The organism is Vibrio sp. 10N.247.310.23 (assembly GCF_041467155.1).
Lineage (GTDB): Bacteria > Pseudomonadota > Gammaproteobacteria > Enterobacterales > Vibrionaceae > Vibrio > Vibrio crassostreae_C.
Window position 1 is genome coordinate 115,343 of the sequence record NZ_JBFSTZ010000012.1, and the last position, 45,727, is coordinate 161,069.

Here is a 45,727-nt window from a genome sequence, read left to right on the forward strand (position 1 = left end):
TCTCACCTTTGATCCTAGGGTGCCCATTTCGGCAAACAATCACAAACTCACTGTCGTAGAGCTTTTCGCTCATCATGCTTGAATGCTCAGGCAACACAATGTCGATCATCAAATCAAACTTCTGAGTTAATAGATCCTCATGGACTTGATCATCACTATCTGGTTGGTCATACACCTCAAGAGATAAGCCTTGGTTAGATAACTGAGAAAATCGATCGAGCAACATCCACTTTAAATGTTCGGGAACCGAAGCCACAAACCTGCGCTCTGTACTCGCTTCATCAAACCCAGCCATACCTTGAAACACGCCGTTGAGCTCGTGTATTGGCGCTTTGATTTGCTCATACAAGCTTTGCGAGTAAGCAGTAGGCACAACCCCTCGCCCACTGCGCACAAACAACTCTTGGCCAATTTCATTTTTCAGTCGGCCGAGCGCAGTGCTGATCGTCGATTGATTGGTATTCAAATGATCGGCAGCCTTACTCAAACTGCCCTGCTCCATCACCGCTGAAAACACAGCCAATAAGTTAAAATTCGGAATGTCATTACTCATGATTCAGTGCTCATTTGGCGATAGATTTAATTATCTTATCGTAAAAGCGATAGAATGAAACAACGGATGCTCATTGAGAAAACAAAACTGAGAAGGAAGCATCATATGGTAAAGAGCAAAAATGTCAGAACAACTCACTCTTTCGAATAGCTGCCACATTCGCCAGATTGGAATCTAAATCTCTTCGCTGTGCCAGTAACGCTTAATCCACCCAAACTCACCCTAGACTGGTCGGAGTATTCAATATTTCCGTCCTGCCTTATTGATACTTTTATAGCCACTTCTATGATCCAGGCTAATTAAATAGACATATTTTATAAGCCGAGTTTGAGCCTGTTCAAATAAACCCACCTCACGTTTAAGCAACCACTCAATTCATCGTAATTACGATAATTCAATATCGCAATAATGCGTAGATAGCACCAGTTACACTTCCTATTATTTCGCCAACAAATCAATTCTTAACCTAAACAGAAAACCTAAAAATGTGTAGATGATGGTGTTGCACACATCACGGAAGACGGCCTTAAAACCCAATGCAGCAAACGAACCTATCAATGGTAGACGTTACTTAAGAATGATTTCGCCAGGTGTTTTTAACACTCTATTCGCGAGAATGCGTTGTCTACGTGGTCAAAGCGATTTTTAATTGTCATCTAGTACTTTTGACTCAGTAGGTCTATACGGTTACGTGAGTTCAACACCTCTTTCAGATGTCTTCTAAAAGTCTTGTACCAAGGCTGCACTTTCTCTCTCCTTATTTAGGTTGAGATATGAACTTTATAAAAATCGTTTTCCAGAAAATCTGGGCCATTGTGATGGTCTTGGTCAAATTCTGTCTGTTTATGGCAGTGATGTTTGCGGGAGCATGGGCTCTTGCACCATTAGGCACAATCCATTCTAAAGACATCGACATGTCTCAATTCAACAATCATCCCAATGAAATGATGATGAACTTCTTCCAGATGGAGTCCTTCTCTGGTTACTTGTTCTCAGTGACCATTGCTGTGGTTTTAGCCGGTGTTTACGGCATGTGGCAGTTGCATGAACTGGGTGTGCATAAAGCAAAAGAGCACAAAAGCGCTCACGTTCAAATCGTGTTTGCACTGTCACTTTGCGGACTCTTCATCAGCAAAACATTCTGGGTTATTGCATTAGTTATCGCGTTGGCGAACTGGAAGCATATTGGTCAATCACTGAGTGATGTTATTCGCCGTGGTGTTCAGCCTAAACAAGACGCGACCAATACAGAGACAGCCGCAGTCCACGTATCACCTGAACAACCGGTAACAGAGCCGTCTTCAGTAGAGCAATCTTCAAAAGAACAGGCTTCAGAAGAAAAGACTCCAACAACACCATCCGCTACAGAAAAAGAGGTCGCATAATGAAAGAGATGATGATTCCATACATCCTAATTGTATGGTCACTGTTTGCGACAGGCGCACTTAAGAAGAACTTCAAGAACTACACATGGGCTGCCATTGGCGGCGTAACGATTCTTGCGGTATTAGCGGTTATCTCTCGCTTGTGGGCACCCGTTGATCTAACCAACTCAACCACAGTGAAAGCACCACACGCGGTAATGTCACCGATCTTTGGCCAGCAGATCGACCAAGTGCTTGTTGAACACAACCAAATGGTTAAAGAAGGCGACGTAATTTACACACTCGTCGACATTGACTCAGCCGCAGACAAAGCAAAGATCGAATCTTCAATTGTTCAGAAAGAAGAAGAGATCAAGCAAATGAATCGCGACTTAGAGCGTGCTGAAACGTCACCTGAAATTTTCAATATGCGTGACGTAGAAAAGTACGACTCTGATCTTCGAGTGCTGCATGCTGAACTGGTGTCGTTAAAAGCCGATTTACAAAAAGTAAATTGGGCGCAAGAGAAAAAGACCATTAGAGCTGAGTTTGATGGTCAGGTATCGATAGTGAATATTGCTGAAGGTTCTGTCATGGGTAACATGCACCTCTACAACACCAGCAAAAAGTTTCTTGAGATGCGTATTTCAGACCAAACTTATGGCTATGTTCAAGTAGGAGACTTCGCTGAGTTCTTCGTTGATGCATACCCAGGCCACGTGTTCCGAGCAAAAGTACACAGCTTTAATGCCGGTACCGGTGAGTCGAGTATTTCTCCACTTCAGGGGCCACAAAGCGTCGGTCAACACGTGGTAAGAAACGGCAATGGTTTAGGTCGTACTATCGTACTTGAGATCATTGAACCAGAAGGTTACAACATCCCTATTGGTTCAACTGGCGCGGCTTGGATCTCGGCAGAGAAACCACATCCGTTCTGGGGCTTCATTGATGTAATCGGCGCAGCAACAGTTCGCCTACAATCTTACAAGTCATACCTAGGTGCTTGGTAAACGATTAAGCTCTTGGTAAACGATTAGCTCTTGATAAGCAATTAAGTATTCAATGATTTGGCTGTTATTCACTCGTATCACAGCCACTCATGAACTAGCGACTAATTGTAAAACAAATGCCCTGAATTTCAGGGCATTTTTGTATCTGTTGCAAGCTCATTTACTAATTGATTTAGATCAAAATTAATCGCCAATACAATCGTTTATCAAACAAATCATCGAAAAAACGATAGATTGAAATATTATTAGCGCGTAGATAGCGACCTCCCCCACCTCTATCATTTGGCTCAAGAAATCCAATTCCTGTATCCAAATATAAGGTCACTACCATGACTAATACATTCAAAAAAATGGCGCTTCCTGTTGCTATTGCGAGCACTCTACTTGCTTCTGGTTTTGCATCTGCAACGCCAACTGTAGAAGCGACATCGAAAGTCGGCCAAGAACTTCAAACAGCAAATGCTGCGCAATACCAAAACATTGACCTTGATGCTCGCTACAAGAGTGAGGTTCTATTCGAACACAAGTCAAACATGTTCTGGGGCAAAGGCGAGCGCATCCAAGTTGTATCGAAAACGGGCGACTCTCTGGCTTACACAGAAGAATCTGATCACGTTCATCCAATCCTCACCAAGCACGGTCGTAAAATGGACCAAGCAATCATCAAAGTGGATGACAATATTTATCTTGGTTACGGCTTCGGTCTAGACACTCCTGTCATGATCGAAGGTACGGACGGCATCATCATTGTTGATCCAGGCGAGTCGGTAGAAATGGCTCAATCGGTTAAAGAACAGTTCCGTCAAATCACCGACAAGCCAGTTAAAGCCATCATCTATTCTCACAACCACATCGACCACATCTCTGGTGTGCGTGCATGGGTGACTGATGAAGAAGTAGCATCAGGCGAAGTAAAAATCATCGCTGAAGAAGGCCTAACCGCAGCAGTGGCTAACTGGTCTTCAAACCTAGGTACTCTATTTGGTCACCGTACTTCTTACACAGGTGCTAAGCACGTAGAAGAAGGTGAGCACGGCACAGTAAACGACGGCCTTGGTCCACGTTTCATGCAAGGTGCTATCTCGTTCATTGAACCAAACCTGCTTGTACCAAGCCAAAGCCACATCGAAATCGAAATTGCTGGCGTTAAGATGCACATCGAGAACGTGCCATCTGAAACTAAAGATGAGTTAGTGGTTTACTTCCCAGAGCAAAAAATCCTGCACGCGGCTGAAGTACTTCAAGGCGAAAACTTCCCGAACCTACACACAATTCGCGGTACGAAATTCCGTGATCCAAGCATGTGGTTCAAGGGCATCGACGTAATGCGTAAGTTCGACACTGAGATCATGATTAACTCTCACGGTCGTCCTGTTGAAGGTAAAGAAGCAGTAGCTGACGTACTAACGGCTTACCGTGATGCGATTCAATACACTCATGATCAAACTATCCGTTACATGAACAAAGGTATGACGCCAGACGAGCTAGTTGAAGTAGTTAAACTTCCTAAGCACCTTGCAGAACACCCTTGGTTAGGTGAACACTACGGTACTGTTGCACACGCCGTGCGTCAGATTTACGTAGGTTACAACGGTTTCTTCGAAGCGGATCCATGGCAGCTAGAGCCAATGGCTTACGAGCAACGCGCTAAAGCATTCGTAGAGATCATGGGCGGTCGTGACAACATCCTTACGACTGCACAAGCAGCAATTAAGGCTGAGAACTACACATTTGCAGCAGAAATTCTTTCTTACCCAATCACGGTAAACAAGCAAGATATGGAAGCTCGTGAGATGAAAGCACAAGCTTACAAAGCATGGGCTGCAGACCAAGTGAACATCAACTGGCGTAACTGGGCGCTCAACGCGGCGGCTGAACTAGAGAACAAACGTGACTTCTCTAACATGATCAGCTTCGCTTCTGTTGACGTTCTTACTGCACTACCAAGCAAGCAGATCTTCGACATGATGACTTCAACGCTTATCGCAGAAAACTCGTTAGACGTGAACATGATGCTAACGTACAACTTCTCTGATACGAACGAAGCATTCACTATCGAAATTCGCAACGGTATTGCTCAGTTACACGAAGAAGCAGTGAAAGGCGCAGACGTTCAAATCGACACCACTCGTGCAGTATTGAACCAAATCTTGATTGCAGGTCCAAACGCTCAACAAGTGATTGGTACCAACCTACAGTCTGGTGCATTCACGTTCTCGAATGGCGACATCAAAGGCTTCGGTCAATTCATGAGCTACTTCGATAAGGCAATGACTCCAGAAGAGATCATGCTCATCGTTCGCTAATAGCGAGCTCGAACGGTCGCTCTTTGGCGATAGATCTTCGACGATGGCTCTTTGACGATAGCTACTTAGCAAACAATCTCGCTAAATAGCTATCAATCGATTCGCTGACCGTTACATGGACGACAAACAAATACAGGGACCCTTTGTGGTCCCTTTTTTATCGTCAGGTTTGGCTGCTGCCGTCAGATTCTTAATCCTTTTACAGGTTTCGATAACCATTATGTTAAAACGATTTGCTTTGATTCTTTCACTCACCTCTTCACTCACGTTTGCCTGTGGCCTTCACCAAGATACCGGGTTTAGTTTGGTGACAGAGCCCGGTTCACTAGAGGTGTTTGGCAACGTAATCACAGCCAGACAAGACAATGAATTCAACAACCTCAATAAGCCAGATCACTTTCGACTCTTTGCCATCAAAGCTGCGCTTTCAAAACCCCACCCAAGCAAAATTGAGTTCAATTTATTCGAAGAAATTAAAGGTCATTACAGCCAAGTGAAGTTTGAGAAAGGTGTCGATGTGTCAGGCAGAGATACTTTGCCTACCGAGGAAGATCTCTTACTGATTACGGAACTCGATGTGTTCGATGCGCTAGCAACTGGCACCATCTCTTGGGATCACGCGACACTAAACGGCTTAGTGATCATCAATGGCCCACAAGATAAACGAGAGCAGCTTGAAGATTGGCTTAGTGATATTTTTGAAGGGTAATAGCTTAAAGCGGGACAGATAAAAAGTCGTCAAACCCTCGGACTTCAGAACATTGAGGGTTCAACGACAAACTTAAATCAAAAAAGCGTAGGCAACGGAATCAACTCCAGCCCCAGTACACCACTGATGCTCATTACCACCAGCAGAGAGACCTTGAAGACGGTCTTTGACCACTGGATGTAGTTGAGGCAATCAACTTTGCGAAATGTCACTTTGGTCCACATAAAGCAAACCGCCGCCGACACCGCGAGGTATTCATAACCTGCTTCCCCGAGTAGGAACAGCGCCAATGATACTGCACCAAACGCCACTACATAGGCTTTCATGTGTTGATGCGCTTTGTCGACGCCCTCTTTCACCGGTAACACAGGAATGCCTGCATCTCGATAATCTTGAAGGCGGAACATCGCGATCGCGTACGAGTGTGGCATTTGCCATAAGCAGAACATCACAAACAACAATACCGCTTCAAGGCTGATGTAATTCGTCACCGCCAAATAACCCACCAATGGCGGAACGGCTCCCGAAATACTGCCGACTAAAGTGCCATAAACCGATGTACGCTTGTACCACATGGTGTAGAAAAAGACGTAAAACACATAGCCAAGCAACACCATGACCGCAGAGATCGGATTAGCGAACTGGAACAGAAGCGCTGTGCCTGAGAGTAGTAAAACCAAGGCATAAACGAACGCGACGTCTGTATTGATGTTGCCCTGAACCAATTCTCGATTTCGTGTGCGCTTCATCTTTTGGTCGATGTCTCGATCAAAGATGTTGTTCACAACACAACCTGATGCAATCACAAGTCCCACACCCGCTAATGTTGTCAGTAACAACATCGCGCTGGCTGGTTCTGTTTTTGCGGCGAGGAAGAACCCCGCCGCAACAGAAATCAGGTTGCCGAAAATGATGCCCGGTTTGGTGATAGACAAATATCTTTTCAGCATACCTTAGCCTACAACTTCATGTTGACGTTCATGTTGTAGATAATCCATACCGAGCCAGCGATAAGAATCAATACAACAATGGCGGTAAACATCAGTGACACCAAGTTCCAACGCCCATCGGAAGATTTCGCTTCCATATGTAAGAAGTACTTAAAGTGCACAAAAATTTGCACCAACGCGCAGCCGAACAAGATCACGTACGTTTCTGTGCTTGGTAATACATGCGCCCACACGATGTAGAACGGAATAATGGTGAGAATCAGTGACGCAATAAAGCCTTTCACATAATCCGTTGCACCACTGTCTAGATGCTGTTCCATTACATCACCCCCATTAAGTACACGATGGTAAATACACAAATCCAAACGATATCAAGGAAATGCCAGAACAGGCTTAAGCACTGGAAACGCATCGACATGTTGTCGTTCAAGCCTTTGGTTGAAAGCTGGTGATACGCCACCGCCATCCAAATCAGACCGAACGTTACGTGCAAACCGTGTGTGCCAACCAAGGTAAAGAACGCAGAAAGGAATGCGCTTTCTTGAGGGCCATAGCCTTCTGCAATCAAGTGATGAAATTCATACACTTCCATACAGATGAAGGCTAAGCCCAATACGAAAGTCACTTTGATCCAGCGCTTCAGTCCGGTCACGTCTTTGCGCTTCATCGCAATCATGCCAAAACCGAAGGTGATACTACTGAACAGCAGCATCATGGTTTCGACAAACACGAACGGCAGTTCAAAGATGTCTTTACCTGTCGGCCCAGCGATTGAGCCACTCTCAAGCACGGCATAAGTCGCGAAAAGCGTGGCAAACAGGACACAGTCACTCATCAAGTAAACCCAGAAACCAAACAACTTGTTGCCCGCGGCTTCGTGGTGATGATCATGCGAGTGTGCAAGATCATAAGTGTGTGACGGAGTATTAGCTTGCATACGTCGTCTCCAAATCATCTTTATTTTCGTTGTTATCACTGTCACCGTCAGCGCTGTTACCACGACTAGAATTGTCGCTTTTCACTGACTGTTTCTTCGCTTCTTCAAGCTGTGCACGTCGAGCCGCTTCAATCGCTTTGATCTCTTCAACTTCCACGTAGTAGTCCACATCGTCGTTGTAGCTGTGTTGAATACACGTCACCACGATGCCCACTAGGCTTGCAGCTGCTAACCACCAGATGTACCAGATCATTGCGAAGCCAAATGCCAACGCCCATGCAGACACATAAATACCTGTTGGTGTGTTCTTTGGCATATGAATACGTTCGTATTCTTCTTCCTGAGTTGGGTCAAACTCGCCACTTTGCTTTTGGTACCAGAACGCATCTAGTTCATCGCCCTTAGGCAGTTTTGCAAAGTTGTAGAACGGCGGTGGTGAAGACGTTGCCCATTCGAATGTACGTCCACCCCATGGGTCACCGGTTAGATCTCGGTTTTGGTCGCGGTCACGAACACTCACGTAAATCTGAACGAACTGACAAACAACACCCATCGCAATCACGCCCGTACCTGCAGCCGCAACCGCCAGTAGTGGGAAGAATTCAGGGTTGATGTCTTGGCTCAAACGACGCGTCATGCCCATAAAGCCCAGAGCGTAAAGCGGCAAGAACGCCATCAAGAAACCGATGATCCAGCAGTATAATGCGCGTTTACCCCAAAGCTCGTTCAGAGTGAAACCGGTCGCTTTCGGGAACCAGTAACCAATCGCAGCAAAACAACCGAACACAACACCACCAATGATTACGTTGTGGAAGTGAGCAATCAGGAATACTGAGTTATGCAGTATGAAGTCTGCACCCGGTACCGCCATCAACACGCCTGTCATACCACCAACAGTAAAGGTGATAAGGAAACCAACTGTCCACAGCATAGGTGTTGTGAAACGGATGCGACCTTTGTACATGGTGAACAGCCAGTTGAAGATCTTAACCCCGGTTGGGATAGAGATAATCATGGTTGCGATGCCGAAGAAGGCATTCACATTTGCGCCTGAACCCATAGTAAAGAAGTGATGCAGCCAAACCACAAACGCAAGGATGGTGATAGCCACCGTCGCCCATACCAGCGAGGTATAACCAAACAGTTTTTTACGTGAGAAGGTTGCAGTCACTTCAGAGAACACACCGAAGATAGGCAAAATTAGGATGTACACCTCAGGGTGTCCCCATGCCCAAATCAGGTTCACATACATCATCACGTTGCCACCAAGGTCATTGGTGAAAAAGTGCGTGCCGATGTATCTATCCAAAGTCAGTAACGCGATGGTTACCGTAAGGATTGGGAAAGAGATGATGATCAGGATGTTGGCACACAAAGACGCCCACGTGAATACTGGCATCTTCATCATTGGCATAGAAGGAGTACGCATGCGCAAAATAGTCGCGAAGAAGTTCACACCCGTTAACGTGGTACCCACACCGGATATTTGCAGCGCCCATATCCAATAATCGACCCCGACTCCCGGACTTGCCTCAATGCCAGACAAAGGCGGATACGCCAACCAACCCGTACGGCCAAACTCACCCAAGCCAAGCGACATGTTGGTTAGGATAATACCCACCACAAATAGCCAGAAGCTCAAGTTATTCAGATAAGGGAATGCAACATCACGAGCACCGATTTGCAACGGCACGATGATGTTCATCAAACCGATAACCAAAGGCATCGCTACGAAGAAAATCATGATCACGCCGTGAGCCGTGAAGATCTGGTCGTAGTGATGTGGCGGCAAATAGCCCGTTTCACCGGCTGCAGAAAGCAATTGCTGGCTACGCATCATGACCGCATCAGCAAAGCCACGAACTAACATCACCATCGCAACAGCAATGTACATGAAGCCCAATTTTTTGTGGTCTACCGACGTAAACCATTCATTCCAAAGGTATTGCCACTTACCGGCTTTGGTTACCGCGTACACCACTAAACTGCCCACTAAAGCGATCATGGTTAACGTGACCAAAATAATGGGCTCGTGGTAGGGAATTGAGTCTAGAGTTAATCTTCCAAACATGACGATTATCCTTGGGTTTCCGGCAAACAGTTCATTGAACCAGGGTGCTGGGTCACGACATCAGTGAATAAAAATGGTGGGATACTAGAAAACAGCGTCACAGGTTCAGCCACACTTGGCGCAGCCAATGAACGGAACTGCTCCCAATCTTCAATGCGATCAGGGCTTGCTTTCACTTTTTCCACCCAGTTTAGAAATGCCACTTGATCAGGCATGGCTGATGCAGTGAATTTCATCTGTGAGAAACCTTTGCCACTGTAGTTCGATGCAAAACCTTTGAAGTCACCTTCATGGTTAGCAATCAAGTTCAGCTTGGTCACCATTCCCGGCATCGCGTAGATCTGCGAACCAAGACGCGGGATAAAGAACGCGTTCATGATGTTGTCTGAAGTCAGCTTAAACGTCACCGGTACATCTTTCGGGAACGCAACATAGTTAACCGTCGCAATGTTTTGCTCCGGATAGATGAACAGCCATTTCCAGTCCAGAGAGACCACTTCGATCACCATAGGCTTAACGTCACTCACCAAAGGCTTTGATGGCTCTAATTCGTGTGTTGTTCGCCAAGTGATGGTGGCTAGAATCGCGATGATGATGATTGGAATCGTCCATACCACCACTTCAATCTTGGTTGAGTGTGCCCAGTCAGGTGCATACTCTTCCGTGGTATTGCTCTCGCGGTATCGGTAAGCAAAGTAGATGGTCATCAGAATCACTGGGATGACGACAATCAACATCAGCAACAGAGCCGTGATAATCAGCTCTTTTTCCTGAACGCCAACGCTACCTTTTGGGTCGAGCAATGCGGAGTTACACCCTTCGAGCATCAGAACGGTTCCCAGCAAACCAATCTTCGACAAATTTGTCCTCGATAAAATGCGTTTATATCTTGAAGCTTCCATTAACTTTCTCGATGGTTATCCAGCCTCAGAACGAACGTCTGAGTACTGGTTGTCATGATCATTAGAATATTTATGTGTTGAGCATGTGAAACGCCGCATCTCAAAAAGCAATGCAATAAGGTTCGTTACTGCCGGGTTAAAACCACACAGAAAACATGACTTAATTGTTACACTTTGAAATACATTGTTACATTCGTCGCATTATGAAGAGTTGAAATTGAAAGCTCACCAAACAAACTTGGAAACTAACCTTCCATTTATGAAGACGAAAACTAAGAAGCAGTAAGCGATTAAGACACACATCAATAGCGTGCTACATAGATGGAGCCAGTACTGACAAGGGATTTAGAAAAAGTAGATAAACACTCGCTCACCACCAAAGCTCGGGGCAAGTTCAAGGTACATTAGAAAGAGCGAATAAATAGAAGTGTGACGCCCGTCAAAATTGTGAATTCACATACCATTTACAAGGTATCCACTGGTTAGATTATTCAAAACACCCACTCATTCACCAACAAGATAATCAAGCATTCATCTATGCACTAATGTGACGAATTGAAAGAATATAATGACTAACAGAAAGGATAATTTGACTAATTGAGGGCGTAATAGCGGTGAAAAGCACAACAAAAAGGTAGGAATTGGGATGAATTTATCGAGAATAACCACACCATAATCGAGCCAGATACGGCTCGATTATGGGCAATTAAAGAGTAGCCAAATTGAAGAGACGTTAAATTGAAAAACAGTTATGCCGCTTGAGTAGTCATGGATTTTCTCTGATTTCGAGTCATCAAATGATAAACCACAGGTACAAAGTAGAACGAGATAAGCGTGGTTAATACCGTTCCGCCAACAATCGCGACCGCGAACGGAGGCCAGAAACCACCGCCAGCGATGATCAATGGCATAAAGCCGCCAACAGTCGTTATCGTGGTTGAGCTGATATGGCGAGTACACGACATCACAGCTTCAACGACTGCATCTACATTCCCGGAGGAAGCCTCTTTATCGAGTTTCAATTCGGTCAAAATCACAATGGCCGCGTTAATCGCTAAGCCCGCAATCCCAAGCATCGCGATAATCACCGTAAAGCCGAACGGATAACCGAAGATCCATACCGACAACAGCCCTAGTCCACCAGCCAACCCTGCTACCATGAAGATGATGCTGCTCATTCGGAACGAGTTGAATGACATCACCACCACCAGCACCATCAATACCACCACGACTGCGACATTCGAGATGAGGCTGTTGACTGAATTGTCACGCTCAGCGGATTCACCACCAAAACCAATCGTATAACCCGATGGCATCTGATAGCTTGCTAAGCGTTTCTGGAATTCATTAAGGACGGTTTGAGGTAAAACACCCGCTTCAATGTAACCTTCAATGGTGTTCACTCGTTGCCCGTTACGACGAGTAATCGCGCCGCGGCTGGTCGTCAATTCCAGTTCTGCCAGAGTCGAAACATTAATTCCCGTTGAGTACACCTCAGAGCTAATTGGCAAACGAATATTGCTTAAATGCGCTAGGTTTTCACGCGCTTCATCCGCGACACGAACACGGATTGGTACCGACTCACTGCCTTCAATCACAGAGCCACTTTCACGACCTGTCAGCGTAGTTTGCAGCATACCTGCGAACTGGTTCAATGAAATACCGTTCAGCTTTGCGGTGTCTTCATCGACCTTCAACCACACCTTAGGTGTACCCGGTTGCAGCGTTTCCCTTGTGTGCGTCACATGAGGAACACCCGCCAAAATCAATCGCACATCCTCACCAATCGCTTTCAACGTATCGAGGTTTTCACCATACACTCGCAGTTCAACGGGCGCGGTAAATGGAGGCCCTTGGTTAAGCTTACGTACCAAGATTTGTGCTTCCGGCACCTCTTCATCCAACACCTTTTGCAACTGTGGAATTAGCGCATTGGCTTGGTCAAAGTTCTCTGTTTTCACCATGGCTTGCGAGAAGTACGGCGCATTATTTTGCCTTGCTTGCAGGTTGTAATAGAAGGATGGGAAGTTTGCGCCCACTAGCCAATCAATGCGTTCCACTTCAGGGTAACGATGAATGATATCGTCGATTTTTTCAGAGGTGTTTTTGGTGGCGTAAATGCTCGCTTGCGGCGGCATGTAAACCTGAATCTCAAACATGTCTCGGTCTGATGGCGGGAAGAATTGCTCAGTCAGCTGAGACATACTCCAGTAACCGGTAAACGGTACCAATAACACCAAAGCAATCGTGATGATTGGATGCGTCACACCAAAACGGACAGAAGACGAGAACCAACGCGTCAAAGCCGGGATTCTCAAACCCGTCATGTACCAATGGTGCTGCCCTTTCTTATCGACATCACTGAGTTGTTTCGGCAATAGCTTGGTCGCTAAGCCTGCGATTAAGGTGTGCGAGATAATGTAAGAGCCGATCAATGAGAAAGAAACGGTAATCGCAATACCACCGACAAATTCACCCGATGCACCCGGCATCAAGATAATCGGAGCAAACGCCAACACGGTAGTTAAGGTTGAGCCTAATAACGGCACCCATAAATGCTTCAATGCATTCATGGTCGCTTCAGCTCGTTGTTGCCCTTTCAAACGATACGCCTGAATGGTATCGACCATCACCACCGCGTTATCCACCATGATCCCGAGCGCCACAATTAGGCCTGTCACCGACATTTGGTTAATCGGCACACCGGTCATTTTCATGATCGACAAGGTCAATAATGAGGTTAACGGCAGAGAAATTGCCACTAAGATCGCGGCACGCACGCCTAAAGTGACAAACAGAACAATCAAGATCAGACCGAAACCGATCATCAAGCTTTTGCCTAAATCGTCTAAGCGAGTCTCGGTATAACCTTGCTGATTAAACAGCACTGTCACCTTAACGTTACTTGGTAACTCTTGCTCAAATTTACCAATCAGAGCATTAGCTCGCGACGTCCAATTATCAACTCGCAGATCAGGATGCATTCTTGCCGCTACAATCACACCCGGCTCACCATCAATAATGGCAATCTGGTCTTGTGGGGTTTTCTCACCACGTTTCACAGAAGCAATGTCTTCCATACGGATGATGTGACCATTGCTATCAGTGGCTATTGGCACTTGCTTAATACGTTCAATAGAATCGAGTTCAGATTTAATTTCTAAGCCAAAGCGAGAATAAGCACTCACTAACTCGCCCGCCGAGTTCTTGGCGTCTGCCCCTTCGAGCGATTCAGCGATATTGGCGCTTGAACGCCCTAGAGCAGCGGCATCGGCCGTACGTAAACTGATTTGAATCTCTTCTTGCGGCATCCCATATTCATCAACGAATTCAGTACCCGACAAAGTTCTTAGTCGCTTGGCGAGCTCTTTGGCATAACGGCCCAGCGTTAACCTATCAGGCTCGCCTGCACCAGACCAAGTTAGAGATGCGATGGTCGTGAAAGCATAGGTATGGTCGCTATCGAGATCAGGCGATTGAGCACCCGCAGGCAAAATGGATTCGATATCAGATAACTTGTCGCGAGCTTGGGACCAGACGGGTTCTGGCTCGGTGATGGTGTCATTCAATTCTAGCGTGACAATCGATACGCTCGGCCTAGAGGTTGAACTCACCAATTTAACTTCACTCAGCTCACGCAGCTTGTTCTCGATTACCTCAGTAACCAAGGTTTCAACACGCTCGGCACTGGCGCCGGGGAAGCTGGTTGTGATGTTCGCGTAACGGTTGATGATTACTGGGTCTTCTGCACGTGGCAACGTCATGAACGCCGAAATACCACTCACCATCAGCAGCGCGGTCATCAAGATAAGCAGTCGAGTGTTGGAAATAGTCTCTATTATTTTCATACTATTACCTACTCAGCCGCACTGACTGGTTTCACGATTTGGCCCGGAACTAAGCGATGTAAACCACTGGCGATGACCTGTTCACCGTCTTCAATCGCCCCACTCACATACGCTTGTTGATTGTTGGCAAACAACACCTGAACACTTCTACGTTCAACCTTATTGTCTTCACCAATCACAAAGATGTTCCACACACCGCGCAATCCATCAATCAAACCCGTTAATGGCACCCAGTAACCTGAGTCATCAATCTGCTCATCAAATTTAAGGTAGGCAAGTTGCCCTTCCAATACCGATGATTGTTCAGGGAATAGGTAACGCAAACCAACACTGCGAGATTGGGTGTCGACCATTGCGCCGGGATTCAATAGCTCCACGGCATAATCTGTTCTCCCAACTCGGATGTTAGGCGAAGAAAGTGAGGTGACTTTTTGCATTTGGTGAGCAGGAATACCGATGAAGGCCTCTTTGCCCTCAGAAGCGAGCAGTGTAAGAGTTGGATTACCCACATTCACCACATCTCCGAGCGAAACAAAGCGCGTCGCGATGGTTCCAGAATAAGGCGCAAGCACTGTCGACTTCACCAATTTCAGTTCATTGCCTTTTACCGATGCATCGATGCGCAACAAGTTCGCCTGCAATACGCGTTGCTCACTGGTGAGAGAATCAATCTCCGCTTCGGCACTGAAGCCTTTCGCTTTCAATGAACGTTGACGTTTAAGGTTCGCTGCCACCAAACTCAATTGAGCTTTGACTTCTTCAGCCTGCGCTTTCAGTTGGCTAGACTCGGTTTCCAAAAGTTGGGTATCCAGTCTGATCAACGGCTGACCGGTTGTAACTGTGTCACCGACATCCACCAGAATCTCGTTTACTTTTCCGGCCAACTCGAAACCTAAATTGGCCTGCTGACCCGCCTTAACCACACCGACATATTCGCGTTGTACTGCATAAGAGGAAGACAGCGCCAAGGCCATCGTTTCCACCGTTAAAATAGTTTGGACGCTCGATGCCGTTTCAGCGGTTGAATCAACCGACTCTTGGGCTTGTTCCTTTTCGCCACATCCAACAAGAAAAGCCGACAACGCCACTGCCACTGCGCTTCCCTTCATCAATTTATACATACGTACTGTTCCTATGCGGTACTCAATTATGTTCTTTTTTTAGACTAACCAAATCAAACTAGACTGTCTAGTTTGATTGTGTTAAAAATAAGTTTCATCGTTAATGATTGATAAAACCATCACAAAAAGCATAATGCTTAGCGTAAAACGAGACACATAGAACTGAGCACCAACAGGCACCAAGCTACGAGACAACACTAAGTAACGAGAAGCAAGCACGTGACTAAAATCATCAAGAGTGAACAGAAGAGATCGCAGATCTTAACCGCAGCCAGCCAACTTTTCTCTGAATATGGCTTCAAGATCAATATGGATCAGATAGCCAAAGCAGCGAACGTTTCCAAGCAAACGGTCTACTCTCACTTTAAAAACAAAGACGAACTTTTCGAAACCTGCATGCAAACTAAGTGTGCCGAGCGCGAACTCAGCCCTTCTGCTTTTGATATGAATGCCACTTTGGAAGACGAATTGGTGAAGTTTGGTGTGAAGTTTCAAGATTTGTTACTTGATGAGCAGTCCAGACAGACCTTTCAAAATGCTGTGAGCCAATCCAACACGCACCCAGAGATCGCCTCTATCTATTTAGAAACTGGGCCTCAGAAAACCACCAAATTACTTGCTGATTATTTGCAGTCGAAAATAGACTCTGGTGATCTCACACTGTCGACATCAAGCTCACCAGTCATTGCAGCACGCCAACTGTTGCTGATGTTTCACGGCAAATCGGCGTATTGGTCATTCTTCGGTCACGATAGCGGAGAATCCGAAGAAGAAAGGCTTCACTACACTCGCGAATGTGTCGCGCTATTCTTGAACGGCAACCAGCCTCGTTAATTGTAGCTCTATCTTTGAATAAAAAAGGCACAGAGAAATTCATCCTCTGTGCCTTATCAATCATCAGTCACTCTCAGCAATAACAGCGATCGGTTTATTGGGTATGTTCCACAACGATCAGCTCATCGGTATTGAAGCCACGCTCTTTCGACATGGCTTTAAACTTCTCCATCACTTCTGGTGCGACTTCAGGCGTTCTTGCGAGTAGCCATAAGTAATCAGTGTCGGGCCCAGAAACAAACGCGTATTGGTAGCCCTCTTTGTCTAATTCAAACACGACATAAGCGCCGTAGAAAGGGCCAAAGAAAGACACTTTCAAATAGCCTTGTTCAGAGCCCTCAACGAAGTACGCTTTTCCTTCCGCTTCGTTCCACTCACCTTCTTCCGCCGAATAACCACGGTTAATCACCTTCACGCCGCCATCATCACGAAGGCTGTATTCAGCGCTGATGTTGTCTAAGCCACGCTCAAACGAATGATCCAAACGAGCCACTTCGTACCATTTCCCTAGGTATCGTTCCAACTCAAACTGTTGAACAGGCTTTACCGTTTCGGGCATGCCAACACAACCACCCAATAAGATCACGCTAAGCAGCAATAATATTTTTTTCATCCTAACCTCGACTTGTTTTTATTAGTAATGCGAGTAAGTCTCTTGAAAACATAAACTTACATCCTTGGTAATACGTTAAATCCATTTTTATAGCTCACTTAACTGTAATTTATTCAGAACCTTATGTGAATTGTTTAGTCTGCGAATGGATTCGCAATCCTTTATTGACGAGCTGTATTCCCACAACCACCTCAAAAGGCACTGGAATTACATTCAAACAAGAGAGCAACCAAGGACACTTTATTAAAAATTCACGATATGATTCTCGCCACTCGCTTTCTATACTTACTAAACCGTGGAACATGGAAGACATAATAATGAATAACAAGCTCACTCTGCCACGTACTGCATGGATAGCATTACTCACAAGCTTATCGGCCGTAGCGCCGGTGCTTGCACAAGCCAACACTATTGTTCAAACACAAACACCAGTTCAAGCGCAAACATCTGTTCATAACCAAAGTGCTGACCAGATCTTTATCAATGCTGATATATACGGGCATCGTGAGTCGGACTCGATCGTTACCCACAAAGGCAAGATCATCTTCATTGGTAACCAATCACAGGCGCAAACTTTTCAAGGGCAAAGCACTGATGTCATTGATCTAGACAATGCCTTTGTCTTGCCGGGGTTCATTGACAACCATAACCATGTGTTTGAAGCCGCCTCAGAGCTGGGTGGCAATTGTGAACTCGACTCTGAAGCAACATTAGAAGAGCAAATCCCCTACTTAGAAGCGTGTAAGATCAATGCTGATACCGATGGCAGAGGTTGGCTAATGGGTTATGGTTTTTCTTTAGAAGCAACGCTCGATAGCGACTCTGACTATACACCGCTAGAGATCATCGACAGTATCTTCCCGGATCGCCCAGTGGTGATCATGGAGCAGACTTCACACTCGATGTGGGTCAACTCAAAAGCACTAAAAATCGCTCGAATCAGCCAACAATCTTCAGACCCACAAGGCGGTGTTTATTTAAAAGACCAAGACAGCGGTAAGCTCAATGGCATCTTATTAGACAATGCTGGCGATCAACTGATGGAGATGGCTTGGAATAGCCAAAGCGAACTGTTTGAGCAAAGCTACCAAGGGTTAATGTTCGGGCTTGAAGTAGCGGCAGCCCACGGCATCACTACCATTGGCGACGGTCGCATGTATTGGAAACGAGGTTGGTATGACGTTTGGCTAGAGGCCGAGCAAAATCAAGACTTAACGGCGCGTGTATCGCTGCGCCCTTGGGTGTATCCATCGATGGCAATGCCTTCTCAATTAGAAGTCTTTGAGAAGATGTATTCCGACGATAAAAGCCGTCTGTTACTTGTCGATCAGGTGAAAATGTACAGCGATGGCATCTTCATCAACGGCACCGCCAAAACACTCGCGCCCTACTTAGATACTTATCTGCCCCAGTCTCCTAATGGCTTGAACTATATTCCACCAGAACAAATGAAGGAGTGGCTAACTGCGCTCGAGAAAATCGGCTTTAGCGCCCACATTCATGCCATTGGTGATGGAGCGGTTCGTGAATCTCTTGATGCGATAGAAAGTATTCGCAAACAAGGTTCAACCAAACCCTACACCCTAACCCATGTCGAATTAATCAATGATGAAGATGTGCCACGCTTTCGCCAATTAGACGTGACCGCAGATTTCCAAGTCGGCTCTGATTACGTTGCAAGGCATCAACACCAATGGGCCGAAGCTTTTCTTGGTGCTCGCCGTGCCAAAGCCATGATGAACCTCGACGCGATACTCAAGACCGACGCGAATATCACCTTAAGTAGTGATTGGAATGTACACGACATCAACCCTTTGGTCGGCATCGCGAACAGCTTAATCATGGGCAAAACCGGCCTAACTGATATTTATACCGCGATTGATGCTTACACACTCAATGCCGCCAAAAGTCTTGGAATTGAAGACGTAACAGGTTCTATTGAGGTGGGGAAATCCGCTGACTTCGCCATTCTCGAACGCGACATCACCACAGTGTCAGCAAGACAAATCGCTAAGACTCAGGTGTTGATGACGGTGTTACGCGGGGATGTGGTTTACGAAAAATAAAGCCAATTAGCGTATCGAATTGGTTATCGCAACTCAAACGAAAACGAGCCAGCCTATTCAGCTGGCTCGTCTGTTATTCACATAGGTATTTTAGTTCTGTTACGCGTTGGTCTCTTTAAGCGCTTTCACATTTGAATCTTGTTTGTCATCCAGAGCAAAGTAGATCTTCGATACAATCACTTCAGCAACCAGAATCGTAAATACCACCGCGAAGAACGCGACAACACCGCCCCAAGGGCCTGTAAAACTCACCTTATCTCCGAACAGAAGGTTAATCGCTTCTAGCATCACGAATTTTGAGCCCATCAAGATGATATAAGTGGTGATTGCTCGGTAAACCTTAGGCGCGGTGCCCGGCTTGCTTTTGAAGTGCTCGGCAATCTTGTGCTCTAAACCAATAGAGAGCTTCAACAACAACGCCGCTATCAAAGAAATAGTGAAAGATTCAATGTTGACGAAGTCCCAGTACTCATCGAAAAAGTTAAGCACTACTAAGTCCACCAGCACGGCTAACGTGTAACCTACGAATAGACGTTGTGGAGTGTTGAACCCGTAAACTTTGCCTGATTTAGTCATTCTGTCTCTCTCTAATTTGATAAGTAGCCTTGATTTGAAATACATCTTAGCGTTCGAATCGAAGCAAAACTTACCATTTCATGACACTACTCAAAATCATTCACGACATTAATGAATCGTCATAGTGTCCTCGCCCCTCCACCTTCAATAATCCTGATCGCCCACGTATCACTGTAAAGTAAAATGGCACTATCGAGTGATCTGCTGCTACCAAGTAACCTGCCACTACCAACTAAAAAAGAATAGCGACGCTAAATGAATGACCCGTATTTAAGCAATAAGTGTGTTAATTGAAATCTTGCGTCCAATAAGACATCTTCGATGCATCTGACTTACTGGCTTTGTATCCAATCCCCATCTTTGTGTGTCGGCTATTCATCACGTTTTGGCAGTGACCTTCGTGACCAGCCCAACTATTGAGGCCGGCATTGTTAACTTGCCCATCACTTCGCGGGCTGGTGTAACCGAAAATAGGAATCACAACCGAATTGGATGAAAGGACAAACGCATTCTGACCAGAACTGTTCACAACAAAGTGACCTTGAGCATCTCTTCGGTACTGCTCATCTGAGTTCAACTGGGCATTACTTGCCGTGTTATTGTCCCAAGCGATAGGAGCTGCTGGTGGGTAGTTACCACTCGAAAACGATGAACCAAAGGCATCACAATAACGTTGTGTCGACCTCGCACAATTTGTCGAGATAACAGATTGATACTTAATACTGTTCTGACTTAGATCTTCTGGAATATTCACAATTCGGCACCATTTTTCATCGGCAACGCCTTGACCGGGCATCCCCCAAATCGCACCATTCAATAATTGATTTATATCTAGTGAAGCGAAATCGATGAGAGTGTCGCTATTAAGCTGACCTAGATCCAAATCGATCTTTCCAGATGAAGTGTTCAACTCAAAGATCGAGGCCCCAACCTCCTTAGCTGCTGCGTTAATTTTGTCGCGCTGTAATAATTCCCACGAATCACCAAACCGCTCTTTTGACTGCTCTCCATAAGCTTGAGCGATAAAATCGTAAGTAGGTAAATTAGACTCTATCCCGCTCCCATCTTTGGAAACTACGCTGCCAACGGTTTTAAATTCCAACGAACTGTCGAACACCGCATCGTTAAACACATACGATCCCAAGAGCTCACTAGAACAAGAGTTACTTTGCATATCGTATCGATATTCAGAAATTGTACCGTCCACAAGTAACTGATGATCCTTCCTTTGCGCGCTTAATCCTGTGGTTTCGTAACAGTGCCAATCGTTAACAAAGTTGCTGCCATTATCGATAACGATTGTTGGTACAGCGATAGTCACATCAACCTCCTGAGTATCTCCACTCTTGAACGCAGGCAGCTCATTTTTGACGGTAATAGATGAGAAATTTCTGATTGGATCCGTTTCTTCGATAAAACCTTCGATCGCAAAAATCATATTGTTGCTAAGAGCTTTAATGTCAGGCTGCTGAGAGGTAGATGATGAGCCGGTATTACTTGGATTACTTGGATTACTTGGAACATTAGCGTTATTAGACGTTGTGCTGTCACCTCCTGATGAACTCTCTCCACCACAACCCGTAATAATCAGTGCTAGAAGGGCGACTGCCGAGATATTTTGTTTTTTCATGAGTTAATCCTTAACCATATATTTTTCTTGATGTAAGGATGTTGCCTCATAGAACGAACTTAAATTTCAGACCAATGTCAGAGCCCCTAAATACTGACACCGATTTAACATTTTATAAGATATTGTCAATTTAACGTTCGAGTAGGAAAAACTTAGAAATATTGAAAAGCACCAAAAGATAAGTCTCGTCATTGCTTGTCACCAAATGGCCATTCTTCAAATGCTGCGCCCCATATGATGACCCCATCAGCGACACACACTCATTTCCAAAAGGTGCAGACTATGAAAAAGCTAATCACTAACGCGAACGTATTTAACGGTGTTGATAACAACCTAATCGAGAACGTATCAATCCTCATCGAAGATAACTTGATCACTCAGATTGGAGAGATTGACCCAACGATTGCCGATGAAACGATTGATGCTCAAGGCGGTACGGTCATGCCAGGCCTGATTGATGCGCACGTTCATATCACTTTATCTGCACCATTCAATGTCATTGATACCATGACGCGTGAAGAAGTGGCGATTCGCTCAGCAAAGATTTCAGAAGAGATGTTAATGCGCGGTTTTACTACCATTCGCGACGTGGCGGGTAATACGCTTGGCCTTAAAAACAGCATCGACAAGGGCTATGCCACTGGCCCACGTATTCTTCCGTCAATGGCGGCTATCTCGCAAACTTGTGGTCACTCAGATTACCGTCAAAACCAAGCACAAGAGCGTTTAGCAAACGGCCATGAAGATTCACCAATGATGAAGCAAGGCTCAATGAAAGTGGCCGATGGGCGTTCAGAAGTATTGAAAGCGGTGCGTGAACAGCTATTCATGGGCGCATCACAAATCAAGATCATGGCTGGCGGTGGCGCATCTTCAACCTTCGACCCGCTAGACACATTGCAATTTACATCAGACGAGATGAAAGCCGCAGTTGAGGCCGCTTCAGATTACGGCACTTATGTCGCTGCGCACATCCACACCTCTGATGCGATGCGCCGAGCAGCTGAAGCGGGCGTGATGTCTTTCGAACACGCGACCATCATGGACGACGACATTGCCGAAATCATTAAAGAGAAAGGCATTTGGGTGATTCCTTCTTACTTTACCTCTTCATTGATTGCAGAGCGTAAGATCCCGCTGCCAAATGAAGAGACATACCGCAAGACAGAACGCGTAGGCAAAGCGATGTTCAAGTCAGCAGAACTGATTAAGAAATACGACATCCAGAACATCGCTTTTGGCACTGACTGTGTAGGTGAAACCAACGTTCACGCGACACAATTGAATGAACTTGGTGCGATTGAGCAAGTATTCGATACCATCACCGCGCTTCGCATGGCGACATCAAACTGTGGTCGCTTGTTCGAAATGTCGACCTACCAACACCCATACCAAGAAGGCAAGTTAGGTCAGATCGTTGAAGGCGCGTATGCCGACCTATTGATCATCGATGGCAACCCACTGGAAAGTGTTGCATGTGTGGCGAACACAGAGACACAAAAACTGATCATGAAAGACGGCAAGGTGTACAAAAACACGCTTTAACCTCGAAAAGCGCTCGTCCATTCACCATAAAAGCAACAAATCTAAAGCAAATAACCGAGATGACTAACTTGGTTGTTTGCTTTTCTTTGAATCGCCTAAAACTGATCTCGCTTTCGACCAACAAACTCTGACAACAACTCGATTCTATTTTAGATCAGCATAAATTGTGGTTGGAAAACCAAGGCGGCGAACGAGCACAATTAGGTAATACCGATCTAAGTAATCTAGCGCTTCAAGATGTTGACCTTCGTTGCGCCAACCTGATACGTACTGATTTTAGTGGCGCCGATTTATCGGGTGCGAACATGAATGAGGCTGACATCACCTATGCCAATTTCAGCCACGCGAACCTCAACAATACGAGCTTCCGCGATGCTGACCTACGTAACGCCAACATGAGTTACGCCCAAATGCTCAACGTCGATTTACTGCGTGCCGACTTGTTTCGCACTGACTTCAGCAATGCTCAAGTTAATGACTCTGCTTTCAAACGAAAAGACACAGGCAATACCATTATTGAGCTGCGAGATCCTACCCGACAGTGTCTCTCTGCCAAGTAGGCTCAAACAGCGATGATCTCCAATGCGCTGATATTGTTGCATATTCATTCGATTATTCGATAAATACCGAATTGGACTGGGCACTCACCTACTGAACTCAGGTCGTAATAGCAGATCTCGCACCCCATATCACTAAGCATCGAACGACATTGTTCTTACTTGGTTTTTTGTTCTTACATATTTTCGATTCTCATGTATTATGTGCGCCCATAATTGTATGACAAATATGTAGCGCCGTTTCTGTATGACCAAAGCCACCAACCACGCGATTTTGCTCTTAGTATTCGCCAACCTGCTCGCCTCCTTTTCAGACGTTTCACTAAAAGTACTGAATGGCGAAGTGCCCACGTTCCAATATGTGTTTATCCGCCAGCTATTGAGCGTGATGTTGCTGCTTCCTTTTTGGCTAAAGCTACCCAGAGAGACGCGCATGCAAGGTGGCTGTCGCATCAACTTCTTACGGGCTCAATTCATCCTAGTAGGTAGTGGCTGCGCAATGATTGCCATCACACACCTCACCTTGGCGACCGCAAATGCGATGTTCTATGTTGGGCCCATTCTTATGCTCCCGCTTTCTATTGTTTTACTGAAAGAGAAGCCGACATCATCAAAAGTGGTCGCGACACTGATTGGCTTCGTGGGTGTGTTAATCGTGTTGCGTCCAGAGCAATTTCACTGGGCCGCTATTGCGGGCTTAGGCAGTGCGCTCGCGATGGGTGTCGGCAATATTTTGATTAAACGTCTTCACGCAGAACAACACATTATCTCGACACTATTTTGGACCAGTGTGATGACTCTACCGCTGGCGTTGGCTCTTGCTCTGCCTGCATGGGCGGCGATTGAATGGCGTCATGTTGGGTGGATTATGGCAATCAACCTATTCGTTCTGGGGTACCATGCCCTTGTGGTGGTCGCTTATAAAAAAGCGCCAGCAAACCAAATTGCTCTCGCAGAATATTCGGGGTTGGTGTTTGTGACCCTATTTGGCGTGATGTGGTTTGACGAGATTCCAGACATGTTGACCCTTGTCGGTATTAGCCTGATCGTCATTCCTATGATGCCAATAAAATGGAAGAAGTATTTCAGTAGGCCAAACCAGACGGCCCTTGATATAGAAGCTAATCAGCCTAAGCCTTAATCGTCGGCAGCATCATTACTGCGCATCGAGCTAACCCACTTTCGACCTATTCAAATGAGAAAAGGGACCGGTATTTCTACCCGTCCCTTTTTATTTTCGTTTGTGTAAGGTATTACTTAAGCTTGAACACCAACACTTTGTTGTATGCCGTTACCATCAGTAAATCTTGCTGTTTCCCGCCAATTTCTAGATTGCTGATATGGCCCGCATCGATAGCAATGAAGTCTATTTGCTTACCGTCTTTATCGAACACACCCACGCCACCATGCGCTGCAACAAAGAGGTTGTCATCGGCATCAACAGCAACGCCATCAACCATAGGTTCAGAGCCAGACTCCGCTTTCACTTGAGCAAATTGCGTCTTATTGCTGAGTGACTGTCCATCAACATCAAATCGGTATACCCAGCCATCAGATGTGTCGGCAACGTATAACGAAGATTCATCAGAAGAAAAAGCGATGCCGTTTGGTAACTTGAACTCTCCAGTGATCAACTTTAGATCACCATTTAGGTAACGATAAACGCCATTAACCGCTTGCTCTGGTTCTGCCTTTGCTGGGCCGTAACCTTGGATACCAAACGGAGGATCGGTAAACCACACGCTTCCATCGCTATTAACGGTTAAATCGTTCGGGCTATTAAGCAGCTTGCCGTTATACGTTGCAGCGACAATCACTTTCTCTCCGTTGCCCTGACGGTACGACAGCTTTCTATCATGGCGGGCAGCCCACAGGTTGCCTTTGGCATCAATATCGAGACCATTGGCATAGCCAGAATTGTCATCAAAAACGCTCAACTTGCCGTTAAGGTCGTAAGAATAGGTTGTGTTATTTGGAATATCGCTAAACAAGAAACGTTGATGTTCCACATCCCATGTAGGGCCTTCAACAAAGCCGAATGAGTCTCCAACCAATGTTGGGTTGCTTTCTACAACAGAGGCAGCTGAAACATTCATAGAGGCAGCCATTGCAGCGGTAATAAGTAGTAATTTGTTCATTGTTCTTCTCCTTTCTGTTTACGTTTTGAATCTTAGTTTCTTGAAGGAGTGAGAAAAACAGTACAAAATGACTTAACTGTTTACTAAATGGTGTTAATGATGAATTTGATTTATATGCAAACCTTCTTGACTGTCGCCGAAGAGCTAAGCTTCACCAAGGCCGCTGAAGTATTGGATGTGTCAAAAGGTTTGGTGTCTCGGCATGTACAACGACTCGAAGAAACATTGAACTCTAAGCTGTTTCACAGAACGACTCGTTCTATCAGCCTCACAGAAGTGGGTGAAGAGTTGTATTCGAAAGCGAAGCAAATTCAACTATTAGCAACCGAAGCGGAAATGCGTGTCTTAGACATGACGCAGGAAGTGGCGGGCGATTTAAAAATTACCGCACCGATAGAGTTTGGGCGTGCGCTTTGTCGTCATATCATCCCTACTTTCAAGCAAGAGTATCCAAAAGTGGATTTGATTCTCGACTTTGGGCCGATGAAAAAGAAGATAGAGTCTGGCGACTTTGACATTGCTTTCCGAGCCTACGATGAACTCCCTAATGATGTGATTGCCAACGATCTCGGGCACATCCGCAATGTTCTCGTTTGCAGTGCAGGTTACGCATCGACTAACCCACTCATTACCACCAAAGACATCCATAAATGCAGCTTCATTCTTAACAGTCAAAATGAACGTTGGAATCAGCTGGAGTTGATCAATGGCGAACAAACCTACCATGTTGAAGTAACCGGAAGCGTTAGCTCGAATACCTACAGTTCAATTTTAGAGTTAGCGATGCAAGGGATAGGTGTCGCCAGCTTGCCGTTCTATCAAGTTGAAGAGCAGCTCAAAAAAAGTGAGCTTATTCACGTGTTCCCAGAATGGTCGATTAAAGCCCAAAAGCTAAGCCTTATCTATGCTCAAAGAAGAGTAACACCGCAGAAGTTGGTCACTTTTAACCGAGCGGTAAAAGAGTGGCTGGAATCGAATAACGCTTATACGTTGTGAGTTTTAGAACGCTAAACCTTTCAATTGGAACGTATGTGCGTTCCATTCATATCAGGCTCAATCGCAGTGCTTTCAATAGCTGATAGGCTGCCGTGTATTCGTCGATTTTGAAACACCCTCCCCCTCTAACTCCCCCTCAAGTTGAGTTCATCGCCCCCCTTTAGATTGACGACCGAGGGGGAGAACCTTCTTTGGCGCTGAATGTGTAAATGCACATGCCGCCATCGGCATTCTGTTCCTCCCCTTTCCACGAAATCATAATGGGTCGAAAATACGGATTAAGGGGAGATTAGGAGGGAATTTGAGGTTGGTGTGATTACCGAGGGAGGTTGGGCTAACACGGATTTGTCGGGTGGACGACACTTGTTACCAAGTGCCGTCTCCCTAAGAACCCAGCGTGCAACTTTCACTGCACTAGGCTCAAGCCTCCACGAAGGCATCGTTTGATACCCAGCAACTTATAAAGCAGTCGAAGCAGGTTCGTTCCAAGAGTTACGAGCTAGCCTTTTAGATTTTCTCTTTACCAAGTATTCTTGGTAAAGAGGGTCAAAGGGTGTCGCTGCACTTCGGATTTTCACATGCCTTTCTATTGGCACTTTGGCTATTTGGAAGAGATTGAACTGGCAATCCATATCCATGATCTTCTGCCAACCGTGAAACTGCCATTGGCCTTTTCGGTTGATGAAGTATTTTAGGGCAATCCAAGTTTTAGACTTTGTTGGATGACGCCTTTTAGCCCAGTGCCATAACGTATGGAATAACTTGTGACCTACATATCCGAATACCTGTTTAGCTACGCAGTGCCGATAATAGTTCGACCATCCCCTGAGTTTAGGATTTATCAGTTTGATAAGATCATTCACTGGAAGGGTTACGTGCTTTTTGATGAGTTCACGCAGATTGCTTAAGAACATCAACGTATTGGATTTACTCGGCTTGATGAGCAGTTTCCCTTTGTACTTCCTATGGTTGAACCCAAGAAAATCAAAGCCATCGTTGATATGAGTAATGTGCGTTTTCTCTTCGGATAATGTTAAGCCTCTTTCCGCTAAGAAATCAGCAATCAACGGTTTGATATCGTTCTCGAGCACTTCCTTTGAAGCGCAAGTGACGACGAAATCGTCGGCATATCCAATAAAGTTAGCTCTTGCTCCTTTCTTAAGCGCGGTAGACTTAATGCGCTGTTCGAGACCCGATAACGTCATCAACATCAAGGTGGGGGATATAATTCCGCCTTGAGGAGTGCCTTCGTCGGTGTCGTAAAACAGCCCTTTGTCTACAAAGCCTGACTTTAGCCATTGCTCCAACATCCGTTTATCGATGGCGATGTTATCCATAAGCCATTGATGCCCGATTTTGTCGAAGCAAGCTTTAATATCTCCTTCAAGAACCCATTTAGCCGATTTCTTTAAAGCCAAACACTTGAAGCACTGGTCGACAGCGTCAGCCGTGCTACGATTTGCTCTAAAGCCATAACTATTCGGGTCGGCAGTTGTTTCTGATATGGGCTCTAGCGATAATAGGTGTAGCGCTTGTTGTGCTCTGTCTATCATGCATGGGATGCCCAGAGGTCGAAGCTTGCCATTCTTTTTGGGGATATAGATACGCCTGAGTGGTTTCGCTTGATAAGCTTTCCGACTCAGTTGATTTACTGCTTTCATACGACGCGTGTCTGTGTTCCAGACAACGCCGTCTATTCCAGGCGTTTTACTGCCTTTATTTTGAGAAACTCGCTTAACAGCAAGAAGTTTTGCTGAGCGAGAGTGAGTCAGTATCCACTGCAATGCTTTTGCTTTGCCGTGTTTACCGTCTCTAGTTGCCTTTGCGATACGCATTTGAAGCTTTAAGACGTTCGCCTCTACGGCCTTCCAGTTAATGGATTGCCACAGTGCACTGTCAGAAGATGCACTAATCTCATTCGAAATCGTCATTTGCTTTTCTTCCTTAATAAAGTTCTTCAAACTCTCTCGCAACGAGAGACCAGTTGGAAGTGGGCTCACTTTCGTGATCAGGCACAAACCTGTATCTGCGTCATTACAATGCAGCCTTTGCTTTTTCCAACCTCCTCTACCCGCATCACTATCGGCCACAGAGGCTTTCCCGTAGGGAGTGATACAGGCTTACCGTGTTCCGTATGTCACGCAATGTCAGTTTAGATGCCCGCTATGGTGCGGAGAGTTCAATGATCACGAAAGAGCATGGGGCAATCTCTTTCCGACTCTCGTGCCTTTTGGCTACAGCGTATTAACCACTTCCGCTGTTTCACAACATAACGCACCTTACGCGGATTCATTTATGTTCATCATGCTGACTACCTAGCACTCACCCGATGTTGTGGTTATCAGGAGGATCGTCCTCTCACGATTTCAATCCCGATTGGAAAATACCAACCTTCGTTACATTGTCAAAGCCGCTACTTTATTCAGGCTCCTAGGTTCATCTGGTGATACAGATGGTTCACTCGTTTAGCGGTGAACAGCGCTTCATACGACTTCACGTCGCACGCCCCAAACTTTGTTAGAACTAATAGACACTTCAAAGTAGCGACATACAGTTTGAATTAAGTAATCTAATGCAAAATGAATGGCAGATTGGACTAACATGTTTAATCCAATCAGGAATGAGCAAGTAATAGAAATAGTGCTGACCTTTGCGGTTATGCTTCTCTAATGAAAGCCAGCACTTTCGCGGATTAATTCACTTCTGAAAGTTTAAGAACGGGACTTTTTTTCTGATTTAGTAAGATACTAATCAACGCTAATACCGTAAATGCTAAGCTTGATAGGAATAGATTTTCTACACCGAACTGAGCGATAAACCACCCCGCTATTACCGAGCCAATAGTAATTCCTAGGTTTGAAAAAGATACAAAAAGACTATTCGCAAACACTTTAGAATCTCCCGCATTTTCCATTATCCATGTCTGGCTAACGATCAAGCCTGCTGAGTGTACAGCGCCCCAAAATGCAACCATGGCAATCATAAAGTAGAAAGAAAATCCCATAAGGTAAATTGTGATAAAGGTAAGACTGAATAGTACAGGGTACAGTACTACAGTTTTTCGCATATTCTGACTGAGTAACTTACCAAAGATAAAGTTGCCAAAGATACCAAATACACCGAACACCATCAGCATGGCACTAATCCACGTACCGTTCATATTCGTTACTGTGCTTAAGTATTGAGTAATAAAGCTGTACGAAGAAAACATCGCTGCAAATATGAATATAACGGTGAATAGCGACAGCCACATGGACTTGCTACGTAAAATAGTCACTTGAGAGCCGAATGACATTTTTTCCTTTACAGGCGCGCTTTCCATCAAAAACATCACACTCACTAACGCAATAGCACAAGCAGTTAAGCCAAAGTAGAAGGCATAAGCAAGTGAATATTCTTCAGCTAGAAAAGCGCTAATCGGAATACCAAAGACCAAACCAACCGCTACTCCACCAAAAACTTTAGCGGCGGCGTTGCTTTGTTCTTCAACTGGAACCATAGATGTGACAACCACTAAGGCAACAGAAAAGAAAACAGCATGGACTAAAGCCGGTAGAACGCGAAATATCATCATGGTTGAGTAACCTTGCGTCATGGCGTACACAAGGTTCGAGAGCACGAATAAGGAAAGAATGCCGACTAGAACATACTTCCTATTCCATCCAGACATCAATAATGTGATGAAGGGTCCGCTTATGGCGACAATGACAGCATAGATACTGACTAATAGCCCCGCTTCTTGTACGTCAATGTTTAAATCTTTCATGACTTGCGGAAGAAGACCGATGATACCCAGCTCTGTCGTGATAACGCCAAAAACGGCTAAAGATAGAGCAAAGATAAACAAGCTTTGTTTTTTCATTGTTTCAACTCAAATGATTATTAACGTATGGGATATATGTACCGTTAACATTGGTTGTTGTTAGAACACTCAATCCATGCTTTGGATAGGTGACGCAAAAATGTTGTTTTTCGTCCAATAAAAATGCCGTTATCAATGCAATTGAATTCGGCAAATTATCGGAATTCGCATTTTCAAAGGGGGAATGGCTTCTATTTATCCCGATGACATGCGCTTAGAACCGTGTTGTACGAAACTTGCAAGTGACGACTGGTTGCTCGCTTTCCATGATTTTGTGCGGTCATTTCAATAATTCTGCCCCTAATGCCTGGTTTGCAGGCTTCGTAACAATAGTTCACCTGAAACGTGCGACAGCAACTCAGGCAGCGATACCTTTGATGGCCTTTAGGGCCATAGCCATGCTTTACCACGCTGTCACTCTTACAACAGAAGTGGCAATGGGGGTTATTCGTCGTCACATCGAACCTCAAAGTCTCAGCGAGAGATACCGAGAATCTTTTGAATGTCATTATCAAGTTGGATTGCATAATAGGGGATAACACACGCCGAATTAAGTCCTTTAGATTATTAATACATATTCCCACCAGGACCTAATGTGTGTTTTTTGCAGCGTTAGACTGAACATCAAGCTCAGAAGAAAGCAAAACAAGTATCTGTTTTTAAATGATTTAATCTCTGGTTTCTTTCGATAAATAGAAGGTGTGATGAATGCACACAATTTAGCCGTTACGTTGATTTGTTAAAAAATACCCAGTTGACGACTCGAACATGCCATGACACATTTTGCGCCCTGCTTCGGTATGCCATTTAATGTGAGGGCATATCGGTATAACACGTTATGAGATGATTTAACCTTATGAAAAAATGGAAGAAAACACTTTTAGCCTCATCGGGTATTTTACTTTCCTCAATGGCTTTTGCGGGTAATGAGCAGAGTCAAAAAAACAGTGAGTTTCCAATCCCTGCAGGCTTTGAAAGTAGCTTTAAAGACGTGAATGGCGTAAAGCTTCACTACGTAGTTGGAGGTGAAGGACCTTTATTATTAATGGTTCATGGTTTTGCTCAGTCATGGTACGAGTGGCACCAATTAATGCCTAAATTAGCTGAAGAGTATCAAGTTGTAGCCATGGACCTGCCAGGGTTGGGGTTGTCTGAGCCGCTCAACTCCTCTTATACAGGACAAGACGTATCACCTTATATCCATTCTTTAGCTAAAACCTTTAGTCCGGAAGAGAAATTTAATGTTATCGCTCATGACATTGGCGGTTGGGTGACCTACCCAATGCTGGCTCAGCATCAGAATGATATTGATAAGGTCGCTTTATTAGAGACCATCGTACCAAGCGACCTCATCTATACGTTCCCAGCCTATACACCTCAGGGAGAGTCGACCGCGTGGCACTTTAGTTTTTTCTCTGCTAAGAATGAATTAGCTGAATCACTTATCTCCGGTAATGAAGATAAGTTTTTTAAACATTTCATTCTTGAGCATGCAGAAAACAAGAATGCATTTTCAGATGAACTCTTCGGTATGTATGCTGACTCTTATAAAAAGCCTCAAACGTTACATGCCGCTTTTGAATATTACAGAGCGCTCCCAGAGTCTGTGATTCAAAATGACAATCTATCAGAGAATAACTTGTTGAAAATGCCGATTTTGGCAATATCAGGTAACGGTCAAGGCAGTTTAGGTAAAACTCAAATTAATCAAATGAAAGAGTATGCCAACGACGTTCAAGGTCATGTGTTGGAGTCATGTGGCCATTGGTTGATGGAGGAGTGCCCCGTCCAGGTTGAAAGTATTGTTACTGACTTCTTTGACAAAAAATAATTTACAAAACTGAGCTGAGTTTTGTTTCTATTGCGGTCTTCATTGCTGCTATAGACTGTCTATCATTGTTGTTAATACATACCCTAGAGTAAACACTAGGGTATTTTTTCATTTGAGCGGTGATGAGTCTAAAGCGTTGGAGAGATTCAGAGAACAATGGCGATTGAGTTGATTCGTGCTCAGTCATATCGCGATACAACGAGCACGCATTATTCGTTGTCTAGTTCAGAATGTACCCAGCGAGAAAACGCTTGAAATTTTGCTCTCGTTTCCATGCCTTTAGGACAAACCAAATCGTAGCCCTTTCCTGATTCAATATGTGGAAATGGCGCGACTAATCTCCCCGCTTGGATTAAAGGTAGCGCAAATTCATATCGAGCAAGGAATACACCAAGCGATAATTCCGCTGCTTCCATCGCCAGCCTGTTATCACTATAGACATCACATCGCTTTTCGCAGTCGATGCCGACATTCATCTCATCTAACCAATGCTGCCACGCACTCGTATCCCCTCTATGGATAAAATTAACGTCAGATAGAGCGCTCAACCCATTGTGAAGGCCATGCTCGGCGGCGTAATCAACACTGCACACAGGTGTTCTTTTCCCTGAAAACAGTCGCTCACTGTAGTGGTTTGGATACCGCCCTTGGCTATAAAAAATCGCCACATCGTAAGGCTCAAATTGAAAATCAGATTGATTTTGTTTGGTTTGCAGCTTGATGCTTAGATTGGGGTATAGCTGACGAAGTGAAGGGAGTTTCGGGATCAACCAAGCAGAGGCGAAATAAGGTGATGTCGCTATATGTAAGCTACCAGTCAGCTCTCCGGTTTGAATGTCAGAAAGGGTGGAAAATATGGACTCAAATGATGAGTTCAAAACACTCAGAACTCTTTGTCCCTCCGGGGTGAGCTCTAACTTTCGGGTTTTTCTAATGAATAGATTGAATTGAAGCTGCATTTCCAGTTTTTTAATTCGCTGGCTCACCCCACCTTGAGTCAGAAAGAGCTCTTCTGCTGCCTTGGTAAAACTCAAGTGGCGCGCTGCAACGCTAAAAGTATGAAGCAGAGAAAGCTGCTGTTGTTGATTGGTTATTGAGCTCATGCATTACTCTGGTTAATTCATTTAGAGGTATTGTTCGTTTGTCCGAAGCTGTGAGTCACTATAGATTAATTTGTGTAATGTCACATTACAAGGACGTTAATGGTGACTCAATCAAGAAGCGCAACGTTGTCGATGACGGAAAGCTCAATACGGGCATCGGAACTGATAGCGCTATTACTAGAATCGATAAAATACAACTTGGATGAGATACGATGAAACTTATATTAAATGCTGATGATTTTGGGCTGACGGAGTCGGTGAACTTGGGGATTGCGGATTGTTTTCGTGCCGGAACCGTAAAATCGACCACCATCATGATGAACCAACCTGGCGTCGCTCATGCGTCACAGCTCTATCAACGTGGCCTTATTTCTGAAGTTGGACTGCATTTTACAGTGACATCTGGTCAACCCATTTCAGATCCTACATTGGTTCCAACACTGGTCGACGAGAATGGTCATTTTTTTGATAGAAAGACCCTATTTAATAAATCCGATGTCTCCTCTAACGAAGTGGCGAGAGAGCTTAAAGCGCAATATCAAGCCGCTATAGACGCAGGCTTTAATATTAATCATATCGATAGCCACCATTTTGCAGGCGCCTATCGCCCTCTTAAAATAGGTTTTACACAAGCAGCCAATGAAATAGGCCTCCCCGTCAGGCGTATTGATAGCTTTATACGAGGTCAAAACTTGTTATCGGTCCCGACACCAGATGCGTTTGATATGGGATTTCATGCCGAAGGCGCTAATATTGAATATCTCAAAGCCATGTTGCTGGCTTATCAAGACAGCATGCCTAACAGCACGATTGAATTGATGTGTCACCCTGCCAGAACGCTTAATGAAGAGCTAGAGGACATCTCTAGCTATGCCCATGCTCGCGTTGAAGAGTGGAAGATTTTAACCAGCGATGAGTTTTCTCTCTGGCTAAGAAAAAATGACATTGAATGCGTCGGCTTTGATGCGCTTCATGCTTAATTCAGCGAGGCAACCTACCTCCTCACAAGATAAACCATCAGCCTTGCTCGGTCGTTAAAATCATCGCTTGCGGTTCAATCAATCAACACAATAATAAAGGGTGACATTGTGGTAAATCCTACCGTACTTTCCCAAATCACTATCTATCCAGTCAAATCTATTGGCGGGCTTTCACTCTCTTCTTCGTGGACTGAAAAGCAAGGCCTTGCTTTTGATCGTCGCTTTATGCTGGCGCTGACTGGCGAGGCGGTTTCCGCCTTAGCTAAATACCCAACGATGGTGACGGCGCGTCAATATCCAAATATGGTTCAAGTGAGTTCCAGTCTACTGCCAACTGGTATCATTTTTTCTTACCCTGGGATGGAACCGCTAAAATTACACTATTCTACTTTTAAAATGCAGGCGACAGATGCCAGTGTTTGGAGAGACCGTTTTTCCGCCTATACAACAACCGATGAAGCGAACGATTGGTTTAGCCAAGTGATAGGGAAACGAGTTGAGTTACTGTTTACTGGCGAGCAATCTAACCGCATGAGAGAAAGTCTTGGTCATAATGTGAGCTTTGCCGACGGTTTTCCTATTCTGCTTATTAGCTCTGGCTCATTAGCGGAGCTGAATAGACGCAGCAGCGAAGTCCACACCATGGAACAGTTTCGTACTAACCTCGTGGTTCAATCAGACGAACCTTTTATCGAAGACTCATGGAAGCGTATCAAGATAGGTGACGTCGAATTTGAAATTGTAGAGCCGTGTGAGCGGTGCATTTTAACGACACTTGATCTGGGAAATAGGGAGTTTAGGGCCAGTAAAGAGCCATTGACAACCTTTTCGCGCTTTAGAGCCAACGAGCAAGGCAAAATATTTTTCGGGCAAAACCTTGTAGCTAAAAACGAAGGTGTTATCTCCATCAATGATGCTATCGAAGTGCTTGAGTATAAGTCCAAGGAGTTTTATGAAGATCTCGACGCAAAAAAACAAGAGTTGATTTGCGTTGAAAGAGAACCTGTAGCAAGAAACTTCGAGACATTTTGGTTTGAGCCTAAAAATGGCTTGGTGCCTGAGTATAAAGCGGGACAACACCTCCCTATTGAGATCATGGTCAATGGCAAACTGACCAAACGAATGTATACGCTGTCATCTAGCCCCTCTCGGCCAGAACGTTTGTCGATTTCAGTGAAGCGGGTCAGTGGTGGTGAAGTCTCCAACTGGTTATTCAACCACTTACAAGTTGGCAATACTATTATTGCGGATCAACCCAAAGGCACTTTCCATATTGCCAACGAATCGAATGAGCCGCTGTTGCTGCTTTCTGCCGGTAGCGGTGTGACACCCATGATCTCCATACTTCGGTACTTGACTGACCAACGGGACACTCGTGATATTGCGTTTTATCATCAATGTTTGACTGAAGCGGATATTCCATTCATGGAAGAGCTCCTTATGCTAGAAAAACAACACGCCAATGTCACTGTGACTCTAGCCCTTAGCGAGCCATCACCTGATTGGCTTGGCGAAAAGGGGCATTTTAGTCGTACTCATTTAAATCAAATTTCAGAGTTTCACAAACGACAAGTTTTTGTATGTGGTCCTGGTGGTTTCATGGAGAGTGTAAAGCACTTGATGATAGAGAGTGGGCTGCCTGAAGAACAGTACCACCAAGAGACATTTGGTGTGGCAAGAGTGATCGACGAGAGCCATAAGATGGTCCAAATCAACCTTGATGGAGTCGTATTTGAGGGAAGCAACCAGCGCACCGTTCTGGAGCAAGCTGAAGCTGCGGGGCTTTCCATTTCGAATAACTGCAGAGCTGGTTTCTGCGGCGCCTGCAAAGTCACGGTGAAATCAGGAGAGATTTACCAGCCGGATGCCCCAGGAATTGAAGACAGTGATAAGTCGAAAGGAATGGCCCTAGCTTGCTGCGCGATACCTAAAACAAATGTAAATATTGTTAGCTAGTATGTAGGTTTTATGATGATTGAGGCCACTATCAAACTTTGATAGTGGCCTCAATATCGTTGGACTATCTAAAACACAATAACACCCAAATGACCTGCAATGTCGTGCTTCGATTAGTCAACATTACAAAGAAGCCTCAAAAATATCTGGATGACGGCTCGATAATGCAATGATTTCATCTATGATGACTCTTATTTTAGGCAGAATGTAAGGTGTTTTTAGCCAAACAATACTGATGGGTGCTCCTTCGCCATTGAGTTTCTCTAAAACAGGGCATAATTGTCCATCATCAAGGTATTGCTTCACTAACCACACTGGTAGTTGAGCTAAACCTGCACCAGATAAAGCCGATTGTAAAATACCTTCACAGTCGGCTATCTCATGACGTGCTGAAATATCAACAGGTTCGGTTGCTCCTTTAGCATTTCTCAGTAGCCAGCTATGCCTTTGTCCTATAGGCCAGCCGACGATGCAATCATGTTGGGCAATATCTTCTTTTTTGTTAATCGGTGCTCGCGTTGCTAAATAAGAGGGAGAGGCACATATCACCCTTTTTTGCTCCCCAATTTTACGTGCAACAATATCGCCCGAGTTTTCTAAGTGCCCAACGCGGATCGCAAGATCAATCCCGTCACTGACTAAATCCGTAGGACGGTCATTAAAGGTAATAGATAGATCTAATTGCTCGAACTTGGACGTTAATTCTAACAACTTGGGTAGGATTGCTCTTCTACCGAGAACTGCGGGTAAATCAATACGCACACGCCCTGATGGCAATAACTGTTGATTGCTTAAGCGCTTCTCTGCTTCCTCTAAAATAGTCATCGCTTTAAGGCAGTCGGCTAAATAGGAATCCCCATCATTGGTCAACGCGATGCGTCGAGTTGTTCGATGAAGGAGTTTGGTGCCTAGCTGCTTTTCTAGTCGAGCAACGCTTTTACTTAAAGCTGAACCGGTCATCCCAAGCGCTTGGGCCGCAAGGGTAAAACTCCCCAACTGCGCAACGGTGACAAAGTGACGAACTTCCACAAACTGGCTTTTTAACATCAATTAATTCCCTGTAGGACTTTATGTTTGTCATTATATGGACTTAATAAGCGGATGTGAATCGATTATTCTGCGTACATCAACGAGATGATTACATCGACTTTTCAATTAAGGTAAACATGATGAATAACTTCAATAGATTCAAAGGTAAGGTCGCTTTTATCCAAGGTGGCAGTCGCGGTATTGGTGCCGCCATTGTTGAGAGATTGGCATTGGAGGGAGCGTCTGTTGCTTTTACATTTGTGTCATCCCACGGAAAAGCCAAAGCGCTTGCGGAGAGCTTAACTTTACAAGGTGGCAAAGTCATCGCAATAAAGGCGGATAGCACTAAACCTGAAGATATCAGAAATGCAATCAGCGAAACCATAGAACAACTTGGTCAAATTGATATTGTCGTAAACAATTCAGGTACGCTGATCTGGGACAGTATTGAAAATTTGACGATGGATGATTGGGACAAGACCATCAATACCAACGTACGAAGTGTGTTTGTGGCGATTCATGAAGCCGCGAAGCACATGAATAATAATGGCAGAATAATCAATATCAGTAGTACGAACGCTCAGCGCATTCCTTTTGCTGGCGGTTCTATATATGGAATGAGCAAGTCTGCACTAACCGGATTGGTCAAAGGTCTCTCTCGCGATTTAGGCCCTAGAGGCATTACCGTCAACAACATTTTACCAGGTCCGGTAGATACCGACTTAAACCCAGACAATGGCGATACTTCAGAGCCTGTAAAAGCTATTGGTGCACTTGGTCGTTATGGTCAAGTAGAGGAGATTGCTAGCTTAGTAGTATTCGTCGCTAGCTCAGAAGCGGGTTACATCACTGGTGCTGATTTGATGATCGACGGTGGCTTTTCCTCTTAATCGAAATACACAGTCGAGTCACTCACGATTGCTCAACCCAACCTCAAGCAATCATCACTTCATGATGAGCAAAGAGAAATACGATGATTGGCCTACATCCAAGGTCAATCATTCAGATCCTATCAGTTTTGAACAGTTTTGCACGCTTGCTAATGACATCCAGTTGTTACCAGATAAACATCCGATGTTAAATATCGAGCTCCCCAATAAAACAGATAGCTCATTAAAAATTAGCGTTATTAAAACAAATACTTAGTCTTAATCCAACATTTCTAAACAGAGAGGTAAATTACTTCTATGGACGACCCCTTTAGGTGCCGTTTTATCCCATTGTCTTCTTGTATTGAGGAGATAAGCACATGCTAGAGCTCTTTCTACAACCCGAAATCTGGGTTGTATTTGCCACGTTATTGATCCTTGAAATTGTTTTGGGGGTCGATAATGTCGTCTTCATTTCTGTTCTATGTGAACGACTCCCAGTACAGCAACGCAAAGTTGCACGTAATTTAGGTATTGCTCTGGCGGTGTTAACGCGAATAGGTCTCGTGTTTTCTATTTCGTGGGTGATGTCTCTGACTAATCCCTTGCTGAGCTTCACCCACATCACGTTTACTGGACGAGATATTATTATGATATTGGGTGGTGGCTTTTTGTTGGCTAAAAGTGCGAAAGAACTTTGGTCGTGGTTAAGGCATACACCATCGTCATACTCGACTCAAGCTAGGACTGGATTAGCCGTCGTACTTCTCCAAATTGTGGCAGTGGATGCCGTTTTTTCTATGGATTCAGTCATAACCGCCGTTGGTTTAACATCTGAAGTGCCAGTTATGATAGCCGCTATTTTGACATCCGCGATTTTTATGATTTTAACGGCGGAAAAAATCAACGACTTAGTCACTCGTTACCCTGGATTTAAAACATTGGCTTTACTGTTTTTGGTTTTATTAGGCGGACTACTAATGGCGGAAGGTTTAGCCATTCATATCAATAAAGGCTATGTGTACTTTGCTATGGTTTTCGGACTAACGCTTGAGTTATGTCATATACAAATAAAAAACAAACAGAAGCGAACCTTAGTCATCCAGCGAATTAAAGCATTCCAGTCGAAAACCGGTCAGGAGGTACTCTAACCTGTTAAGGGTTCTATACAAGGAATGACCGTAAAAAATCACAAGCGATCATTGACTCCGTTGAGAAATTATTTTGTTTCTACATTCTCTAAAGGTTGTTGATAGATCAAAGAAGCACATCTTCAGTATTTAGTTTGATCTATTTTATTTTCATAGGGTAATAAATGAAAAACTCCAAACCAACTTGTCGTCTAGCTTTCGTAGGGTTATTTATAGCAATAGTGGCTACCTTGTTTGCCAGTGTGGTCAAGGCAGAACCACTGACTACAGGTTGGTTGAAAAACCTCAACCACCCACCAGTCGAGACACGATTTGTCATCAGTGGGCAGGTTGATGCCGAGAGCAAGACGGTTGCTGGTTTTCTAGAAGTGCGCTTAGCGGGGGACTGGAAAACCTATTGGAGAAGCCCAGGTGAAGGCGGGATCGCGCCAAGTATGACTTGGGATGGATCTAAAAACCTTAGTGACATTGTATGGCATTGGCCTCATCCAAAGAGATTTGAGCTTTTAGGTATTGAGACACTGGGCTATAAAGACAACGTTATCTTTCCTATGACCCTACATGTAAATGATTTAGATTCCCCGGTGGTATTAGATGCAAATCTGACACTATCATCATGCACGACCGTCTGTGTTTTGACCGACTATCCTTTCGAAATATCATTTATTCCCTCAGAGCTGAAGTTTTCTGAATCTGCTATGCATACTTACGCTCAAGGGATGAGCTTAGTACCCAAACCATCCCCTCTTATTAAAAATGTGAACGCTATCTGGGATGAACAAAATAATAAGTTACAAGTCACTGTCGAGAATAGCATGGGTTGGACGGAGCCCGACATGTTAATAGATGGTACCACAGAAGAAGTCCGAGACTCGGCATTCACACAACCCGTTTTCGAGGTTGAAGGGAACAAACTGGTTGCGACCTTTGACGTCACCAACTGGATGGGGACACCTCAGCTTGATGAGCAAACGATAACCGTCACTTTAGATGACAATAACTTCATTGCTGAGCACGCCACTACCGTCAAATCTCAAATGGTCATTGAAGATCGGGGCAATTTTAATATCGCTCAGATGATTCTATTCGCTTTGTTTGGTGGCTTCATTCTTAATATCATGCCATGTGTCCTACCCGTTTTAGGAATGAAATTGAGTAGTATTGTCTCGACTCAAGGTTTAGAGAAAAGGCAGATACGCTTTCAGTTTTTGTCTTCTTCCTTAGGTATCCTGGTTTCATTTTGGTTGATTGCACTATTTCTAACCGTCCTAAAGCTATCAGGTAGCGCTATTGGATGGGGGATCCAATTCCAGAACGCTTGGTTTATTGGATTAATGGTATTCATCACAGGCGTATTTGGGGCAAATATGCTGGGGTTATTTGAAATACGCTTGTCCTCTAACACAAACACGTGGCTAGCAACAAAAGGGGATAACTCATATAAAGGACACTTTACTCAAGGTATGTTTGCGACTTTGCTTGCCACGCCGTGTTCCGCTCCGTTTTTAGGCACCGCTGTGGCGTTTGCTCTCGCGACAAGTGTTCCAGTTATGTTTTTGATATTCACGGCATTGGCTTTGGGTATGGCATCACCATGGATAGCTGTGGCTCTATTCCCATCGGTTGCACTAAGACTGCCAAAGCCGGGCCAATGGATGAATAACATCAAGTTGTTATTTGGTTTTATGATGCTGATAACCAGTGTTTGGTTGTTAAGTCTGTTATCTAACCATGTACCAATGTTATGGGTGTATGTAATTTCAATAGTAGCTTTGGCTCTATTAGTCATGCGTACATTGCGTGTGTATGGAAAAAAGGTTGCCACATGGACAGGAGGTGCTCTGATTATATTAGTTTCAGCAAGTCTGGTTGTAGGCAGCATAACTTCTAATAAATCGGCCACATTACTCCCTCCTGAACCAAACTGGGAGCCACTTTCAACAACAGCAATTGAAAATCATATTGCTGACGGAAAAGTTGTTTTTGTCAATGTTACTGCCGATTGGTGTATTACTTGTAAAGCTAATAAGATTGGTGTGTTACTACAAGACCCAGTCTATGGAATGCTGCATCATTCAGAGGTTGTTGCAATGGAGGGTGACTGGACAGTACCTAGCCAAAGTGTAACGAGCTATCTGCAAGAAAATGGACGATTTGGTGTCCCATTCAATATCGTTTATGGTCCTAAAGCCCCTAATGGAATACCTCTTCCCATTATTCTTACAGATGAATCTGTGATAAGTGCGATTGAGACAGCGAACGGAAATAATAAAGAGTGAAATATAAAAAATTAAGGCGTTGGCTTAAAGAGATTGGTCTTTTCGTTTTTATTGCTGTTGTCTTTTCGAGCGGGGTGGATTTGTGGAGGCAACAGAGTATTCCTGTTGCCAATGCTCCCAACATTGTTGGCCAGTCGATTGATGGTAAAAGTGTCGATATATTTGAAATGAGTAAAGAAAAGCCTGTCATCGTTTACTTTTGGGCTACTTGGTGTCCAGTCTGTAAGTTTGTCAGCCCGACCATCAACTTGATAGATAAAATGGATTCTTATGAAGTTATTGGTGTGTCAATTAACTCTGGACTTGATGACCGAATAGCGAAGTTTTTAGAAGCTCACCATTATGACTTTTCGAATTTGAATGATTCACGAGGATTGAATGCGAGAGCTTGGGGGATTTTAGTTACTCCGACGATCGCAGTTGTTAAAGGTGGGAAAATTCAATTCGTTACCACTGGTTTCACGACTCCTATTGGCCTCTTGGCTAGGATTTGGTTTGTATAATAATTGAGAAAATGAGATGAAGATTGGTTATAAAATATTGATTGCAAGTGTATTCGTTTCACCGCTTGCGTTAGCAACGACACATGATGATAAAATTAAAGACATTACTAAGATACTTCAAGAAAACCCTTTGATTATAGATAACCTCCATGAAAGCTTACATTTGTATGTGAATCAACAAAAAGCTTTCGAGGCTACAATCGCTGAAAATTACGACTATATGTACAATAACTCTAATCATACAAGCTTTGGTTCTAATAATGCGAAAACTACGATCATTAATTTTACAGATTACAGTTGTCCTTGGTGCAAGAAATTAGATAGTGTGTTAGATCAACTTGTAGATAAATATCCCAATGATATTAAAGTTGTGAATGTTTACGTGCCTATTAAAGAGATGTCAAGCCATTCCAACTCAGCGAGTTTTGCCTTAAATGTGTGGGAGAACCATCCAGAAAAGTTTGCTGAAACTCATGCGTTGCTTATAAAAAAACCAGGAATACATGATCATCGTTCTATTGAACGAATTGCTAAAAGAGTAGGTCTTGAGAACTATATCAAATCAGATGCTTTAACCGATGAGATGCTTGCAAAAAACTACCAGATATTTAACCAGTTAGGTATGCGAGGAACGCCCGGAATGTTGTTAAATGGTCAAATAATTCCCGGATATGTACCACTTGATAAGCTGGAAGCATTGGTGAAAGACTCCGCTGAGTAATTCGGATAGAAAGCTAAACCACCTCAAATTGAGTTATGCTTAAACTGGCGTAGATAAGAGGTGGTAGCTGGTTACGTATGAGGGAGATGTATGGTTGTAAACTAGAAGTCACTCCAAACGTCAGAATGCGCCATCAAAGACCTTAATTTACAGTTTTCCAAAGCTTTCTCAGCGACAATCATCGCTAGCAAAGTTTTAGCCCAACACAAATTAGATTAAACATTCCTCGTCCATTGTTCTTAAGGTTTGTCCATACAAAAACTCATACTAACTACCTTATCGAATCCAGTTAATCGTATTAGTGCTTGAGTGCACATACATTTATGTTTACGGCAGTTGTGTGGAACATCGTCAATGTTCGTATCCACCTTATATGCTGTTTTAAACTTTAAAACATAGTAAAAAGCGGCCACTTAATGAATGGAAGGAAACAAGCTATGAATGAGCATATTCAACGATCTATCGAGTTAAGGGATAACGGTGATGTTGAAGGAAGCCGAAAATTATTGGTCAATCTTCTTAGCAACGAAGATATCGCACCTCCATATTGCATGGTCTTATGATAATCAAGTACTTGAGTCAGGAAGCAGTTCAGCATGATAACGCCGCACGAACTGATGACCTCGGTGAGAAAGACCATTTTGAGGCTCTATTTGGCCTAGCTAGCACGCTGATAAGCCTCGGGAAAGATCATGAAGCAGCCGTTTGGTTTGAAAAAGCATGCACTCTTTTCCCCAATGCAAAGGAGGCGATGCCATTTTATGCAATGTGTTTGTATAACCTTGGAGAGCATAAAAACGCGGTTGATATGTTGTTAAACCTTCTGATTGACACAACAAGCTCGGAGGACATTTTAACGTACAAACGAGCTACCAAGCTCTATGCGCAAGACTTAGATCGAACTTGGTAATTTTAAGGAGTTAAAGCTGTGACTATTGATACGACACTCGCCATTGAATATGACATAAACGTCTATCTTGTTAATTCATTTACCAAAAGTGGATTAGGCGGAAATCCTGCTGGGGTTGTTTTAGGCCCCCCCTCCCTTAGTATGAAACAAAAAACATACATCGCGCGACAGGTTGGCTTCTCTGAAACGGCCTTTGTGTACACTAATACAGAAACAGATTTCAAGGTGGAATTTTTTACTGCTGAAGGGGAAGTGGACTTTTGTGGTCATGCCACTTTGGCTGCATTTTTCGTATTGGCTTCGCAGGGGTTCATTGAGCAAGGCTGTTACACACAGCAAACAAAAGCAGGTATTCTCCATATAGCAGTCGATGATAGCTCTATCATAATGGATCAAACCAAACCTCTGTTTCGTCGCGCTCCTCACGTTAAAGACATCGCTTATGCTATTGGCATATCTAGTGACGTGATTACGAGTACGGGATTGCCTATTGAAATCATCTCGACAGGTTTACCCGATATCATTGTCCCTGTGCAGACTGGACATTTAGATATCCTAAAGCCTAATTTTGCTGCGATATCGAAGCTAAGCCAAGAGTTCAATACTATCGGTTTCCACGTATTTGAACTTAGCAACGATAAGGCAACGATCGCCCATTGCCGAAATTTCGCACCTTTATATGGTATCAATGAAGAATCAGCGACAGGTAGTGCGAGTGGGGCTTTAGGTTGTTATCTTATTAAGCATGGCATCACTGATAGCTTAACGTTCGCTTTAGAGCAAGGACGCTCAATGGGGGTCTTATCTTTGATTCAAGTTACCATTGATTCTAAACAAGATATCATTCGCCGGGTTAGAGTCGGAGGTAAAGCGTCCTTGGAAGGAATGAAGGAAGTGCCGATAAGTTTATCTCACATTGAAGACCTACGACTTTGCAAGGTTTGGAATCGTTATTTTTCGGTATGTCCTATGCCATCAAAAGCGTAAGAGTTACGTCACTCTTAATGGTTTTTGATGGCGCAGTTCATTCCCTAAATCAGGACGGTGAACATCCTTGATATGAAGATTCATTAGTTTAAGTATCAAATTTTAATCTGAAACTGACAAGTTAGAGTGGAGGTTCTAACTCGGAAATGTCCATTTCAGTGCTAGATCTGTTCAAAAATTTGTGTGATCACCAAGCGATTCTGTCGTACCTTAATTACCAAGCGACTTTGTCATTACACTAACTACCGAGGGAAAATGTCGGGACTGATTTAGCGTACTTTTTAAAGTAATCAAATGAGCTTTAAAGGGTGCTAAGGATGTTCTATATGGATTCAAAATCACAGTTTACTGTCGATATCATTAGCAAAGTCATTGATGGTAAAATTACTATCAATAGTGCCACGCAATTACTGCAAAAATCACGAAGAACGGTTGAGCGTTACTTGAGCCGTTATCGCAAGGAAGGCATTCGGTTCGTGATTCACGGTAACACTGGTCGTGCTCCCATCAATAAAATCCCTGACTCACTCAAGAAAGAGGTTCAAGCCCTCATCCAAACCAAGTATTACGATTTTAACCTTCAACACCTCTCAGAGCTTCTGAGCAAAAATGAAGGACTGTCGATTAAGCGAGAAACGTTACGCTCTTGGGCGCATGAGATTCACCATGTGAAGCGTTCTAAACGCCGTAGAAGTCGAGTAAGGAAGTATCGAGAGCGTATGCCGTTACCTGGACTTATGCTGCAAATGGATGGTAGCCCTCATAGTTGGTTCGGTGATGAAAAATCTTGCTTGATTGCCATCATTGATGATGCGACCAG

General features: G+C 44.3%; 36 protein-coding genes and 2 pseudogenes (1 of these 38 only partly in view). 21 read left to right on the top strand and 17 right to left on the bottom strand.

Features of this window, described 5'->3' with window-relative positions; all coding sequences use genetic code 11:
- Positions 1-553: the 5' portion of a LysR family transcriptional regulator gene (locus AB6D93_RS11450; protein WP_017068098.1), read on the bottom strand. 383 nt of this gene lie to the left of the window's left edge; only the first 553 of its 936 coding nucleotides appear in the window; it begins with the start codon at positions 551-553; its stop codon lies off the left edge, out of view.
- Between the two features lie 773 nt (positions 554-1,326).
- Here AB6D93_RS11450 and AB6D93_RS11455 point away from each other — a divergent pair.
- The 4 genes from AB6D93_RS11455 to AB6D93_RS11470 all read left to right on the top strand — a co-directional run bounded on the left by AB6D93_RS11455 (position 1,327) and on the right by AB6D93_RS11470 (position 5,942).
- Entirely contained in the window at positions 1,327-1,938 is a 612-nt protein-coding gene (locus tag AB6D93_RS11455) for a magnesium transporter (protein ID WP_102332964.1), read from the top strand.
- Complete coding sequence (locus AB6D93_RS11460; protein WP_012604427.1) at positions 1,938-2,927, top strand: efflux RND transporter periplasmic adaptor subunit; 990 nt, start codon at positions 1,938-1,940, stop codon at positions 2,925-2,927. The genes AB6D93_RS11455 and AB6D93_RS11460 overlap by 1 nt, the downstream gene beginning before the upstream one ends.
- Before the next feature lie 329 nt (positions 2,928-3,256).
- Positions 3,257-5,233, top strand: a complete 1,977-nt coding sequence (locus tag AB6D93_RS11465) for an alkyl sulfatase dimerization domain-containing protein (protein ID WP_102332965.1) — start codon at positions 3,257-3,259, stop codon at positions 5,231-5,233.
- 220 nt (positions 5,234-5,453) lie between these two features.
- Positions 5,454-5,942 (top strand): hypothetical protein, encoded by a 489-nt coding sequence (locus AB6D93_RS11470; RefSeq protein ID WP_102332966.1) that lies wholly within the window; start codon positions 5,454-5,456, stop codon positions 5,940-5,942.
- A 77-nt stretch (positions 5,943-6,019) separates the two neighbouring features.
- Here the strand turns inward: AB6D93_RS11470 and cyoE are convergent, their stop codons facing one another.
- The 7 genes from cyoE to AB6D93_RS11505 all read right to left on the bottom strand — a co-directional run bounded on the left by cyoE (position 6,020) and on the right by AB6D93_RS11505 (position 15,771).
- Positions 6,020-6,892, bottom strand: a complete 873-nt coding sequence (cyoE, locus tag AB6D93_RS11475) for a heme o synthase (RefSeq protein ID WP_017084647.1) — start codon at positions 6,890-6,892, stop codon at positions 6,020-6,022.
- A gap of 8 nt (positions 6,893-6,900) precedes the next feature.
- Positions 6,901-7,212 carry a cytochrome o ubiquinol oxidase subunit IV gene (cyoD, locus tag AB6D93_RS11480; protein ID WP_004736302.1) on the bottom strand — a complete coding sequence of 104 codons (312 nt, stop codon included), beginning with the start codon at positions 7,210-7,212 and terminating at the stop codon, positions 6,901-6,903.
- On the bottom strand, positions 7,212-7,829 hold the full coding sequence (gene cyoC, locus AB6D93_RS11485; protein WP_010439790.1) for a cytochrome o ubiquinol oxidase subunit III: 618 nt from the start codon (positions 7,827-7,829) through the stop codon (positions 7,212-7,214). The genes cyoD and cyoC overlap by 1 nt, the downstream gene beginning before the upstream one ends.
- Positions 7,819-9,900, bottom strand: coding sequence for a cytochrome o ubiquinol oxidase subunit I (gene cyoB / locus AB6D93_RS11490; protein WP_102332967.1), 2,082 nt, complete (start codon positions 9,898-9,900; stop codon positions 7,819-7,821). The genes cyoC and cyoB overlap by 11 nt, the downstream gene beginning before the upstream one ends.
- A 5-nt stretch (positions 9,901-9,905) precedes the next feature.
- The gene (gene cyoA / locus AB6D93_RS11495; protein WP_081325387.1) at positions 9,906-10,802 is read right to left on the bottom strand and encodes a ubiquinol oxidase subunit II; all 897 of its coding nucleotides are present in this window, start codon (positions 10,800-10,802) and stop codon (positions 9,906-9,908) included.
- Positions 10,803-11,551: 749 nt separating this feature from the next.
- Complete coding sequence (locus AB6D93_RS11500; protein ID WP_102332968.1) at positions 11,552-14,650, bottom strand: efflux RND transporter permease subunit; 3,099 nt, start codon at positions 14,648-14,650, stop codon at positions 11,552-11,554.
- A gap of 8 nt (positions 14,651-14,658) precedes the next feature.
- Complete coding sequence (locus AB6D93_RS11505) at positions 14,659-15,771, bottom strand: efflux RND transporter periplasmic adaptor subunit (RefSeq protein ID WP_102332969.1); 1,113 nt, start codon at positions 15,769-15,771, stop codon at positions 14,659-14,661.
- A 219-nt stretch (positions 15,772-15,990) separates the two neighbouring features.
- Here AB6D93_RS11505 and AB6D93_RS11510 point away from each other — a divergent pair, with 219 nt between their 5' ends.
- Positions 15,991-16,605, top strand: a complete 615-nt coding sequence (locus AB6D93_RS11510) for a TetR/AcrR family transcriptional regulator (RefSeq protein WP_102321371.1) — start codon at positions 15,991-15,993, stop codon at positions 16,603-16,605.
- Between the two features lie 94 nt (positions 16,606-16,699).
- On the opposite strand, the gene AB6D93_RS11515 is transcribed toward AB6D93_RS11510, so the two are convergent.
- Positions 16,700-17,218: a lipocalin family protein gene (locus tag AB6D93_RS11515; protein WP_017060193.1), complete on the bottom strand. Its 519-nt coding sequence runs from the start codon at positions 17,216-17,218 to the stop codon at positions 16,700-16,702.
- A gap of 317 nt (positions 17,219-17,535) precedes the next feature.
- Between AB6D93_RS11515 and AB6D93_RS11520 the strand changes: the two genes are divergently transcribed.
- Entirely contained in the window at positions 17,536-19,284 is a 1,749-nt protein-coding gene (locus AB6D93_RS11520; RefSeq protein WP_102332970.1) for an amidohydrolase, read from the top strand.
- A gap of 99 nt (positions 19,285-19,383) precedes the next feature.
- On the opposite strand, the gene AB6D93_RS11525 is transcribed toward AB6D93_RS11520, so the two are convergent.
- The gene (locus AB6D93_RS11525) at positions 19,384-19,860 is read right to left on the bottom strand and encodes a hypothetical protein (RefSeq protein ID WP_102332971.1); all 477 of its coding nucleotides are present in this window, start codon (positions 19,858-19,860) and stop codon (positions 19,384-19,386) included.
- Between the two features lie 286 nt (positions 19,861-20,146).
- The gene (locus AB6D93_RS11530; RefSeq protein WP_136975170.1) at positions 20,147-21,490 is read right to left on the bottom strand and encodes a CAP domain-containing protein; all 1,344 of its coding nucleotides are present in this window, start codon (positions 21,488-21,490) and stop codon (positions 20,147-20,149) included.
- A gap of 282 nt (positions 21,491-21,772) precedes the next feature.
- Between AB6D93_RS11530 and AB6D93_RS11535 the strand changes: the two genes are divergently transcribed.
- The 3 genes from AB6D93_RS11535 to AB6D93_RS11545 all read left to right on the top strand — a co-directional run bounded on the left by AB6D93_RS11535 (position 21,773) and on the right by AB6D93_RS11545 (position 24,733).
- The gene (locus AB6D93_RS11535) at positions 21,773-23,035 is read left to right on the top strand and encodes an amidohydrolase family protein (RefSeq protein ID WP_102332973.1); all 1,263 of its coding nucleotides are present in this window, start codon (positions 21,773-21,775) and stop codon (positions 23,033-23,035) included.
- 164 nt (positions 23,036-23,199) lie between these two features.
- On the top strand, positions 23,200-23,595 hold the full coding sequence (locus AB6D93_RS11540; RefSeq protein WP_017060189.1) for a pentapeptide repeat-containing protein: 396 nt from the start codon (positions 23,200-23,202) through the stop codon (positions 23,593-23,595).
- Positions 23,596-23,839: 244 nt separating this feature from the next.
- Complete coding sequence (locus tag AB6D93_RS11545) at positions 23,840-24,733, top strand: DMT family transporter (RefSeq protein WP_102332974.1); 894 nt, start codon at positions 23,840-23,842, stop codon at positions 24,731-24,733.
- Positions 24,734-24,845: 112 nt separating this feature from the next.
- Here the strand turns inward: AB6D93_RS11545 and AB6D93_RS11550 are convergent, their stop codons facing one another.
- Positions 24,846-25,730, bottom strand: a complete 885-nt coding sequence (locus tag AB6D93_RS11550; RefSeq protein ID WP_065584373.1) for an SMP-30/gluconolactonase/LRE family protein — start codon at positions 25,728-25,730, stop codon at positions 24,846-24,848.
- A gap of 99 nt (positions 25,731-25,829) precedes the next feature.
- Between AB6D93_RS11550 and AB6D93_RS11555 the strand changes: the two genes are divergently transcribed.
- Positions 25,830-26,726, top strand: a complete 897-nt coding sequence (locus tag AB6D93_RS11555) for a LysR family transcriptional regulator (protein WP_102332975.1) — start codon at positions 25,830-25,832, stop codon at positions 26,724-26,726.
- A gap of 458 nt (positions 26,727-27,184) precedes the next feature.
- Here the strand turns inward: AB6D93_RS11555 and ltrA are convergent, their stop codons facing one another.
- The 3 genes from ltrA to AB6D93_RS11570 all read right to left on the bottom strand — a co-directional run bounded on the left by ltrA (position 27,185) and on the right by AB6D93_RS11570 (position 31,115).
- Positions 27,185-28,657 (bottom strand): group II intron reverse transcriptase/maturase, encoded by a 1,473-nt coding sequence (gene ltrA / locus AB6D93_RS11560; protein ID WP_029626754.1) that lies wholly within the window; start codon positions 28,655-28,657, stop codon positions 27,185-27,187.
- A 761-nt stretch (positions 28,658-29,418) separates the two neighbouring features.
- The gene (locus AB6D93_RS11565) at positions 29,419-30,588 is read right to left on the bottom strand and encodes an MFS transporter (protein WP_102332976.1); all 1,170 of its coding nucleotides are present in this window, start codon (positions 30,586-30,588) and stop codon (positions 29,419-29,421) included.
- A gap of 191 nt (positions 30,589-30,779) precedes the next feature.
- Entirely contained in the window at positions 30,780-31,115 is a 336-nt protein-coding gene (locus tag AB6D93_RS11570) for an IS1-like element transposase (RefSeq protein ID WP_080955977.1), read from the bottom strand.
- Positions 31,116-31,444: 329 nt separating this feature from the next.
- On the opposite strand from AB6D93_RS11570, the gene AB6D93_RS11575 reads away from it, so the two are divergent.
- The gene (locus AB6D93_RS11575; RefSeq protein ID WP_102332977.1) at positions 31,445-32,419 is read left to right on the top strand and encodes an alpha/beta fold hydrolase; all 975 of its coding nucleotides are present in this window, start codon (positions 31,445-31,447) and stop codon (positions 32,417-32,419) included.
- Between the two features lie 209 nt (positions 32,420-32,628).
- On the opposite strand, the gene AB6D93_RS11580 is transcribed toward AB6D93_RS11575, so the two are convergent.
- Positions 32,629-33,522 carry a LysR substrate-binding domain-containing protein gene (locus tag AB6D93_RS11580; RefSeq protein ID WP_102332978.1) on the bottom strand — a complete coding sequence of 298 codons (894 nt, stop codon included), beginning with the start codon at positions 33,520-33,522 and terminating at the stop codon, positions 32,629-32,631.
- 212 nt (positions 33,523-33,734) lie between these two features.
- Between AB6D93_RS11580 and AB6D93_RS11585 the strand changes: the two genes are divergently transcribed.
- Together AB6D93_RS11585 and AB6D93_RS11590 are read left to right on the top strand one after the other, a co-directional pair.
- Positions 33,735-34,502, top strand: a complete 768-nt coding sequence (locus tag AB6D93_RS11585; protein ID WP_016788380.1) for a carbohydrate deacetylase — start codon at positions 33,735-33,737, stop codon at positions 34,500-34,502.
- Between the two features lie 108 nt (positions 34,503-34,610).
- The gene (locus tag AB6D93_RS11590) at positions 34,611-36,458 is read left to right on the top strand and encodes a hybrid-cluster NAD(P)-dependent oxidoreductase (RefSeq protein ID WP_050907647.1); all 1,848 of its coding nucleotides are present in this window, start codon (positions 34,611-34,613) and stop codon (positions 36,456-36,458) included.
- A 123-nt stretch (positions 36,459-36,581) separates the two neighbouring features.
- Here the strand turns inward: AB6D93_RS11590 and AB6D93_RS11595 are convergent, their stop codons facing one another.
- Entirely contained in the window at positions 36,582-37,505 is a 924-nt protein-coding gene (locus AB6D93_RS11595) for a LysR family transcriptional regulator (protein ID WP_102332979.1), read from the bottom strand.
- Positions 37,506-37,627: 122 nt separating this feature from the next.
- On the opposite strand from AB6D93_RS11595, the gene AB6D93_RS11600 reads away from it, so the two are divergent.
- The 8 genes and pseudogenes from AB6D93_RS11600 to AB6D93_RS11635 all read left to right on the top strand — a co-directional run.
- Positions 37,628-38,377 carry a 3-oxoacyl-ACP reductase family protein gene (locus AB6D93_RS11600; RefSeq protein WP_102332980.1) on the top strand — a complete coding sequence of 250 codons (750 nt, stop codon included), beginning with the start codon at positions 37,628-37,630 and terminating at the stop codon, positions 38,375-38,377.
- A gap of 359 nt (positions 38,378-38,736) precedes the next feature.
- Positions 38,737-39,507 (top strand): TerC family protein, encoded by a 771-nt coding sequence (locus AB6D93_RS11605; protein WP_045625342.1) that lies wholly within the window; start codon positions 38,737-38,739, stop codon positions 39,505-39,507.
- Positions 39,508-39,671: 164 nt separating this feature from the next.
- Entirely contained in the window at positions 39,672-41,786 is a 2,115-nt protein-coding gene (locus tag AB6D93_RS11610; RefSeq protein ID WP_102332981.1) for a protein-disulfide reductase DsbD, read from the top strand.
- Positions 41,783-42,289 (top strand): protein disulfide oxidoreductase, encoded by a 507-nt coding sequence (locus AB6D93_RS11615; RefSeq protein ID WP_016794649.1) that lies wholly within the window; start codon positions 41,783-41,785, stop codon positions 42,287-42,289. Before AB6D93_RS11610 ends, AB6D93_RS11615 begins: the two co-directional genes overlap by 4 nt.
- Positions 42,290-42,305: 16 nt before the next feature.
- Complete coding sequence (locus AB6D93_RS11620) at positions 42,306-43,010, top strand: DsbA family protein (RefSeq protein ID WP_102332982.1); 705 nt, start codon at positions 42,306-42,308, stop codon at positions 43,008-43,010.
- 437 nt (positions 43,011-43,447) lie between these two features.
- Positions 43,448-43,920 (top strand): annotated as a pseudogene (locus AB6D93_RS11625) (tetratricopeptide repeat protein).
- A gap of 18 nt (positions 43,921-43,938) precedes the next feature.
- Positions 43,939-44,907 (top strand): PhzF family phenazine biosynthesis protein, encoded by a 969-nt coding sequence (locus AB6D93_RS11630; protein ID WP_102332983.1) that lies wholly within the window; start codon positions 43,939-43,941, stop codon positions 44,905-44,907.
- Between the two features lie 317 nt (positions 44,908-45,224).
- Positions 45,225-45,727, top strand: a pseudogene (locus AB6D93_RS11635) (ISNCY family transposase); the annotation flags it as partial.

Coding starts and splice junctions, on each gene's coding strand:
- AB6D93_RS11465 (WP_102332965.1), top strand. CDS start 3,257: ATGACTAATACATTCAAAAAAATGGCGCTTCCTGTTGCTATTGCGAGC.
- AB6D93_RS11460 (WP_012604427.1), top strand. CDS start 1,938: ATGAAAGAGATGATGATTCCATACATCCTAATTGTATGGTCACTGTTT.
- AB6D93_RS11550 (WP_065584373.1), bottom strand. CDS start 25,730: ATGAACAAATTACTACTTATTACCGCTGCAATGGCTGCCTCTATGAAT.
- AB6D93_RS11610 (WP_102332981.1), top strand. CDS start 39,672: ATGAAAAACTCCAAACCAACTTGTCGTCTAGCTTTCGTAGGGTTATTT.
- cyoB (WP_102332967.1), bottom strand. CDS start 9,900: ATGTTTGGAAGATTAACTCTAGACTCAATTCCCTACCACGAGCCCATT.
- ltrA (WP_029626754.1), bottom strand. CDS start 28,657: ATGACGATTTCGAATGAGATTAGTGCATCTTCTGACAGTGCACTGTGG.
- AB6D93_RS11605 (WP_045625342.1), top strand. CDS start 38,737: ATGCTAGAGCTCTTTCTACAACCCGAAATCTGGGTTGTATTTGCCACG.
- cyoD (WP_004736302.1), bottom strand. CDS start 7,212: ATGGAACAGCATCTAGACAGTGGTGCAACGGATTATGTGAAAGGCTTT.
- AB6D93_RS11575 (WP_102332977.1), top strand. CDS start 31,445: ATGAAAAAATGGAAGAAAACACTTTTAGCCTCATCGGGTATTTTACTT.
- cyoA (WP_081325387.1), bottom strand. CDS start 10,802: ATGGAAGCTTCAAGATATAAACGCATTTTATCGAGGACAAATTTGTCG.
- AB6D93_RS11620 (WP_102332982.1), top strand. CDS start 42,306: ATGAAGATTGGTTATAAAATATTGATTGCAAGTGTATTCGTTTCACCG.
- AB6D93_RS11600 (WP_102332980.1), top strand. CDS start 37,628: ATGAATAACTTCAATAGATTCAAAGGTAAGGTCGCTTTTATCCAAGGT.
- AB6D93_RS11515 (WP_017060193.1), bottom strand. CDS start 17,218: ATGAAAAAAATATTATTGCTGCTTAGCGTGATCTTATTGGGTGGTTGT.
- AB6D93_RS11580 (WP_102332978.1), bottom strand. CDS start 33,522: ATGAGCTCAATAACCAATCAACAACAGCAGCTTTCTCTGCTTCATACT.
- cyoC (WP_010439790.1), bottom strand. CDS start 7,829: ATGCAAGCTAATACTCCGTCACACACTTATGATCTTGCACACTCGCAT.
- AB6D93_RS11530 (WP_136975170.1), bottom strand. CDS start 21,490: ATGAAAAAACAAAATATCTCGGCAGTCGCCCTTCTAGCACTGATTATT.
- AB6D93_RS11570 (WP_080955977.1), bottom strand. CDS start 31,115: ATGCAATCCAACTTGATAATGACATTCAAAAGATTCTCGGTATCTCTC.
- AB6D93_RS11585 (WP_016788380.1), top strand. CDS start 33,735: ATGAAACTTATATTAAATGCTGATGATTTTGGGCTGACGGAGTCGGTG.
- AB6D93_RS11455 (WP_102332964.1), top strand. CDS start 1,327: ATGAACTTTATAAAAATCGTTTTCCAGAAAATCTGGGCCATTGTGATG.
- AB6D93_RS11545 (WP_102332974.1), top strand. CDS start 23,840: ATGACCAAAGCCACCAACCACGCGATTTTGCTCTTAGTATTCGCCAAC.
- cyoE (WP_017084647.1), bottom strand. CDS start 6,892: ATGCTGAAAAGATATTTGTCTATCACCAAACCGGGCATCATTTTCGGC.
- AB6D93_RS11520 (WP_102332970.1), top strand. CDS start 17,536: ATGAATAACAAGCTCACTCTGCCACGTACTGCATGGATAGCATTACTC.
- AB6D93_RS11470 (WP_102332966.1), top strand. CDS start 5,454: ATGTTAAAACGATTTGCTTTGATTCTTTCACTCACCTCTTCACTCACG.
- AB6D93_RS11565 (WP_102332976.1), bottom strand. CDS start 30,588: ATGAAAAAACAAAGCTTGTTTATCTTTGCTCTATCTTTAGCCGTTTTT.
- AB6D93_RS11500 (WP_102332968.1), bottom strand. CDS start 14,650: ATGAAAATAATAGAGACTATTTCCAACACTCGACTGCTTATCTTGATG.
- AB6D93_RS11555 (WP_102332975.1), top strand. CDS start 25,830: ATGAATTTGATTTATATGCAAACCTTCTTGACTGTCGCCGAAGAGCTA.
- AB6D93_RS11595 (WP_102332979.1), bottom strand. CDS start 37,505: ATGTTAAAAAGCCAGTTTGTGGAAGTTCGTCACTTTGTCACCGTTGCG.
- AB6D93_RS11505 (WP_102332969.1), bottom strand. CDS start 15,771: ATGTATAAATTGATGAAGGGAAGCGCAGTGGCAGTGGCGTTGTCGGCT.
- AB6D93_RS11535 (WP_102332973.1), top strand. CDS start 21,773: ATGAAAAAGCTAATCACTAACGCGAACGTATTTAACGGTGTTGATAAC.
- AB6D93_RS11525 (WP_102332971.1), bottom strand. CDS start 19,860: ATGACTAAATCAGGCAAAGTTTACGGGTTCAACACTCCACAACGTCTA.